Annotated in this window: 52 protein-coding genes (1 of these 52 running past the window's edge); 33 read left to right on the top strand and 19 right to left on the bottom strand. The window is 67.3% G+C overall.

Going from position 1 to position 55,519, the window contains the following annotated elements:
- The 3 genes from BLR75_RS07890 to BLR75_RS07880 form a co-directional block, all read left to right on the top strand.
- Positions 1-1,366: the 3' portion of a coniferyl aldehyde dehydrogenase gene (locus BLR75_RS07890; protein ID WP_084314394.1), read on the top strand. 47 nt of this gene lie to the left of the window's left edge; only the last 1,366 of its 1,413 coding nucleotides appear in the window; its start codon lies off the left edge, out of view; its stop codon occupies positions 1,364-1,366.
- Between the two features lie 66 nt (positions 1,367-1,432).
- Positions 1,433-2,521, top strand: coding sequence for a Zn-dependent alcohol dehydrogenase (locus tag BLR75_RS07885; protein ID WP_084314393.1), 1,089 nt, complete (start codon positions 1,433-1,435; stop codon positions 2,519-2,521).
- 95 nt (positions 2,522-2,616) lie between these two features.
- Complete coding sequence (locus BLR75_RS07880) at positions 2,617-4,194, top strand: arylsulfatase (RefSeq protein WP_090416029.1); 1,578 nt, start codon at positions 2,617-2,619, stop codon at positions 4,192-4,194.
- A gap of 47 nt (positions 4,195-4,241) precedes the next feature.
- On the opposite strand, the gene BLR75_RS07875 is transcribed toward BLR75_RS07880, so the two are convergent.
- A complete protein-coding gene (locus tag BLR75_RS07875) occupies positions 4,242-6,956 on the bottom strand; it encodes a winged helix-turn-helix domain-containing protein (RefSeq protein WP_084314391.1) in 2,715 nt (904 codons plus the stop codon).
- Between the two features lie 526 nt (positions 6,957-7,482).
- Here BLR75_RS07875 and BLR75_RS07870 point away from each other — a divergent pair.
- From BLR75_RS07870 to BLR75_RS07845, 6 genes are all read left to right on the top strand, one after another.
- Complete coding sequence (locus BLR75_RS07870; RefSeq protein ID WP_084314390.1) at positions 7,483-8,670, top strand: lipid-transfer protein; 1,188 nt, start codon at positions 7,483-7,485, stop codon at positions 8,668-8,670.
- Positions 8,671-8,712: 42 nt separating this feature from the next.
- On the top strand, positions 8,713-9,543 hold the full coding sequence (locus tag BLR75_RS07865; RefSeq protein WP_084314389.1) for an SDR family NAD(P)-dependent oxidoreductase: 831 nt from the start codon (positions 8,713-8,715) through the stop codon (positions 9,541-9,543).
- Positions 9,544-9,609: 66 nt separating this feature from the next.
- Positions 9,610-10,434, top strand: a complete 825-nt coding sequence (locus BLR75_RS07860; RefSeq protein ID WP_084314388.1) for an SDR family NAD(P)-dependent oxidoreductase — start codon at positions 9,610-9,612, stop codon at positions 10,432-10,434.
- A gap of 59 nt (positions 10,435-10,493) precedes the next feature.
- Positions 10,494-11,066 (top strand): DUF2889 domain-containing protein, encoded by a 573-nt coding sequence (locus BLR75_RS07855; protein ID WP_084314387.1) that lies wholly within the window; start codon positions 10,494-10,496, stop codon positions 11,064-11,066.
- A gap of 37 nt (positions 11,067-11,103) precedes the next feature.
- Positions 11,104-12,270, top strand: coding sequence for an acyl-CoA dehydrogenase family protein (locus BLR75_RS07850; protein ID WP_084314386.1), 1,167 nt, complete (start codon positions 11,104-11,106; stop codon positions 12,268-12,270).
- Positions 12,271-12,280: 10 nt separating this feature from the next.
- Positions 12,281-12,763, top strand: coding sequence for a hotdog family protein (locus BLR75_RS07845; protein WP_084314385.1), 483 nt, complete (start codon positions 12,281-12,283; stop codon positions 12,761-12,763).
- 244 nt (positions 12,764-13,007) lie between these two features.
- On the opposite strand, the gene BLR75_RS07840 is transcribed toward BLR75_RS07845, so the two are convergent.
- Positions 13,008-14,165 (bottom strand): CaiB/BaiF CoA transferase family protein, encoded by a 1,158-nt coding sequence (locus BLR75_RS07840; protein ID WP_084314384.1) that lies wholly within the window; start codon positions 14,163-14,165, stop codon positions 13,008-13,010.
- Between the two features lie 152 nt (positions 14,166-14,317).
- Here BLR75_RS07840 and BLR75_RS07835 point away from each other — a divergent pair, with 152 nt between their 5' ends.
- Positions 14,318-15,244, top strand: coding sequence for a LysR family transcriptional regulator (locus BLR75_RS07835; protein WP_084314383.1), 927 nt, complete (start codon positions 14,318-14,320; stop codon positions 15,242-15,244).
- Positions 15,245-15,326: 82 nt separating this feature from the next.
- On the top strand, positions 15,327-18,077 hold the full coding sequence (locus tag BLR75_RS07830) for a winged helix-turn-helix domain-containing protein (protein WP_084314382.1): 2,751 nt from the start codon (positions 15,327-15,329) through the stop codon (positions 18,075-18,077).
- Between the two features lie 25 nt (positions 18,078-18,102).
- Here BLR75_RS07830 and BLR75_RS07825 read toward each other — a convergent pair whose 3' ends face one another.
- Together BLR75_RS07825 and BLR75_RS07820 are read right to left on the bottom strand one after the other, a co-directional pair.
- Complete coding sequence (locus BLR75_RS07825) at positions 18,103-18,558, bottom strand: PaaI family thioesterase (protein WP_084314381.1); 456 nt, start codon at positions 18,556-18,558, stop codon at positions 18,103-18,105.
- Positions 18,559-18,677: 119 nt separating this feature from the next.
- The gene (locus BLR75_RS07820) at positions 18,678-19,826 is read right to left on the bottom strand and encodes an acyl-CoA dehydrogenase family protein (RefSeq protein ID WP_084314380.1); all 1,149 of its coding nucleotides are present in this window, start codon (positions 19,824-19,826) and stop codon (positions 18,678-18,680) included.
- Between the two features lie 348 nt (positions 19,827-20,174).
- Here BLR75_RS07820 and BLR75_RS07815 point away from each other — a divergent pair, with 348 nt between their 5' ends.
- The 10 genes from BLR75_RS07815 (at position 20,175) to BLR75_RS07770 (ending at position 32,603) form a co-directional block, all read left to right on the top strand.
- Positions 20,175-21,362, top strand: coding sequence for a lipid-transfer protein (locus tag BLR75_RS07815; RefSeq protein WP_084314379.1), 1,188 nt, complete (start codon positions 20,175-20,177; stop codon positions 21,360-21,362).
- A 55-nt stretch (positions 21,363-21,417) separates the two neighbouring features.
- The gene (locus BLR75_RS07810; protein WP_084314378.1) at positions 21,418-21,858 is read left to right on the top strand and encodes a MaoC family dehydratase N-terminal domain-containing protein; all 441 of its coding nucleotides are present in this window, start codon (positions 21,418-21,420) and stop codon (positions 21,856-21,858) included.
- A 10-nt stretch (positions 21,859-21,868) separates the two neighbouring features.
- Positions 21,869-22,288 carry a MaoC family dehydratase gene (locus BLR75_RS07805; RefSeq protein WP_084314377.1) on the top strand — a complete coding sequence of 140 codons (420 nt, stop codon included), beginning with the start codon at positions 21,869-21,871 and terminating at the stop codon, positions 22,286-22,288.
- A 94-nt stretch (positions 22,289-22,382) separates the two neighbouring features.
- Complete coding sequence (locus BLR75_RS07800) at positions 22,383-23,216, top strand: SDR family NAD(P)-dependent oxidoreductase (protein ID WP_084314376.1); 834 nt, start codon at positions 22,383-22,385, stop codon at positions 23,214-23,216.
- A 68-nt stretch (positions 23,217-23,284) separates the two neighbouring features.
- Positions 23,285-24,427 carry an acyl-CoA dehydrogenase family protein gene (locus BLR75_RS07795; protein WP_084314375.1) on the top strand — a complete coding sequence of 381 codons (1,143 nt, stop codon included), beginning with the start codon at positions 23,285-23,287 and terminating at the stop codon, positions 24,425-24,427.
- 173 nt (positions 24,428-24,600) lie between these two features.
- The gene (locus BLR75_RS07790) at positions 24,601-26,169 is read left to right on the top strand and encodes a long-chain-fatty-acid--CoA ligase (protein WP_084314374.1); all 1,569 of its coding nucleotides are present in this window, start codon (positions 24,601-24,603) and stop codon (positions 26,167-26,169) included.
- Positions 26,170-26,291: 122 nt separating this feature from the next.
- Entirely contained in the window at positions 26,292-28,058 is a 1,767-nt protein-coding gene (locus BLR75_RS07785) for a DUF1302 domain-containing protein (protein WP_084314373.1), read from the top strand.
- A 69-nt stretch (positions 28,059-28,127) separates the two neighbouring features.
- A complete protein-coding gene (locus BLR75_RS07780; protein ID WP_090416028.1) occupies positions 28,128-29,318 on the top strand; it encodes a lipid-transfer protein in 1,191 nt (396 codons plus the stop codon).
- 95 nt (positions 29,319-29,413) lie between these two features.
- Entirely contained in the window at positions 29,414-30,793 is a 1,380-nt protein-coding gene (locus tag BLR75_RS07775) for a DUF1329 domain-containing protein (protein ID WP_084311768.1), read from the top strand.
- 241 nt (positions 30,794-31,034) lie between these two features.
- On the top strand, positions 31,035-32,603 hold the full coding sequence (locus tag BLR75_RS07770; protein ID WP_084311769.1) for a long-chain-fatty-acid--CoA ligase: 1,569 nt from the start codon (positions 31,035-31,037) through the stop codon (positions 32,601-32,603).
- Positions 32,604-32,688: 85 nt separating this feature from the next.
- Here BLR75_RS07770 and BLR75_RS07765 read toward each other — a convergent pair whose 3' ends face one another.
- Entirely contained in the window at positions 32,689-33,489 is an 801-nt protein-coding gene (locus tag BLR75_RS07765; RefSeq protein WP_217633592.1) for a LysR substrate-binding domain-containing protein, read from the bottom strand.
- Between BLR75_RS07765 and BLR75_RS26850 the strand changes: the two genes are divergently transcribed.
- The gene (locus BLR75_RS26850; RefSeq protein WP_217633591.1) at positions 33,477-33,956 is read left to right on the top strand and encodes a helix-turn-helix domain-containing protein; all 480 of its coding nucleotides are present in this window, start codon (positions 33,477-33,479) and stop codon (positions 33,954-33,956) included. The two genes, BLR75_RS07765 and BLR75_RS26850, sit on opposite strands and share 13 nt — an antisense overlap.
- 21 nt (positions 33,957-33,977) lie before the next feature.
- Here BLR75_RS26850 and BLR75_RS07755 read toward each other — a convergent pair whose 3' ends face one another.
- Positions 33,978-34,580 (bottom strand): helix-turn-helix domain-containing protein, encoded by a 603-nt coding sequence (locus BLR75_RS07755; protein WP_090416026.1) that lies wholly within the window; start codon positions 34,578-34,580, stop codon positions 33,978-33,980.
- Positions 34,581-34,631: 51 nt separating this feature from the next.
- Between BLR75_RS07755 and rhtA the strand changes: the two genes are divergently transcribed.
- On the top strand, positions 34,632-35,516 hold the full coding sequence (gene rhtA, locus BLR75_RS07750) for a threonine/homoserine exporter RhtA (RefSeq protein ID WP_084311771.1): 885 nt from the start codon (positions 34,632-34,634) through the stop codon (positions 35,514-35,516).
- A gap of 169 nt (positions 35,517-35,685) precedes the next feature.
- Here the strand turns inward: rhtA and BLR75_RS07745 are convergent, their stop codons facing one another.
- On the bottom strand, positions 35,686-37,083 hold the full coding sequence (locus tag BLR75_RS07745; protein WP_084311772.1) for an MATE family efflux transporter: 1,398 nt from the start codon (positions 37,081-37,083) through the stop codon (positions 35,686-35,688).
- 136 nt (positions 37,084-37,219) lie between these two features.
- On the opposite strand from BLR75_RS07745, the gene pdxB reads away from it, so the two are divergent.
- Complete coding sequence (gene pdxB / locus BLR75_RS07740) at positions 37,220-38,368, top strand: 4-phosphoerythronate dehydrogenase PdxB (protein ID WP_084311773.1); 1,149 nt, start codon at positions 37,220-37,222, stop codon at positions 38,366-38,368.
- Positions 38,369-38,374: 6 nt separating this feature from the next.
- Here pdxB and BLR75_RS26690 read toward each other — a convergent pair whose 3' ends face one another.
- Complete coding sequence (locus BLR75_RS26690) at positions 38,375-38,551, bottom strand: PA1571 family protein (protein WP_169720250.1); 177 nt, start codon at positions 38,549-38,551, stop codon at positions 38,375-38,377.
- A gap of 199 nt (positions 38,552-38,750) precedes the next feature.
- On the opposite strand from BLR75_RS26690, the gene BLR75_RS07730 reads away from it, so the two are divergent.
- The 3 genes from BLR75_RS07730 to ubiM all read left to right on the top strand — a co-directional run bounded on the left by BLR75_RS07730 (position 38,751) and on the right by ubiM (position 42,343).
- A complete protein-coding gene (locus BLR75_RS07730) occupies positions 38,751-39,872 on the top strand; it encodes an ATP-NAD kinase family protein (RefSeq protein WP_084311774.1) in 1,122 nt (373 codons plus the stop codon).
- 105 nt (positions 39,873-39,977) lie between these two features.
- The gene (locus BLR75_RS07725) at positions 39,978-41,096 is read left to right on the top strand and encodes a saccharopine dehydrogenase family protein (protein ID WP_084311775.1); all 1,119 of its coding nucleotides are present in this window, start codon (positions 39,978-39,980) and stop codon (positions 41,094-41,096) included.
- Positions 41,097-41,170: 74 nt separating this feature from the next.
- Complete coding sequence (gene ubiM / locus BLR75_RS07720) at positions 41,171-42,343, top strand: 5-demethoxyubiquinol-8 5-hydroxylase UbiM (RefSeq protein WP_084311776.1); 1,173 nt, start codon at positions 41,171-41,173, stop codon at positions 42,341-42,343.
- 118 nt (positions 42,344-42,461) lie between these two features.
- On the opposite strand, the gene BLR75_RS07715 is transcribed toward ubiM, so the two are convergent.
- Positions 42,462-42,884 (bottom strand): VOC family protein, encoded by a 423-nt coding sequence (locus BLR75_RS07715; RefSeq protein ID WP_084311777.1) that lies wholly within the window; start codon positions 42,882-42,884, stop codon positions 42,462-42,464.
- 84 nt (positions 42,885-42,968) lie between these two features.
- Between BLR75_RS07715 and gorA the strand changes: the two genes are divergently transcribed.
- Entirely contained in the window at positions 42,969-44,324 is a 1,356-nt protein-coding gene (gorA, locus tag BLR75_RS07710; protein ID WP_084311778.1) for a glutathione-disulfide reductase, read from the top strand.
- Between the two features lie 19 nt (positions 44,325-44,343).
- Here gorA and BLR75_RS07705 read toward each other — a convergent pair whose 3' ends face one another.
- Entirely contained in the window at positions 44,344-45,339 is a 996-nt protein-coding gene (locus BLR75_RS07705) for a bile acid:sodium symporter family protein (RefSeq protein ID WP_084311779.1), read from the bottom strand.
- A 99-nt stretch (positions 45,340-45,438) separates the two neighbouring features.
- Positions 45,439-45,783 carry a hypothetical protein gene (locus tag BLR75_RS07700; RefSeq protein WP_084311780.1) on the bottom strand — a complete coding sequence of 115 codons (345 nt, stop codon included), beginning with the start codon at positions 45,781-45,783 and terminating at the stop codon, positions 45,439-45,441.
- A gap of 131 nt (positions 45,784-45,914) precedes the next feature.
- On the opposite strand from BLR75_RS07700, the gene BLR75_RS07695 reads away from it, so the two are divergent.
- A complete protein-coding gene (locus BLR75_RS07695) occupies positions 45,915-46,388 on the top strand; it encodes an Lrp/AsnC family transcriptional regulator (protein ID WP_084311781.1) in 474 nt (157 codons plus the stop codon).
- Between the two features lie 20 nt (positions 46,389-46,408).
- On the opposite strand, the gene BLR75_RS07690 is transcribed toward BLR75_RS07695, so the two are convergent.
- Positions 46,409-46,915, bottom strand: a complete 507-nt coding sequence (locus BLR75_RS07690) for a DUF1993 domain-containing protein (protein ID WP_084311782.1) — start codon at positions 46,913-46,915, stop codon at positions 46,409-46,411.
- 102 nt (positions 46,916-47,017) lie between these two features.
- A complete protein-coding gene (locus BLR75_RS07685) occupies positions 47,018-47,737 on the bottom strand; it encodes an endonuclease (RefSeq protein WP_084311783.1) in 720 nt (239 codons plus the stop codon).
- A gap of 150 nt (positions 47,738-47,887) precedes the next feature.
- On the opposite strand from BLR75_RS07685, the gene BLR75_RS07680 reads away from it, so the two are divergent.
- Complete coding sequence (locus BLR75_RS07680; RefSeq protein WP_084311784.1) at positions 47,888-48,244, top strand: hypothetical protein; 357 nt, start codon at positions 47,888-47,890, stop codon at positions 48,242-48,244.
- Positions 48,245-48,255: 11 nt separating this feature from the next.
- On the opposite strand, the gene BLR75_RS07675 is transcribed toward BLR75_RS07680, so the two are convergent.
- Entirely contained in the window at positions 48,256-48,573 is a 318-nt protein-coding gene (locus BLR75_RS07675) for a transcriptional regulator (protein WP_084311785.1), read from the bottom strand.
- 163 nt (positions 48,574-48,736) lie between these two features.
- Here BLR75_RS07675 and BLR75_RS07670 point away from each other — a divergent pair, with 163 nt between their 5' ends.
- The gene (locus tag BLR75_RS07670; RefSeq protein WP_084311786.1) at positions 48,737-49,126 is read left to right on the top strand and encodes a hypothetical protein; all 390 of its coding nucleotides are present in this window, start codon (positions 48,737-48,739) and stop codon (positions 49,124-49,126) included.
- A 133-nt stretch (positions 49,127-49,259) separates the two neighbouring features.
- On the opposite strand, the gene mmsB is transcribed toward BLR75_RS07670, so the two are convergent.
- Both mmsB and BLR75_RS07660 read right to left on the bottom strand, forming a co-directional pair.
- Complete coding sequence (mmsB, locus tag BLR75_RS07665; RefSeq protein WP_084311787.1) at positions 49,260-50,138, bottom strand: 3-hydroxyisobutyrate dehydrogenase; 879 nt, start codon at positions 50,136-50,138, stop codon at positions 49,260-49,262.
- Between the two features lie 143 nt (positions 50,139-50,281).
- On the bottom strand, positions 50,282-51,793 hold the full coding sequence (locus tag BLR75_RS07660; RefSeq protein ID WP_084311933.1) for a CoA-acylating methylmalonate-semialdehyde dehydrogenase: 1,512 nt from the start codon (positions 51,791-51,793) through the stop codon (positions 50,282-50,284).
- Between the two features lie 141 nt (positions 51,794-51,934).
- On the opposite strand from BLR75_RS07660, the gene BLR75_RS07655 reads away from it, so the two are divergent.
- Complete coding sequence (locus BLR75_RS07655; protein WP_084311788.1) at positions 51,935-52,825, top strand: LysR family transcriptional regulator; 891 nt, start codon at positions 51,935-51,937, stop codon at positions 52,823-52,825.
- A gap of 65 nt (positions 52,826-52,890) precedes the next feature.
- Here BLR75_RS07655 and BLR75_RS07650 read toward each other — a convergent pair whose 3' ends face one another.
- The 3 genes from BLR75_RS07650 to BLR75_RS07640 all read right to left on the bottom strand — a co-directional run bounded on the left by BLR75_RS07650 (position 52,891) and on the right by BLR75_RS07640 (position 54,830).
- Positions 52,891-53,589 carry a YebC/PmpR family DNA-binding transcriptional regulator gene (locus BLR75_RS07650; protein WP_084311789.1) on the bottom strand — a complete coding sequence of 233 codons (699 nt, stop codon included), beginning with the start codon at positions 53,587-53,589 and terminating at the stop codon, positions 52,891-52,893.
- A 103-nt stretch (positions 53,590-53,692) separates the two neighbouring features.
- Positions 53,693-54,319 carry a class I SAM-dependent DNA methyltransferase gene (locus tag BLR75_RS07645; RefSeq protein WP_084311790.1) on the bottom strand — a complete coding sequence of 209 codons (627 nt, stop codon included), beginning with the start codon at positions 54,317-54,319 and terminating at the stop codon, positions 53,693-53,695.
- Between the two features lie 115 nt (positions 54,320-54,434).
- Positions 54,435-54,830: a hypothetical protein gene (locus BLR75_RS07640; protein ID WP_084311791.1), complete on the bottom strand. Its 396-nt coding sequence runs from the start codon at positions 54,828-54,830 to the stop codon at positions 54,435-54,437.
- Positions 54,831-55,017: 187 nt separating this feature from the next.
- Between BLR75_RS07640 and BLR75_RS07635 the strand changes: the two genes are divergently transcribed.
- Positions 55,018-55,326, top strand: coding sequence for an I78 family peptidase inhibitor (locus BLR75_RS07635; RefSeq protein WP_084311792.1), 309 nt, complete (start codon positions 55,018-55,020; stop codon positions 55,324-55,326).
- Positions 55,327-55,519 lie beyond the last annotated feature (193 nt).

Raw genomic sequence — 55,519 nt, 5'->3', positions numbered from 1 at the left:
GGACAAGCAGCGCGCCGCCTATCTCGCCGGCGAGGCCTGGACCGCCGAACAGCGCATCGAACTGATCGATCGCGCCATCGGCATGCTGGTCGACCATCAGGACGCCATCGTCGAGGCGCTGACCGCCGATTTCGGTCACCGCAGCAGGGATCTCTCCCGCCTGTACGACGTGCTCAGCCCGATCGCCTCGCTGAAGTACGCCAAGGCCAATCTCGCCGGGTGGATGCAGCCCGATGCCCGCGCCAGCAATCGTGGCGAAGCCTGGGTGCAGTACCAGTCCAAGGGCGTGGTGGGCATCGTCACCGCCTGGAACTTCCCGGCGGTGATGATCTTCGGCGGCCTGGCCGACGCCCTGGCGGCGGGCAACCGGGTGATGATCAAGGTTTCCGAGTTCAACCCGAGAACCTCCGAGCTCTTCGCGCGCCTGTTCGCCGAGACCTATGCCGAAGACGAAGTGGCGGTGGTCAGCGGTGGCCCGGACATCGGCCAGGCCTTCTGCAGCCTGCCGTTCGACCACCTGCTGTTCACCGGCGCCACCAGCATCGGCAGGCACGTGCTGCGCGCCGCCGCGGAGAACCTGGTGCCGGTCACCCTGGAACTGGGCGGCAAGTCGCCGACCATCATCTCCCGCAGCGCCGACCTGAAGACGGCGGTGACCAGGATCATGACCGCCAAGCTGAGCAATGCCGGCCAGATCTGCCTCGCCCCGGACTACGTCTTCATTCCGGAGGAGCTGCAGGATGAGTTCGTCGCCGCCGCCAAGGCGGTGGTCGCGCAGATGTACCCGACCCTGAAGGACAACCCGGACTACACCTCGGTGATCAACGCCCGTCACTTCGAGCGTCTGCACGGCTATCTGAACGAGGCCCGCGAGGCCGGCGTCGAGCTGATCGAGCTGAATCCGGCCAGCGAGGACTTCAGCGACCAGCCGCACCACAAGATCGCCCCGACCCTGCTGCGCAACCCCGGCGACGAGCTGAAGGTGATGCAGGACGAGCTGTTCGGCCCGCTGCTGCCGTTCAAGCCGTACAAGAACTTCGCCGAGGTGATCGGCTACATCAACGCGCACCCGCGTCCGCTCGGCCTGTACTGGTTCGGCAGCGACGCCGCGGAGGAGGCGCTGGTGCTGCGCCGCACCTGTTCCGGCGGCGTGTGCATCAACGATGCGCTGAAGCATGGCGGCGTCGATACCCTGCCGTTCGGCGGCGTCGGTGCCAGCGGCATGGGTTGCTACCACGGTTTCGACGGTTTCAAGACCTTCAGCCACGCCAAGCCCATCCTGCGCGCCGCCGACGGCCCGGACCTGATGCGCCCGCCGTTCACCGAGCAGGTGCGGCAGATCGTCGGCTCGCTGATCCAGCGCTGATGCCTCACCCGTGCGGCGATTCTGCCCGCCGCACCTCCAATCCTGTTGCAACTGCGAGATAACAACATGAAAGCAGCCGTATTCCACCAGCCTGGTACTCCGCTGAGCATCGAAGATGTCGCCATCAGCAAGCCGGGGCCGCACGAGGTCCTGGTGCGCACCGTCGCGGTGGGCATGTGCCACTCCGACCTGCACTTCGTCGATGGCCTCTATCCGTGGCCGGCCGGCCCGGTGGTGCTGGGCCACGAGGCCGCCGGCGTGGTCGAGGCGGTCGGTTCCCTGGTGCGCACCGTGAAGCCGGGCGACCACGTGGTGACCTGCCTGTCCGCCTTCTGCGGCCACTGCGAGCATTGCGTCACCGGTCACCTGTCGCTGTGCGTTTCCCCGGAAACCAAGCGCGGTCCGGAAGAGGAGCCGCGCCTGACCTACGTGCAGAAGCCGATGCAGCAGTTCGTCAACCTGTCGGCCTATGCCGAGCAGATGCTGGTGCACGAGAACGCGCTGGTGGCGATCCGCAAGGACATGCCGCTGGATCGCGCGGCGTTGCTGGGCTGCGCCGTCACCACCGGCACCGGCGCGGTGTTCAACACCGCCAAGGTGCGCCCGGGTGACACGGTGGCAGTCCTCGGCTGCGGCGGCATCGGCCTGGCCGCGATCAACGGCGCGGCGCTGGCCGGCGCGTCGCGCGTCATCGCCATCGACATGCTCGATTCCAAGCTGGAACTGGCGAAGCAGTTCGGCGCCACCGATGTGGTCAATGCGAAGAATGGCGATGCCGTGCAGCAGGTCATCGAGCTGACCCGTGGCGGCGTGCAGCACTCCTTCGAGTGCATCGGTCTCAAGCAGACCGCCGAGCAGGCCTTCGCCATGCTGGCGCGCGGCGGCACCGCCACCGTGATCGGCATGATCAAGCCCGGCCTGAAGCTGGACATCGATCCGCTGCTGCTGCTCCACGAGCGCAGGATCCAGGGTTCGTTCATGGGCTCCAACCGCTTCCCGGTGGACCTGCCGAATCTGGTGAACTTCTACATGCAGGGACGCCTGAAGCTCGACGAGATGATTTCCCAGCACATCCGCCTGGAACAGATCAACGAAGGCTTCGACGAACTGCGCCGTGGCGAACTGGCGCGTTCGGTGATCGTCTTCGATCAGTGATCCGCACCTGAACCATCGCGTTCGTCGGCGCCACGCCGGCGAACGCTTCCGCGTCCTACCTCCTTCAACAACATACAAATACTGGAGTGCACGACATGACCCCCGTGGGGAAATGGTTGTCCGGCCTTGCGCTGGTGACTTCGATGCTGGGCGCCGCTTCTGGCGCCCTCGCTGCCGACAAGCCGAACATCCTGGTGATCTTTGGCGACGACGTCGGCTACTTCAACCTGAGTGCCTACAACCAGGGCATGATGGGCTACGAAACGCCGAACATCGACCGCATCGCCCGTGAGGGTGCGCTGTTCACCCACGCCTATGGCGAGCAGTCCTGCACCGCCGGCCGCGCGGCCTTCGCCCTCGGCGAACACCCGTTCCGCACCGGCCTGCTGACCGTCGGCCTGCCGGGCTCCGAGCACGGCATCCCGGACTGGGCGCCGACCATCGGCGACGTGATGAAGCAGCAGGGCTACACCACCGGCCAGTTCGGCAAGAACCACCTCGGCGACCGCGACAAGCACCTGCCGACCAAGCACGGTTTCGACGAGTTCTTCGGCAACCTCTACCACATGAATGCGGAAGAGGAGCCCGAGACCTACTACTACCCGAAGGACCCGGAATTCCGGAAGAAGTACGGCCCGCGCGGGGTGATCCACTCCTACGCCGACGGCCGCATCGAGGACACCGGCCCGCTGACCCGCAAGCGCATGGAAACCATCGATGATGAGCTGGTGCAGGCCACCGAGAACTTCATCGACAAGGCGCACAAGGCCGACAAGCCCTTCTTCGTCTGGTTCAACAGCACCCGCATGCACGTCTGGACCCATCTGAAGAAGGAGTCCGAAGGCCGCACCGGTATCGGCCTGTACCCGGACGGCATGGTCGAGCACGACGATCACGTCGGCAAGCTGCTGAAGAAGCTGGACGATCTGAAGATCGCCGACAACACCATCGTCATCTACACCACCGACAACGGCGCCGAGAAGTTCACCTGGCCGGATGGCGGCACCGCACCGTTCGCCGGCGAGAAGGGCACCTCCAACGAGGGCGGCCACCGCATCCCGCTGCTGGTGAAGTGGCCGGGCGTGCTCAAGCCGGGCAGCCACTACAACAACATGATCGCGCACAACGACTGGATGCCGACCCTGGCCGCCGCCGCCGGTGACAACACGCTCGTTGCCGACATGGCGAAAGGCGCCAAGCTCAATGGCAAGCAGTACAAGGTGCACCTGGACGGCTACAATTTCCTGCCGTTCTTCAAGGGCGAGGTGAAGGACAGCCCGCGCGAGGAGTACTACTACTTCAGCATGGGCGGCGACCTGGATGCGATCCGCTGGAAGGAATGGAAGGTGTCCTTCGCCCAGATGGATGGCGACTTCAGCACCAGCGCGCGCAAGGTCACCAACGTACCGGAGCTGACCAACCTGCTGGCCGACCCGTTCCAGACCGCCCGCAAGGAATCGCCGATGGCGCGCCGCTGGGCCGCCGACCAGGTCTGGCTGTTCGTGCCGATCCAGGCCAAGGTCAAGCAGTTCCTCTCGACCATCCCGCAGTACCCGTTCCAGGAAGGCGTGAGCTTCGGCGTGGGCAACATCAACTACCAGAGCCTGGCGGTGCGCAAGGCGATGATGCAGGTCCAGCAGATGTCCGCGAAGCAGGCGGGCAGGGCGGACTGACGCGGATCAGCCGGTGGCCCGCGCAACCGGGCGGGCCACCTTGCCTCTCACTCGATCCAGCCCCGGGCCCTGGCGGACGCCAGGGCCTCGGTGCGTCCGTTGACCTCCAGCTTGGCGTAGATCTTCTGCAGGTGCGATTTCACGGTGAACTCGGACAGGAAGATCTTCTCGGCGATGGCCTTGTTGCGGTAGCCATCGGCGAGCAGGCGCAGCACCTGGAATTCGCGCTCGGTCAACTGGTGCTGGGTGGTGGTCGCGGCCGAGGGTGATGCGGCGGGAGCGCCGCTGTTCACGCCGAGACGTCGCAACAGCTCGTCGACGAAGCCGGCCTCGATCCGCAGTTCCCTGCAGCGCGCCCGCTGCTGGGCCGTCCAGCGCTGCAGCAGGGCGGCCATGGGTTCGCCTTCCTCGACGATGCTCATCACGAATCCCTCATGGCTGGCCAGCTGCAGGGCCTGGGTGAGTTCTTCGAACGCCTCCTGCTCCTGCTCCTGCCCCTGGCCATCCAGCGCCAGGGCCAGCAACAGGCGCAGCTTGAGCGCCCGCCGCTGGTGCTGCCAGTGCAGGGCATGCTCGAGGGCCTGGCGCAGTGCCTTGGCCGCCGCGCGGAACTCGCCCTGGGCGATGCGCAGGCGCTGGCGGGCGATGCCGGGGGTGTCGCCGTCGGTGCCGAACTTGGTGAAGTTGGGGCGATCCCAGTCGGCGTCCAGCTCCGCGTTGCGCAGGGCCTGCGCGGCGTTGTCCAGTTGCCGGTCCAGTGTCGCGACCCGCAGCCGCTCGACCCAGGAGGCGCAACGAACGCGCTGGGAGCCGGACTGTTCGCCGAGCTGCTGCAGATCCACCAGATGGCGCAGCCAGCCCTGCCGGTCGCCGCGCAGGCAGGCGAGCCGGGCCGAAAGCACGTGGCTGGCGATCACCACATCCGGCGAGCTGACATGCTTGGCGAAGGGCAGGCTGCGCGCCAGCCGCTTTTCCGCCTCCTCCAGCTCGCCGCGCTCGTAGTGGACCAGGCCAAGCAGCACGTCGACGATCAGTGGCGCGCCATGGTGCCCGCCGAGGCGGTCGGGACGTGGCGTATCGCGCATGCCGGTCAGGCGGGTGAAGGCGCTATTCAGCCGTCCCTGGATCAGGTCGAGGACGGCCTGGATGGCGCCGAAGCCGTAGCCCATGAAACCGCCGCCGAGGCGTTTCTCGCGCTGCATCGCGCTGGGGATCAGCAGTTGCGCCTCCTCGTGGCGCCCGCTCGACATCAGCGCGGAGGCGACCGTGTGGGCGAGCGCCACGTAGAGATGGCAGTCCTTGTCCGGCATGCGTTCGAGCACTTCCAGGCCGAGACGGCAGCATTCGTCGACCTGGTCGGTCATGCCCAGGTACATGCACCTGATCGCCAGGGGAACGTAGGCATGCCCGGCGGACTGCCGCTCCAGGCGTTCGGCCACGCGCATGGCGTCCTGCTGGCGGCTGGACATGGCCAGCAGCCAGGCGTAGGTCAGGCCCAGGCTCGGATAGCCGTCCAGGGTCTGGCCGGGAATGCTGTCGAGCCAGCGCAGCAACAGCCGCGAGCGGGCGCTGTCGACCAGCGTGTCGAGGTGCTCGTCGATGCGCGCGGCGGCCTCGTCGAGCCGGCCGGCCTGGAACAGATGGTCGATCGCCGGGATCGGCTGCTGCGCTTGCAGGAACCACAGGGCCGCCACTTCGTGCAGCTGCTCGGACCGGCCCGGGTGCTGGCGCTTCAGCGCATCGCGCAGGAAGCTGGCGAATAGCGGGTGGTAGCGGAACCACTGCTGCTGGCTGCCGACCGGCGAGATGAACAGGTTCGCCCGCTCCAGTTGCCCGATCATCGCTTCGCTGTCGCTGCGGCCGGTGAGGGCGTCGCACAGCGAGGCGCAGAACTGGCCGGGGATGCTCGACTGCAGGAGGAAGTCGCGGCATTCGACGCTCTGGCGGGCGAGGATGTCCTCGGTGAGGTACTCGGCCAGTTCCAGGTTGGACCCGGAGAACGAGGCGATGAAGGCGGCATGGTCGTCGCGTCCGGACAGCGACAGGCTGGCCAGGTACAGGCCGGTGATCCAGCCTTCGGTGCAGCGGTACAGCGTGTGGATCTCGTTGTCGCGCAGGGGCAGCAGGCGCTTGTCATGGAGAAACGCCTGGGTTTCCTCGTAGGTGAAGCGCAGGTCGGCGGGCCTGATTTCCAGCAACTGGCCGCGGGCGCGGATGCGCCCCAGGCCGATGCCCGGCACCGAGCGCGAGGTCAGCGCCATCACGCAGCCGCTGGGCAGCGCGTCGAGCAGCTGCTGGACGAGGTCGAGCACATCCTGGTCGTGGATCACCTCGAACTCGTCGAACAGCAGTCCGAACGGCGTCTCGCAGGTCATGACCAGGTCCAGCAGGTCGTGGCTGTCCCGGGTGGGCTGGTCCGTCCCGAGCAGTTGGCGCAGGCCGTCGCCCAGCGCCGCGACGAAGCGCTGGAGATCGTTGTCGCCGGCGTCCAGGTTGATCCAGATGGTGGGCTTGCCCTGTTCCAGGCGGTGCTCGCGATACTGCTGGAGCAGCGTGGTCTTGCCGAAGCCGGCGGCGGCGCGGATGAGGATCAGCCTGGCCGTGGTGGCCCTGTCGATCTGTTCGATGAGCCGGACCCGGGCCAGATGGCCGGCGCCGGTGGCGGGCGCGGCGTACTTGATCGCCGGGGTCCGGCCGGCGCCCGTCTGCAGCCTTTGCGAGAGGGGAGCGCCAACTGTCGAGTGTGACTGGGGGGCAGGCATGAAGGTTACTCCTCGACTGGCGACGCCCCGGGCAGGGCCGGATGTCGCCTTCTTGTTTGGATCGATTCTGGCAGTGGCGGCAGCGGTCTGCCGTTCACCGGAAAGACCCCATGGTGTCGCGCGCTGGCGCAGACCGCCACTGGCGGCGGAGGAACGGAGCGCCGGGAGCGCGCCATGTGCGGCGTTCCGGGTTGCGCCCAGGGCCGCGATGCGGCGGGGAATCCGTGATGATCATCGCCGATTTTCCTGCTCGATGACGTGACTGGAGGCATTCCGGGCGCAGGCGCATCCGTAGTGTCCGACCGACGATACGACCCGCTATTACAGGTGTCGGCCCCCCGGGTCGGGGGGCGGATGGCCGACTCCATCGGTTATCTCCATCGCCACCCGACTTGGGTGGCTGAGCCGCGACGATCCGCCTTGTTACGGTGACTGCGACGGCAAGGTGGCCCCCTCCGGGCGAAAAACCGTGCCGCTCTTTTTCTGACAGGTCGCGGTGTCGCCGCGACGCAGCCTGGAGCGAACGATGAGCAACAAGGTACTGGTGGCCGGTGTCGGCATGATTCCCTTCAGCAAGCCGGGGGCGAGTCCGAGCTACATCGAGATGGGTTCGGACGCCGTGCGTCTGGCGCTGAAGGACGCCGGCCTGGACTACGACAAGGTGCAGATGGCCTTCGCCGGCTATGTCTACGGCGACACCACCTGCGGCCAGGCCGTGCTCTATCGCGTCGGCCGCACCGCGATCCCGGTGTTCAACGTCAACAACGCCTGCGCCAGCGGCTCCAGCGCCCTGTACCTGGCGCGCGCCGCGGTCGAGAGCGGCCAGGTCGAGTGCGCCCTGGCGGTCGGCTTCGAGCAGATGCAGCCGGGCGCGACCCGCTCCAACTTCCCGGATCGTCCGCTGCCGCGCGGCGACTACCTGCCGATCCAGGACGAGCTGTGCGCCGACGCCGGCGACATCCCGCGCAACCTGATCACCTTCGGCGGGGCGGGGCGCGAGCACATGCGCAAGTACGGCACCAGGATGGAAACCTTCGCCGCGATCCGCGCCAAGGCCAGCCGGCATGCCGCCAACAACCCGCTGGCGCTGTTCAGGAAGATCGTCAGCACCGAAGACGTGATGAATGACACCCTGATGTGGCCGGGCGTGATGACCCGCATGATGGCCTGCCCGCCGACCTGCGGCGCCGCCGCGGCGATCATCTGCAGCGAAGCCTTCGCCCGCCGCCACGGCCTGCGCACCGACGTGGCGATCCTCGCCCAGGCGATGACCACCGACCCGGTGGAATCCTTCGAGCCGAAGACCATGACCGGCTTCGTCGGCGCCTACATGGCCCAGCGCGCTTCCCGCGCCGTGTACGAGAAGGCCGCTGTCGGCCCGCAGGACGTGCGCGTGGTCGAGCTGCACGACTGCTTCGCCCACAACGAGCTGCTGACCTACGAATCCCTCGGCCTGTGCCCGGAAGGCGGTGCCGAGAAGTTCGTCCTCGACGGCGACAACACCTACGGCGGCCGCGTGGTCACCAACCCGTCCGGCGGCCTGCTGTGCAAGGGCCACCCGCTGGGCGCCACCGGCCTCGCGCAGTGCTACGAGCTGACCCACCAGCTGCGCGGCACTGCCGACAAGCGCCAGGTGGACGGCGTGAGCATCGCCCTGCAGCACAACCTCGGCCTGGGTGGCGCCTGCGTCGTCACCCTCTACGGCAAGAACTGATTTCGTCATCCCCGAACAACTGGAACTGCCCAGGAGAAAGACATGAGCAAGAAACTCGACGGTAAAGTCGCCATCGTCACCGGTTCCGGCCGCGGCATCGGCCGCGCCATCGCCCTGAAGTTCGCCAGCGAAGGCGCGAAGGTCGTCGTGAATGACCTCGACCAGGCTCCGGCCGACGAAGTGGTTGGGGAAATCCGCGCCCTCGGCGGCGAAGCCGTCGCCTGCGCCGGCAACGTGGTCGCTTCCGACTTCGGCGACCGTTGCGTGAAGACCGCGCTGGATGCCTTCGGCCGCCTCGACATCATCGTCAACAACGCCGGCTACACCTGGGACAACGTCATCCAGAAGATGTCGGAAGAGCAGTGGGACGCCATCGTCGACTGCCACCTGAAGGCGCCGTTCCTGCTGCTGAAGGCCGCCTACCCGTACATCCGCGAGGCCACCAAGGCCGAAGCCGAGCGCGGCGAAGTCGTCTACCGCAAGGTGGTCAACATCTCCTCCGTGGCCGGCACCGGTGGTGCCGCCGGCCAGGTCAACTACTCCGCCGCCAAGTCCGGGATCATGGGCCTGACCAAGTCCATGGCCAAGGAGTGGGGCCGCCTGAACGTCAACGTCAACTGCGTTGCCTTCGGCGCCATCGAGACCCGCCTGACCCAGGCCACCACCGAAGAGAAGACCGTGAGCGTCGAAGGCCGGGAGATCAAGGTCGGCGTGCACCCGGACCGCATCGCCGCGGCCCACCGCGACACTCCGCTGGGCCGCTTCGGCACCGCGGAAGAAGCTGCCGGCTCGGTATTCATGTTCTGCATTCCGGAAGCCAACTTCGTTTCCGGCCAGACCATCATCTGCGGCGGCGGCCGCGGCGGTTTCTGATCGATGTGCACCCTGGCGCATCGGCGTCGGGGTGATTTCAATCCGCGAGAGATACAGGAAAGAACAATGAAAAAGCTCGAAGGCAAAGTCGCCCTGGTAACCGGCTCCGGCCGCGGCATCGGCCGTGAGGTCGCCCTGCAACTGTCCGCCTATGGCGCGAAAGTCGTGGTCAACGACCTGGACGCCGCTCCCGCCGAGGAAGTGGTCGCGGAAATCCGCGCCGCCGGCGGCGAAGCCGTCGCCTGCGTGGGCAGCGTCACCGCTCCGGACTTCGCCGACCGCTTCGTCAAGACCGCGGTGGAAAGCTTCGGCGGCATCGACATCATCGTCAACAACGCCGGCTACACCTGGGACAACGTGATCCAGAAGATGTCCGACGAGCAGTGGTACGCCATCGTCGACTGCCACCTGACCGCGCCGTTCCGCATCCTGCGCGCCGCCCAGCCGTTCATCAGCGCCGCCGCCAAGAAAGAGGCCGCCGAAGGCCGGGAAGTGTTCCGCAAGATCGTCAACATCTCCTCCGGCGCCGCCAACGGCAACGTCGGCCAGACCAACTACTCCTCGGCCAAGGCCGGCATCATGGGCATGACCAAGACCCTGGCCAAGGAGTGGGGCCGCCTGAAGGTCAACGTCAACTGCATCGCCTTCGGCCACATCGAGACCCGCCTGACCGTGCCGTTCGCCGGCACCGAGAGCGCCACCGTCAACATCGAAGGCCGCGAGATCAAGGTCGGCATCAGCGAAGCGCTGGTCGAGCGCGCCAAGAGCGGCATCCCGCTGGGCCGTCCGGGCACCCCGGTCGAGGCCGCCGGTTCGGTGGTGCTGTTCTGCCTGCCGGAATCCGACTACTGCTCCGGCCAGGTCCTCTTCTGCGCCGGCGGTCCGCGCTGAGTGAGCCCCCTCCGGGTCGCCAGCCGGCGGCCCGGAGCCGTTGTCCAAGGAGTTTCCCCGTGAACCAGACCGAGTCGAATTCCGTTACCCGCCTGTTGCTGCACACCCGGCAGATCCGCTGCCAGGGTTATGCCCGCAGCGACGGTCTGTTCGACATCGAAGGCCGGCTGGAGGATCTCACCAACGAGCCGACCGACCTGCCGTTCCACCGCGTCCCCCACAGCGGACACATCCACGACATGCGCCTGCGCATGACCATCGACGCGGACATGCTGATCCAGGACATCGATGCGCTGACCGCGACGGGAGCCAGCCCGTTCTGTGGCGAGGCCGCGCCGGTGTATGCGCAGCTCAAGGGGCTGAAGATCGGTCCCGGCTTCCTGAAGAACGTCAAGGCGATCGTCGGCGGCGAGCGGGGCTGCACGCACATGACCGAGTTGCTGGAGCGCATGGCCAAGACCGCCATGCAGACCATGTTTTCCACCTACCGCGCCGAAGCCAGCCGTCGCGTGGCCAGCGGCGGGCAGCGAGCGCCGGCGGTGCGTCCCTGGGTGATCGGCACCTGCCATGCGTATCGCGAGGATGGCGACGCTGTCCGGATCATCTGGCCCCAGGGACTGCCCCCGCGCTGATCGCGCACCCTCCGAATCAACCTCTCGAGTGAATGAAATGAGCATCGAACTGTCCCCGGAACATCGCGAAATCCGCGACGCCATCCTGAAGATCTGCTCGCGCTTCGACGCCGACTACTGGCTGCACAAGGACAAGGTTGGCGGCTTCCCCGTCGAGTTCCACCAGGCCCTGGCGCAGGAAGGCTGGCTGGGCATCTGCATTCCTGAAGCCTACGGCGGCTCGGGCCTGGGCATCACCGAAGCGACGGTGATGATGCAGGCCATCGCCGAGTCCGGCGCCGGCATGAGCGGCGCCTCGGCGGTGCACATGAACATCTTCGGCCTCAATCCGGTGGTGGTGTTCGGCAGCGAGGAACAGAAGCACCGGATGCTGCCGCCGCTGATCGCCGGCAGGGACCGCACCTGCTTCATGGTCACCGAGCCGAATACCGGCCTCAACACCACCCAGCTCAAGACCCGTGCCGTGCGTGACGGCGACCACTACGTGCTGAGCGGCGTGAAGACCTTCATCTCCACCGCCAGCATCGCCGAGAAGATGCTGATCCTGGCGCGCACCACGCCGCTGGAAGAAGTGAAGAACAAGACCGAGGGACTGTCGCTGTTCTACACCGACTTCGACCGCAGCTGCATCGAGGTCCACGAGATCGACAAGATGGGCCGCAAGGCGATCGACACCAACCAGGTGTTCATCGACGGCCTGTGCGTGCCGGTGGCGGACCGCATCGGCGAGGAGGGCAAGGGCTTCAAGTACATCCTCCACGGGATGAACGCCGAGCGCATCCTGGTGGCCGGCGAGGCCGTCGGCCTGGGTCGCGCCGCGCTGGCCCGCGCCAGCCAGTACGCGCTGGAGCGCGAGGTGTTCAACCGTCCGATCGGCAAGAACCAGGCGATCCAGCACCCGCTGGCGAAGTGCTGGATGGAGCTGGAAGCGGCCAACCTGATGACCTTCCACGCCGCCGCCAGGTTCGACCGCAACGAGGAGTGCGGCGTCGAGGCGGGCGCGGCCAAGTACCTGGGCGCCGAGGCCGGCTTCAACGCCTGCGAGACCGCGGTGATGACCCACGGCGGCTACGGCTACGCCAAGGAGTACCACGTCGAGCGCTACATGCGCGAAGCGATGATCCCGCGTATCGCCCCGGTCAGCCGCGAGATGATCCTCTGCTTCATCGCCGAGAAGGTCCTCGGCATGCCGAAGTCCTACTGAGGAGGTGCGCATGGCGAACGACAACCTGCTGTCGCTGGACGTCGGCATCCACTGGGACGACCTGCCGCTGGGTACGCGCTTCCAGACGAAGAAGCGCACCGTGACCGAGACCGACCTGGTGAACTTCGTCAACCTGACCTGGCTGACCGAGGAACTGTTCGCCAACGCCGACCCGGCCGACCGCGCCAGCATGGGCATCCCGGGCCGGGTGGTGCCGGGCGGGCTGGTCTACACCTTCGCCGAAGGGCTGGTGGCGCCGTCGTTCCAGGCGTCCGGCATGGCCTTCCTGAACGCCGACCTGAACATGCAGGCGCCGACCTTCGTCGGCGACACCCTGCATGTGCAGTGCGAGGTGATCGAGAGCTGCGCCACCTCGAAGCCCGACCGCGGCCTGGTGCGCACGCGCAATGCGGTGGTCAACCAGCGCGGCGAGACGGTGCTGGTCTACACCCCGCTGCGCATGATGCGCCGGCGCGCCCAGCCCCAGGAGTGAAGGACAGGTGCAGGGCGGATGAGGCGGAACGCCTCATCCGCCCCGCCCACAACGGTCTCCGCTGAACTTGTAGGAGCAACTGCCTTGGTCTCTTCGCGCATTTTGTTCGCGAGCAAGCTCGCTCCTACAGGCCAACGCTGCACCCGTAGGAGCGAGCTTGCTCGCGAACCTGGTGTAGGAGCGGGCCATGCCCGCGACAGCCGTAGGGCGGGTGCAACCCGCCGATCGATTCGCGGCTAGGGGATCACCCTTGCGGGCCATCCCCGATCACGCCGCTATCGCGCCAGCGGGCAATCTCCGCATCCTCGAGCCACCCGGCCAGCGCCGCCTCGACACCCGCCAGAGTGGCCGCTTCCGGAGCCGTCGGCATCGCCTGCGGCGTACGGCTGAAACGCGGGGCCGGCGCCGGCTGCTTCACGCCATCGATCTCGATGAAGGTGCCGCGCGCCTTGAGATGCGGATGCTCCGGTGCCTCGCCGAAGGACAGCACCGGGGCGAAGCACACGTCGGTGCCTTCCAGCAGGGCGCACCATTCGGCGCGGTCGCGACGGCGGAATGCGGCGGCGAACAGCTCGCGCGCCTTCGGCCAGTTGCGCGGGTCGTTCTGCTCGCCGACCTCGGCCGGATCGATGTCCAGGTGCCTGAGCAACTGGGCGTGGAAGCGTCCCTCGATCGGACCGATGGAGATCAGCTGCTCGTCCCGGCAGGCGTAGACGTCGTAGAAGTAGGCGCCGGAATCCAGCACGTTGCTGCCGCGCTGCGGATTCCACTGACCGCTGGCGGCCAGGCCGTAGAAGAGGGTGGCCATCGAGGCGGCGCCATCGACGATGGCGGCGTCGACCACCTGGCCGAGCCCGGACTGGCGCGCCTCGAACATGGCCGCCAGCACGCCGATGGTCAGGTACAGCGCGCCGCCGCTCATGTCGCCGAGCAGCGCCAGCGGTGCCGCCGGCAGTTGTCCCTGGCGGCCGATGGCATTGAGCACGCCGGTCAGGGCGATGTAGTTGATGTCGTGCCCGGCGGCCTTGGCCAGCGGACCGGTCTGGCCCCAGCCGGTGATGCGGCCGTAGACCAGCCGCGGGTTGATTGCCAGGCACGGCTCCGGACCGAGGCCCAGGCGCTCGGTGACGCCGGGGCGGAAGCCCTCGATCAGGGCGTCGGCGTCCTTCACCAGTTCGAGCACCAGCTTCACCGCCTCCGGGTCCTTCAGGTCCAGGGCGATGGCCTTGCGGTTGCGCAGGGTCAGGTTGTACCTGAGCTCCTTCTTCACCCCCAGGTCCACCGCCTCGCGACGCTCGATGCGCAGCACGGTGGCGCCGAGGTCGGCAAGCATCATCGCAGCCATCGGGCCGGGGCCGATGCCTGCCAGTTCGATCACTTTCATTCCAGCCAATGGGCCCATGTTCGACTCATCCGATTCAATGGAAACAGCTTTTCCGGCACGCGCGGGAAGCCCCCGGCAGACCGGCCATGAGATAATCTGAAACCCGCCGCCGGCCCCGTCCAATACCGGATTCGGATCGGCCGATACCTATTCCTTCAGCAGCGCGCGCCATGGAACTTCGTCAGCTCAAGCAGTTGCTCACTCTCTCCGAAACCCTGAATTTCCGCCGTGCCGCGGAGCAGCTGCATATCGCCCAGCCGCCGCTGTCGACCTCGATCAAGAAGCTCGAGGACGAACTTGGCGTGCTGCTCTTCGAACGCCTGCCGTCGGGGCTGAAGATCACCCCGGCGGGCGAGGTGGTGCTGCATTACGCGAGGCGCACGCTGTTCTATGCCGACGAGATCCGCCGCGCCGCGCGGGAGGGCGATTCCGGCGAGCAGGGGCAGCTGCGGGTGGGGTTCGTCGGCTCGGCGGCCTACGGGCTGCTGCCACGCATCGTGCACAGCTACCGCAAGCGCTATCCGCTGGTCGACCTGCGGCTGGAGGAGTCCACCACCATCGAGCTGCTGCGCCGCCTCGACGAGCATTCCCTGGACATCGCGCTGGTGCGTTTCCCGGTGCTGGAGTCCTCCACGGCCAGCGTCACCCTGCTGCAGCGCGAGCGGATGATGCTCGCCGTTCCGCGTGAGTCGCCGCTGGCGGCGCGCAGCGCAGTCGCCCTCGAAGAGCTGGCTGGCGAGCCCTTCATCGTCTATTCGCGCAGCCACGCCCCGGCCATGCATGCGCTGGTCCTGTCCGCCTTCCAGTTGGCCGGCATCCAGCCGCGCATCGTGCAGGAAGCGGTGCAGGTGCAGACCATGCTGGGGCTGGTGGAGGGCGGCCTCGGCCTGGCGCTGGTGCCGGAATCGGTGGAGAAATACGCCGGCCAGGGCGTGCGCCTGGTTCCCCTGGCGGGCGTCTCCGATTCCCTGCTGGTGGGAACGGCGCTGGCGGTGCTGCCTGACGCGGTGACGGCGACGGCACGGCATTTCATCGAGCATGTGCATCTGGCCGTCGAGCCGCGCCAGGTTCCAGCAGCGCGCGGAAATACTTTATAGGTTTCGGTTGATACATAAGCGGTATCGGCTTGCCCTGATACAGGCCGTAAACTGGCTGCCAGCAGAGATCGAGAACCCGCGCATGTCCCAGCTTTCCAAGTCCGGACGGGGAGCCTACCCGGCCAGCGAGCACTTCGTTCAGTCCATCGCCGACACCAAGGTGGTGCCGCCACGCGGCGCCCGCCGCCTGGTTCCGCGCGAGCAGCTCATGGCGCGCCTGCTGGAGGCGCGCCGGCAGCGCTGCGTGGTGATCCAGGGGCCGGCGGGGGCCGGCAAGACCAGCACCCTGCTGGCCTGGCGCAGCGAGTTGCTGAAGCTCAATTTCGACGTGGCCTGGCTGTCGCTGGCCGCCGAGGACAACGAGCTGACGCGCTTCTCCAACTGCCTGCTGGTGAGTCTCGCCGAGGTGGATTCCGGCATGGTGCGCGACGCCAGCATCCTGCTCGGCCGCGACAGCGACGAGCTGGCCATCGAGAACTGGGTCGTCACCCTGGCGCAGGGTATCGCCCAGCGCCGTCCGGCCCGCGACATGGTGCTGATGATCGACGACCTGCAGCACCTGGAGGAGCCGCGCATCCTGCAGATATTGCAGTGGCTGCTGGAATACGCCCCGCCGCAGCTGCACCTGGTGCTCGGTTCGCGCCTGCCGGTGCCGCTGCCGATGTCCCTGGCGCGCCTGCGGTCCCAGGGCCAGCTCGGCGAGTTCGACCTGCGCGACCTGCGCTTCAGCCTGGAGGAGACCAATCGCTATCTCTGCGAGCAGCTCGGCAGCATCGACAGGCACGCCGCGGAACGGCTGCATGAATTGACGGATGGCTGGATCGCCGGCCTGCAGCTCTTCGCCCTCGACCTCAAGACCCGCCAGGGCGGGGCGTTCGTGCCGGTGGAGATACGCGACCCCGGTACCTTCGCCGGCTACTTCGAGCGCGAGGTGCTGGCGCGCCTGGAAGGCGAGGACCTGCGCCTGCTGACCGGCGCCTCCATCTGCAACCGCTTCTGCGCCTCGCTCTGCGCCAGCCTGCTCGGCACGCCGCGGAACGTGCCGCGCATCGTCAACCGCCTGGCCCGGCTGGATTCCGACAACCTCTTCATCACCCCCGTGAAGAGCCACGACCGCGAAACCTGGTATCGCCTGCATCCCCTGTTGCGCGAGGTGCTGCGCGCCCGGCTGGTGCAGCAGGGCCCGGAACCGCGCGACCTGCATGCCGTGGCCCGCGACTGGTTCGACGCCCACGGGCATGTCGACGAGGCGGTCCGCCACGCGGTGCTGGCCGGCGACCCCGAGGCGGCCGCCGGGATCATCGAGGCCTGCGCCGAGGAATTGCTGGCGCGCGGCAATATCGGCCAGCTGACCGGCCTGCTGCACCGGATGCCGGTCGAGGAGCTGGACCAGCGCCTGGGGCTGCGCATCCTGATGGCGCATCTGCAGCTGTATGCGCGCAACTTCGCCGGACTGGAACGGAACCTCGAACACCTGCAGGCCAACCGCGAGCGCCTGCGCCCTGAGCAGCGCCATGCGCTGACGCTCCTGCATGCGGCGCGTGCGCTGCATCTGGACGACAGCGAGGCGATGCGGGCGATCTTTCCCGCCTTGCAGGCCATCCCGGCGGACGTCGACGACCTGACCCACACCGGCCGCAGCGTCCACCTGGCCTGGATGCACATGCACTTCCGGCAGTTCGCCGAGGCTCGCGCGGTGCTGGAGGAGGGCGACCGGCCGGGCGGCTCGCCGCGGCGCAGCCTGATAGGCCGCTGTCTCGGCGGCATGAGCCTGGCCCTCGAAGGGCATCTCACCCAGGCCGAGCACGTCTTCCGCGAGGCGCTGGCCGAGGCAGAGGAGCAGGGCAGCGGCTACCTCATCGTCGCCGGCCTGGCCGCGGGGCTGCTGGCCACCGCGCTGTACGAGCAGGACCAGTGCGAGGCGGTCTGCCAGCTGCTCGAACCGCGCATCCGCCTGCTCGAACATACCTCGGCGCCCGACACGGTGCTCCAGGTCCTGGCCAACCTCTCCGAGGCGTTGTGGCGGCTCGGCCGCCATGCGCAGGCGGATGCCTGCGTGGAGCGCCTGCACGACTACGCCGCGCAGGATGGCATGCATCGCCTGGTGGCCTATGCGCTGTTCCTGCGCATGCGCCACCTGCTGCTCGACGGCGAACCCGAGCAGGCCGCCGCCGTACTGGCCACTATCGAGGCGCTGGATGCCGGCCGGCACGGTGCGGCGGTGGATATCGCCGAGCTGGTCGATCGCAGCTGGCTGACGATGGCGCTGCATCAGGGGAACTGGCAGGGCGCCAGCGAGCGCGCCGCAGCGGCGATCGCCCGGGCCGAGGCGGACGGGCGCTGGCGCGTGGTCGCCTGCCTGTGGCTACAGCGGGCGCTGGCCGAACGCGGCGCCGGCCGGCACGAGCGGGCAACCGCGCACCTGGGCGAGGCCCTGCGCCTGGGGCGCCGCCTTGGCCTGCTGCGCAGCCTGCTGGATATCGCCCCGCAGGTGCGCCAGATGCTCGCCGAACTGCGCGAGGGCGGCGAGCTGGAGCCGGTGCTGGGAATCTACGTGCAGCGGCTGCTGGCGGTGGACGAAGACGATGCCGGCAAGCCCGCCGCGGAGCTGGAGCCCGCCGAGCTGCTGGGAGGATTGCGCAGCCGGGAGCTCGAGGTGCTCGAACTGGTCGCCCAGGCGATGCCGAACAAGAAGATCGCCAAGGTGCTCAACCTGTCGCCGGAAACGGTGAAATGGCACCTGAAGAACATCTACCTGAAGCTCGGTGTCGGCGGTCGCGCCGAGGCCATCGCCAGGCTGCGCGACCTGAAGGCGGCCGTGCCGCACCGCTAGGGCGCGGGCGGCACGGCCCGGAGGTTCAGCCGGAAACCCTGCCGTGCAGGCTTGGCGCATTGCCGATGAAGATGGCCTTGCCGCGGGCGATCGGCTGGTCGCCATCCAGAAGGGCGAGGCTGGCGTGGGAGAGCGTGCGGCCGACCCTGTGCACCTCGACGTGGGCCTCGACCCAGGCGCCGGGGCGGGCAGGGGCGAGGTAATCCACCGTGAGGCTGACGGTGGCGGGCGGCATTTCGCTGCCGGCTGCGCGCATCAGGGCGCGGCCGAAGGCGGTATCGATCAGGGTGGCTAGGAAGCCGCCGTGGGCGATGTTCAGCGGGTTGAGATGTTCCTGGCGGATGCGGGCCGCCATCACGCCCGTCTCGGCGTTGAGGTAGACGCCGGTGCAGTGCTGGACGAAGCCCTTGCGCTGCATCGGCTCGAAACCGGGAAGCGGGGCGTCGTCGTGCTGCATGGCGAGTCGCTCGGTTGCACTCATGGCAAGAATCCTTCGTTGGGCTGCGTGGGCCCGGAAAAAAGCCCGGACGGCGATGGTTCGCCATCCGGGCTCCAGGATCACCGCACAGGCGCGGCGCTGCCGCGCCTGTGCCTGTGGAGTCAGAAGGTACGGGCGATCAGTTCCTTCATCACTTCGTTCGAGCCGCCGTAGATGCGCATCGGACGGGTGTTGATGTACAGGCGCGCGATCGGGTACTCGAGCATGTAGCCGTAGCCGCCGTGCAGCTGCAGGCACTCGTCAATGATCTGGCAGGCCTGGGTGCTGGCCCACCACTTGGCCTTGGCCGCGGTGGTCGGATCCAGGTCGTGGTTGACCATCTTCGCCATGCATTCGTTGATGAACGAGCGGGTCACGTCGACGGCGGTCTGCATCTCGGCCAGCTTGAAGCGGGTGTTCTGCATTTCCAGCAGCGGCTTGTTGAACACCTTGCGGTCGCCGGTATAGGCGATGGTTTCCTCCACCGCGCGCTCCATCGAGCCGAGGGCGTTCATGGCGATGAACATGCGCTCTTCCGGCAGCTGCTGCATGAGCTGGATGAAGCCCTTGCCTTCTTCCGCGCCGAGCAGGTTCGCCACCGGCACGCGCATGTCGTCGAAGAACAGCTCGGAGGTGTCCTGGCCCTTCTGGCCGATCTTTTCGAGGATGCGGCCGCGGCGGAAGCCCGGCAGGTCTTTCGTCTCCACCACGATGATGGAGATGCCCTTGGCGCCCAGGCTCGGGTCGGTCTTGCAGACCAGCAGCACCAGGTCGGCCAGGTAGCCGTTGGTGATGAAGGTCTTCGAACCGTTGATCACGTAGTGATCGCCGTCGCGGATGGCCTTGGTCTTGATGTTCTGCAGGTCGGTGCCGGCGCCCGGCTCGGTCATGGCGATGGCGCAGACCAGCTCGCCGGCGGCCATCTTCGGCAGCCACTTCATTTTCTGCTCTTCGCTGGCGTAGCGGAGGATGTAGTGGGCGCTGATGGCGCTGTGCACGTTGGTGCCGATGCTGGTGGCGATGGCGTGGGCCAGCTCGTAGCCGACGATGGCGTTGAAGGCATGGGTGCCGCCGCCACCGCCGTACTCCGTCGGAATCGCCGGGCAGAGGATGCCCATCTCGCCGGCCTTCAGCCAGGTTTCGCGATCGACGTGCTGTTGCCTGGCCCAGCGCTCTTCATGGGGAACCAGCTCTTCGGCGGCGAAGCGGCGGACAGTCTCCTGGAACATCGCCAGTTCTTCGGTCATCCAGGACGGTCTGTAGTTGTTCATCTGTGAGCCTCGATCTTGTTGTCGCGCTGTTGTATTCGGGCGTTGAGCCAACGCCGGGGCTGGAACCCATGCTAGGAACCCGATTGCTTCTGCTGCGACCGCTGAAGGGATGAAGTTGTGGCGCGGGCGATCGGCGTCCGAACGAACCAGCGGGAGGAGCAGGGCGCCGGGGAGGTGGGCGGTGGCGCGGCGCCTGCTCCCACCCGAGGTTCGTTCGAACGTCACGGGCTTGATCCGCAACTTCATCCCTTCGGCTGTCGGTCATGCCGCACGCCTCTCCCTAGGATTCGAATCAGCAACACCCGGTGCTCGCGGCACAGGGTAGAGAACCCCCAGAGGAGCAAGCGCATGAGTGTCAACGCAATCGTCGCCGGTGTCGGCATGATCAAGTTCAGCAAGCCGGGCGCGAGCCCGAGCTACACCGACATGGGAGCCGAGGCCGTGCGCCTGGCCCTGAAGGATGCGGGCCTGGACTACGACAAGGTGCAGATGGCCTTCGCCGGCTATGTGTACGGTGACTCCACCTGCGGCCAGACTGCGCTCTACGAGGTGGGTCGCACCGGTATTCCGGTCGTCAACGTCAACAACAACTGCTCCACTGGCTCCACCGCCCTCTACCTGGCGCGTGCCGCGGTGGAAAGCGGCCAGGTGGAATGCGCCCTGGCCCTGGGCTTCGAGCAGATGCAGGCCGGCGCGCTGAAGTCGCACTGGGATGATCGTCCGCGCACCCGCGCCAGCGTCGTGCACGTGATGGAAGACCTGACCGCCGACGTGTCCGACCTGCCGCAGGCCCTGCGCACCTTCGGTGGCGCCGGCCGCGAGCACATGCAGAAGTACGGCACGCGGATGGAAACCTTCGCCGCGATCCGCGCCAAGGCCAGCCGCCACGCAGCCAACAACCCGCTGGCGCTGTTCAGGAACATCGTCAGCACCGAAGACGTGATGAACGACAGGCTCATGTGGCCGGGCGTGATGACCCGCCTGATGGCCTGCCCGCCGACCTGCGGCGCCGCCGCGGCGATCATCTGCACCCCGGCCTTCGCTCGCAGGCATGGCCTGCGCAGCGACGTGGTGATCCTCGCCCAGGCGATGACCACCGACCCGGTGGAGTCCTTCGACCCGCCGTCGCTGATCGCCTACGCCGGCTTCCACATGGCCCAGGCCGCTGCCGCGCAGGTCTACGAGAAATCCGGCTTCGGCCCGCAGGACGTGCGCGTGGTCGAGCTGCACGACTGCTTCGCCCAGAACGAACTGCTGACCTACGAAGCCCTGGGCCTGTGCCCGGTCGGTGGCGGCGAGCAGTTCGTCCTCGACGGCGACAACACCTACGGCGGGCAGGTGGTCACCAACCCGTCCGGTGGCCTGCTCTCCAAGGGCCACCCGCTGGGCGCCACCGGCCTGGCGCAGTGCTACGAGCTGACCCACCAGCTGCGCGGCACCGCCGACAAGCGCCAGGTGGAGGGCGTGAACATCGCCCTGCAGCACAACCTCGGCCTCGGTGGCGCCTGCGTCGTCACCCTCTACGGCCGCAACTGAGACACCCCGGCGCGCTCGTGACGGGCGCGCCAGACAACAACAGGAGTCATGAAAAATGGCAGACAAGAGTCTGATCGGACATGTGACGGCGCAAGGCTCCGTCGAAGTGGAAAAAGGCAAGCTGCGCTTCTTCGCCAAGGCCATCGGCGAGACCGATCCGGTCTACACCGACCTGGCGGTAGCCAAGGACGCCGGCCACAAGAGCCTGCCGGTTCCGCCGACCATGCTGATGCCGCTGATGAGCGAGATCCGTGGCGACATCGGCGGCCTGATGAAGCTGCTGGGCTGGGATCTCGGCCGCATCCTGCACGCCGAGCAGTCCTTCACCTACCACAGGATGGCCTACGCCGGTGACGTGCTGACCTTCGAGACCCGCATCTCCGATGTGTACGAGAAGAAGGGCGGCGCCCTGCAGTTCGTGGTCCAGGAAAGCCGTGTGACCAACCAGGACGGCGAGCACATCGCCGACGTACGCAACTCGCTGGTACACCGCTAAGGAGAACGCCATGACCGCCCCGAAATTCAACGACGTCAACGTTGGCGAGCAGATTCCCGAGCTGAAGCTGCCGGCCATCAACCGCACCACCCTGGCCCTGTACTGCGGCGCCTCGGGCGACCACAACCCGATCCACATCGACATCGACTTCGCCCGCAAGGCGCGCTGCCCGGACGTGTTCGCCCACGGCATGCTCTCCGCCGCCTACCTCGGCCGCCTGCTGACCAACTGGGTTCCGCAGTCGCAGCTGCGCAGCTACTCCGTGCGCTTCACCGGCATCATCCAGCTCGGCCACGTGCCGACCTGCACCGGCATCATCACCGAGAAGTTCGAAGCGGACGGCGAGAAGCGCGTTCGTGTCGCCATCCGCTGCGGCAACCAGTACGGCGAGGAGAAGCTCGTCGGCGAAGCCGTGGTCGCCCTGGCCTGAGTCTGAGTCGTAGGGCGGGTGAAGCCCGCCACTTGTCCATTCGGTTCTGGCGGGTTGCACCCGCCCTACAAGAAAAAATCACAGGAACAGAACAATGAAGAAGCTCGAAGGCAAAGTTGCCCTGGTCACCGGTTCCGGCCGTGGCATCGGCCGTGAGGTCGCCCTGCAACTGGCCGCCTATGGCGCCAAGGTGGTCGTGAACGACCTCGACGCCGCTCCGGCCGAGGAAGTCGTAGGCACCATCCGTGCCGCCGGTGGCGAAGCCGTCGCCTGCGTGGGCAGCGTGACCGCTCCCGATTTCGCCGACCGTTTCGTCGCCACTGCGGTGAAGAACTTCGGTGGCATCGACATCATCATCAACAACGCCGGCTACACCTGGGACAACGTCATCCAGAAGATGACCGACGAGCAGTGGTACGCGATCATCGACTGCCACCTGACCGCGCCGTTCCGCATCCTCCGCGCCGCCCAGCCGGTCATCAGCGCCGCTGCCAAGAAAGAGGCCGCTGAAGGCAGGGAAGTGTTCCGCAAGATCGTCAACATCTCCTCCGGCGCCGCCGGCGGCAACGCGGGCCAGACCAACTACTCCTCGGCCAAGGCCGGCATCCTCGGCATGACCAAGACCCTGGCGAAGGAGTGGGGCCGCCTGAAGGTCAACGTCAACGCCGTCGCCTTCGGTTTCATCGAGACCCGCCTGACCCAGGCGCTGGCTGGCGAAGACAGCAAGACCGTCAACATCGAGGGCCGCGAGATCAAGGTCGGCATCCAGCAGGCCATGGTCGACGGCGCCAGCCGCGCCATCCCGCTGGGCCGTCCGGGCAAGCCGGAGGAGGCTGCCGGCGCGGTGGTGATGATGTGCCTGCCGGAGTCCGACTACCTGTCCGGCCAGACCCTGTACTGCGGCGGCGGCCCGGGCAGCAACTTCTAAACGCTGCGCGCAGGGCGGGTTGCACCCGCCCTGCGACAGGGAACTCCCAAGAATCCGAGGTAACCGCAATGCTGGACAACTACCGCTCCCCCTGGATGGACGAGGATCTCGAACAGTTCAAGGACATGGTCGAGCGCTTCGCCAGGGAATACATCGAGCCGAACGAACTGAAGTGGCGCGAGCAGCACTACGCCGATCGCGAAGTCTGGCTCAAGGCCGGCGAGCTGGGCCTGATCCTGCCCGACTTCCCCGAGGAGTACGGCGGCGCCGGCGGCCATATCGGCCACTACGTCTGCGCCAGCCAGGTGTTCGCCGGCAACGGTGGCGGACTGGGCACCGGCCTCAGCCACATCGTCGCCAAGTACATCCTCGATGACGGCACCGAGGAGCAGAAGAAGTTCTGGCTGCCGAAGGTCGGTTCCGGCGAGTGCATCTGCGCCATCGCCATGACCGAGCCGGGCGCCGGTTCCGACCTGCAGTCGGTACGCACCCGCGCGGTGAAGAAGGGCGACAGGTACGTCATCAACGGCGCCAAGACCTTCATCTCCAACGGCCAGACCTGCGACATGGTGCTGGTGGTGGCCAAGACCGATGCCGGCGAAGGCGCCAAGGGCGTTTCGCTGTTCATGGTCGACACCCGGACCCCGGGCTTCCGCCGCGGCAAGCTGCTGTCGAAGGTCGGCATGCACGCCCAGGACACCTCGGAAATGTTCTTCGACGACGTCGAAGTCCCCGAGAACTGCCTGCTCGGCGGCGCGGAAGGCAAGGGCTTCTACACCCTGATGCGCCAGCTGGCGTTCGAGCGCGCGCAGATCGGCGTCGGCGCGGTGGCGGTGATGGAGCGCGCGCTGCGCCTGTCCATCGAGTACACCAAAGACCGCAAGGTCTTCGGCAAGCCGGTGATCGACTTCCAGAACAGCCGCTTCGTGCTGGCCGACGTGAAGGCCACGGTGCAGGCGTCGAAGACCTTCGTCGACCTGATCATCTCGCGCTGGATCGACGGCACCCTCGACACCACCCTGGCGTCGATGGGCAAGTTCTGGCTGACCGAGCGCCAGGGCGAAGTGCTCGACAAGTGCCTGCAGCTGTTCGGCGGCTACGGCTACATGAACGAGTACCCGATCGGCCGCATGTGGGCCGATGCCCGCGTGGCGCGCATCTATGGCGGATCCAACGAGATCCAGCGCGAGGTCGTCGCCCGCTCCCTGTAATGCCTGCGCGGCCATCCATGACCGGGTGGCCGCGCAATGCCATGGAGGGTTACCCATTTCCGACTGCCTGATGGCGCCCGAGCACGCGCGCCGACAGGGAGTCAGCAACCGAGCGTCGACGAGGCGCTATCGCGATACAACGCCTGACAAAGCAACAAGAATTGGAGTTTCGCATGTACATCACCCAGGGTTTGCACCGCCACCTTCAGCAGCGACCGCATGCCACGGCCATCCGTTACCTGGACCGCGGCATCACCTACGCCGAGTTCGGCGATCGCGTCGCCCGCCTGGCCGGCGCACTGAAGAAGCTGGGGATCGCCAGCGGTGACCGCGTGGCCATGCTTTCGGCCAACTCGCTGCGCTACATCGAGTACTACCTGGCGGTGCCCTGGGCCGATGCGGTGGTCAACCCGGTGAACTACCGCTGGAGCCTGGCGGAGATCGTCTACTCGCTGGACGACTCCGGAACCACGCTGCTGCTGGTCGATGACAACTACAAGCACCTGGGCGAACAGATCCTCGCCGAGGCGAAGACCGTGCGGACCCTGATCTACGCCGGCGACGGGGAAGCGCCGGAAGGCATGCTTTCCTACGAAGCGCTGATCGCAGAGAACGAGCCGGTCGAAGACGCCCGCCGTGGCGGCGATTCGCTGCTCGGCATCTTCTACACCGGCGGCACCACCGGCTTCCCCAAGGGCGTGATGCTCAGCCACAACGGCGTGTGCTTCAACTCCCTGGCATCGCAGGTGATGGGGCGTTGCGTTGCCGGAACGATCTTCCTGCACTCCATGCCGATGTTCCATCTGGCCGGCTTCGCCGCCATGGTGTCGCTGTTCAGCAGCGGCGGCACCCACGTGGTCCTGCCGGCCTATACGCCCAGGGCGCTGCTGGAAGCGGTGCACAAGGAGAAGATCAACGAGATCCTTCTCGCGCCGACCATGATCCAGATGCTGCTGGACTACCGCGATGCGAATCCCGAAGCGAAGGAATACGACCTTGGCTCCATTCTGCGCATCGGCTATGGCGCGTCGCCGATCACTCCGGCGCTGCTGGACCGCGCCCGCGAGATGTTCCCCTCGGCCGGCTTCGCCCAGGGCTATGGCATGACCGAGCTGTCGCCCGGCGCCACCCAGCTGACCGCCGAGTACCACACCGCCGAGCACCAGAAGACCGGCAAGATGTATTCCGCCGGCAAGCCCTACAGCCATGTGGAAGTGCGCATCGTCGACGAGAACGACAACGAGGTGCCGCGGCGCACCGTCGGCGAGATCGTGGTGCGCGGCCCGAGCGTGATGCTCGGCTACTGGAACAAGCCGGAAGCCACCGCCGAGGCGCTGCGTGGCGGCTGGATGCATACCGGCGATGGCGGCTACATGGACGAGGACGGCTTCCTCTACGTCTGCGACCGCATCAAGGACATGATCGTTTCCGGTGGCGAGAACATCTATTCCGCCGAGGTCGAGACCGCCCTCGCCAGCCACCCGGCCGTGGCGCAGAGCGCGGTGATCGGCATCCCCAGCGACAAGTGGGGCGAGACCGTGCATGCGGTGATCGTCCTCAAGCCCGGCACGAGCGCCACCCAGGAAGAAATCGTCGCCCACTGCCGCGAACGCATCGCCGGCTACAAGTGCCCGCGCAGCCTGGAGTTCCGCGACAGCCTGCCGCTGTCCAGCGTCGGCAAGGTGCTCAAGACCGACCTGCGCAAGCCGTTCTGGGAAGGGCGCAAGCGCGGCATTGCCTGAGCCGCGTTGGCCGCTCCGGGCATGGAGCGGCCCGCCGGTTCCTGAATTTCCCATCGGGCGTCCGCCAGCGCGGCGCCTTGCGGGGTTGAAGTCGAAGTAACGCAATTGCAGTGGAGATTCGCATGACAAGAACAACAATGCGCGCCGCTTTCCAGCCGCAGCTGTTGGCCGCCGCCGTGGCCATGGGCGTCGCCGCCCAGGCCGGCGCGATCGAATTCAATATCGGCGAGATCGAGGGTCGCTTCGATTCGTCCCTGTCGGTCGGCGCCAGCTGGGCCGTGCGCGGCGCCGATCCGGACTTCATCTACCCGAACAACGTGCTGGGCAAGCGCGGGGAGTCGGGTACCGGCACCCTCGATGACGGGCGCCTGAACTTCAAGAAGGGCGAGACCTTCTCGAAGATCTTCAAGGGCATCCACGACCTGGAGCTGAAGTACGGCGACGGCGGCGCCTTCATCCGCGGCAAGTACTGGTACGACTTCGAGCTGAAGGACGAGCACCGGCTGTTCTACGACATCGACGACAGCGGCCGCGACCGCGCGGCGAAATCGTCCGGGGCGATCTTCCTCGACAGCTTCGTCTACTACAACTACAGCCTCGGCGAGCTGCCCGGCAACGTGCGCCTGGGCAAGCAGGTGGTGAGCTGGGGCGAGAGCACCTTCATCGGCAACTCGATCAACTCGATCAACCCGGTGGACGTCGCCGCGCTGCGCCGTCCGGGCTCCGAGGTGAAGGAAGGCCTGATTCCGGTCAACCTGTTCTATCTCTCCCAGGGGCTGAGCGAGAACCTCACCGCCGAGGCCTTCTACCAGCTGGAGTGGGAGAAGACCATCGTCGACAACTGCGGAACCTTCTTCGGCGTCGATGGCGTGGCCCAGGGCTGCAACGACCGCCTGATCGCGGCCGGCCCCGACTTCGCGCCGGACGATCCGCGCGCCGGCGTGCAGAGCGCCTACATCCATCGCATCAAGGATGACGACGCCCGCGACAGCGGCCAGTTCGGCGTGGCCCTGCGCTGGTTCGTGCCGGAGCTGAACGATACCGAGTTCGGCGCCTATTACATGAACTACCACAGCCGCAACCCGTTCATTAACACCCTGGCCAGCACTGGTCGGAACGGACCGGGTCCCGCAGCCTTCAATACGGTCAACAACACCCGCTACTTCATCGACTACCCCGAGGACATCCGCCTCTACGGCCTGAGCTTCCAGACCAACGTCGGCGGTGCCTCGCTGGGCGGCGAGATCAGCTACCGGCCGAACCAGCCGCTGCAGCTGTCCTCGCCGGACTTCCTCGGCGCCGCGCTGGGTCGCACCACGCCGCTGATCACCACCGGTTTCGAGACCTTCGAGCCGGGCCAGGAAATGACCGCCTACAAGCGCATGCCGGTACTGCAGGCGCAGATGACCGCGACCCAGTTCTTCGATCAGGTCTGGGGCGCCGACCGCCTGACCCTGGTGGGCGAGGTGGGCTACAACCGCATCAATGGCCTGGGCGACACCGACGGCAGCGACCTGCGCTTCGGCCGCAGCCCGGTCTTCGGCGCGGGTCCGGGCAACGGTTGCGCACCGAGCCCGACCACCAACGCCCAGTGCAGTCCGCATGGCTTCTACACCACCGATTCCTGGGGCTATCGCGCTCGCGCCAAGCTGGACTACAGCAACGTCTTCGCCGGCATCAACCTGTCGCCGACCCTGGCCTGGTCCCATGACGTGGATGGCTATGGCCCGAACTTCGACGAAGGCAGCAAGGCGGTCAGCATCGGCGTCGATGCGGATTACCTGACTACCTACACCGCCAGCCTGAGTTACACCGATTTCTTCGGCGGCGACTTCAGCACCAACGGCGATCGCGACTTCGTCGCCCTCAGCTTTGGCGTGAACTTCTGACCGACTGGCTGCCGCGCCGCAATCGACGGGGCAGCCACTCGGACAATGACAATCCACTGGAGAAAAAACATGTCCCAGAAACCCTACGTTGCCGGCGTCGGCATGATCAAGTTCGTCAAGCCGGGCACCAGCGGCACCTACATCGAGATGGGCGCCGAGGCCATCCGCCTGGCCCTGAAGGATGCCGGCCTGGACTACAACCTCGTGCAGCAGGCCTATGCCGGCTACGTCTACGGCGACTCCACCTGCGGCCAGGCGGCCCTGTATGAAGTCGGCATGTCCGGCATCCCGGTGGTCAACGTCAACAACAACTGCGCCACCGGCTCCAGCGCGCTGTGGCTGGCCCGTCAGGCCGTGGAAAGCGGTGCCGTGGACTGCGCCCTGGCCGTCGGCTTCGAGCAGATGCAGCCCGGCGCCCTGAAAGGCCACTGGGATGACCGCCCGCGTGCCACCACTCACATGACCCAGGGCATCATCGACGAGCTGTGCGCCGACGTCGCCGGCATTCCGGGCGCGCTGCAGATGTTCGGTGGCGCCGGCCGCGAGCACATGCAGAAGTACGGCACCCAGATGTCCACCTTCGCCGCGATCCGCGCCAAGGCCAGCCGCCACGCCGCCAACAACCCGCTGGCGATGTTCCGCAAGGTCGTCACCACCGAGGACGTGATGAACGACCAGGTGATCTGGCCGGGCGTGATGACCCGCCTGATGGCCTGCCCGCCGACCTGTGGCGCGGCTGCCGCGATCATCTGCTCGGAGGCTTTCGCCAGGAAGCACGGCCTGCGCACCGACGTGGTGATCCTGGCCCAGGCCATGACTACCGATTCCCCGGCTGCCTTCGAGTCCCGCTCGATGATCGAAGTGGTCGGCTTCGACATGGCGCTGCGTGCCGGCAAGGCGGTCTACGAGAAGGCCGGCGTCGATCCGCGCGACATCCGCGTCGCCGAGATGCACGACTGCTTCGCCCACAACGAACTGCTGACCTATGAATCCCTGGGCCTGTGCCCGGTGGGCGGCGCCGAGAAGTTCGTCCTCGACGGCGACAACACCTACGGCGGCCAGGTCGTCACCAACCCGTCCGGCGGCCTGCTCTCCAAGGGCCATCCGCTGGGCGCCACCGGCCTGGCGCAGTGCTACGAGCTGACCCGTCAGATCCGCGGCAGCGCCGAAGCCACCCAGGTGGAAGGCGTGAACCTCGCCCTGCAGCACAACCTCGGCCTGGGCGGCGCCTGCGTCGTCACCCTGTACGGTCGTGGCTGATCGATTGGCGTGAATCCGGCGCGGGCCACTCCCGAGTGGTTCGTGCCTGGCCAGGGATGGCCTTGCTTGAACCCAATGATGTGTAGGTGAAACAGATGAGCAATAGAACAATCACAATGCTGAAAACCGGCGCCCTGGCGCTCTCCCTGTTGGCTTCCAGTGTCATGGCTGCCGTCTCTCCCGATGAGGCTGCCAAGCTGGGCACCACCCTGACTCCGGTGGGTGCGGAAAAGGCCGGTAACGCCGATGGCAGCATTCCCGCCTGGGCGGGTGGCCTGCAGCCGGGCGCGGCCCCGGTGGACGCCAAGGGCTTCCTCGGTGATCCCTATGCCAGCGACAAGCCGCTGTTCACCATCACCGCAGCCAACGTCGACCAGTACAAGGACAAGCTGAGCCCTGGCCAACTGGCGATGTTCAAGCGCTATCCGGACAGCTACAGGATTCCGGTCTACCCCAGCCGCCGCAGCGCCGCTCTGCCGCAAGCCGTCTACGACCGCGCCAAGGTCAGTGCGCTGAACACCGTGACGGTGAACGACGGCGACGGCCTGGCCAACTTCGAGAAGTCGCGCAACTACGCCTTCCCGATTCCGAAGACCGGCAACGAGGTACTGTGGAACCACCTGACCCGCTACAAGGGCACCAACTTCTCGCGGATCGTCGCCCAGGCCGTGCCGCAGACCAACGGCAACTTCACCATCGTCCAGTTCGAGGAAACCGCCGCCTTCCCGGACCAGTTGGCCGATGTCGATCCGATCGCGAACGCGAACATCCTGCTCTACATCAAGCAGGTGACCGTCGCCCCGGCGCGCCTGGCCGGCGGCGTGCTGATGGTTCACGAGACCCTCGACCAGATCAAGGAACCGCGCATGGCCTGGGCCTACAACGCCGGCCAGCGCCGCGTGCGCCGCGCCCCGCAGGTGGCCTACGACGGCCCGGCCAACGCCGCCGACGGCATGCGCGTATCGGATGACAACGACATGTTCTCCGGCGCCCCGGACCGCTACACCTGGAAACTGGTCGGCAAGCGCGAGATGTACATTCCGTACAACAGCTACAAGCTGTGGTCGTCGAACCTGAAGTACGACGACATCATCGAGCCCGGCCACATCAACCAGGACCTGACCCGCTACGAGCTGCATCGCGTGTGGGAAGTGGAAGGCACCCTCAAGCCCGGCCAGCGCCATATCTACAGCAAGCGCACCCTGTTCCTCGACGAGGACACCTGGGGCATCGCCGAAACCGCCCAGTACGACGGCCGTGGCCAGCTGTGGCGCGTGGGCGAAGGCTTCCAGGTGCAGAACTACGAGAAACGCCTGCCGTACTACGCCGCCCAGACACTCTACGATGTGATCGCCGGCCGCTACTTCGTCGGTGGCCTGACCAACGAGGCCAAGCATGGTGTGCAGTGGGACCAGAAGTTCACCATGAAGAACGACTTCACCCCGACCGCACTGCGCAACGCCGGCATCCGCTGATCCGCGTTCCTTCCCGACTCTCCGCAACCGCCCGCGTGCCAGAAGCCGCGGGCGGTTGCGGGTCGAGGTCTTGTACAGATACCACAGGAATCGAATGGCCGGTGACAGCGCCATGGGTGCCTGCTGCCTGCCATTCCACGTCGGGAGGGGGCTGAAGCGGATCGTTCCTTGCGTGGTCCGCCTCGGTGAAGTGCCCCGTCCCTTCGAGTTGCAACAAGAACAACAGAGGACAGGATTTTCGATGTACATCACCCAAGGCCTGCACCGCCACCTGCAGCGGCGCCCGAATGCCACCGCCATACGCATCAACGGCCGCAGCGTGACCTACGCCGAGTTCGGCGAGCGCGTCGCCCGCCTGGCCGGAGCGCTGAAGAAGCTGGGCGTGGCCAGCGGCGACCGCGTGGCCATGCTTTCCCTCAATTCCCAGCGCTATATCGAGTACTACCAGGCCGTGCCCTGGGCCGATGCGGTGCTCAACCCGGTGAACATCCGCTGGAGCGCCGCGGAGATCATCTATTCCCTGGACGATTCGGATACCACCGTCCTGATCGTCGATGACGCCTTCAAGGAGCTCGGCGCGCGCATTGCCGCCGATGCGAAGACCATCCGCACGGTGATCCATGCCGGCGACGGCGAAACTCCCGAAGGCATGCTCGGCTACGAGGCGCTGATCGAAGGCAGCGAGCCCGTGGAAGACGCCCGCCGTGGCGGCGATTCGCTGCTCGGCATCTTCTACACCGGCGGCACCACCGGCTTCCCCAAGGGCGTGATGCTCAGCCACAGCAACCTCGCGTTCTCATCCCTGGGAGTGGTGAACTCGGCGAGCTGCCAGGCCCACACCCGCTATCTGCACGTGATGCCGATGTTCCACCTGGCCGACTTCTCGGCCATGACCGCACTGTTCATGACCGGGGGGACGCACGTGGTGCAGTCGTCCTTCGTGCCGAAGCAGGTACTGCAGACCATCGCCAGCGAACGCATCAGCGAGCTCCTCATGGCGCCGACCATGATCCAGATGCTGCTGGATGCGCGCGACGCCGACCCGGAATTGCAGAAGCTCGACCTCGGTTCGCTGGAGCGCATCGGCTATGGCGCCTCGCCGATCACCCCGGCGCTGCTCGACCGCGCCCGCCGCGTGTTCACCTCCGCCGGCTTCGCCCAGGGCTACGGCATGACCGAACTGGCGCCGCTGGCCAGCACGCTGCTGCCGGAGCATCACAGCGCCGAATGCCAGGCCAGCGGCAGGATGTACTCGGCCGGCCTGCCGGCGGTCTGCGTGGAAGTGCGCATCGTCGATCCCGAGGACAACGAGGTGCCGCGCGGCACCGTCGGCGAGATCGTGGTGCGCGGACCGAACATGATGATGGGCTACTGGAACAAGCCGGAAGCCACCGCCGAGGCGCTGCGGGGCGGCTGGATGCACACCGGCGACGGCGGCTACATGGACGAGGACGGTTTCGTCTACGTCTGCGACCGGATCAAGGACATGATCGTCAGCGGCGGCGAGAACATCTATTCCGCCGAGGTCGAGACCGCCCTCGCCAGCCACCCGGCCGTGGCGCAGGCCGCGGTGATCGGCATTCCCTGCGACAAGTGGGGAGAGACCGTGCATGCGGTGATCGTGCTCAAGCCGGAGGCCAGCGTCGGCAGCGAAGAGATCGTCGCCCACTGCCGCGAACGCATCGCCGGCTACAAGTGCCCGCGCAGCCTGGAGTTCCGCGACAGCCTGCCGCTATCCAGCGTCGGCAAGGTACTCAAGACCGACCTGCGCAAGCCGTTCTGGGAAGGCCGCAAGCGCGGCGTCGCCTGAGCCTGAGGGGAGTTCCAGCCAGCGCCGTGGAGGTGGTCTGGCTGGAGGTTTGCGCGAATCGCGCTATCTCAGATGCAGGTCATCATCAGGGCACCGTCCGCGCCCAGGGCGCGCTGCTCAGGTGCTGGGCCAGGTAGTCCAGCAAGGCCGTCACGCGGGCCGGCCGCAAGGGGCCCGGCGGGGCATCGATCAGTTCCCCGCTCTGCAACGCATCCCAGACGATGAACTCCGGCTGCAGCGCCAGGCCCTGACCGGCGAACACGGCCGGGCTGATGATGTCCGCGTTGTTGCTGCTGATCCGTCCCCGCACCGGGACTGCGCATTCGCCCTCGCCCGGATGGCGGAACTTCCATAGCTCCGGTGTCGGCAGGTTCGTGTAGATCAGGCACGGGTGCTTTTCCAGGTCCCGCGGATGCCGGGGGTGGCCGTGCCGTTCGAGGTAGTCCGGCGTGACCACCAGCGGGCGCCGCACGGCGCAGAGCCGGCGCGAGCGCAGGGACGAGTCGGGGAGTTCGGCGATGCGCAGGGCGACGTCGAATCCGCCTGCCACCATGTCGACCACTTGGTCGTCGAGCGACAGGTGAAGGTCTATCTCGGGGTACAGGCGCAGGAAGTCCGGAATGAGCGGGGCGAGGTATTTCACCCCGAACGACATCGGCGCCGTCATGCGCACCCGGCCCCTGGGCGTGGTGGCATGGGAGGAGGCTTCCGCCTCCGCGGCGGCACGGCCCTCGGCGAGGATGCGCTGGGCGCGCTCCCACGCCGCCTCGCCGGTGGGAGTGAGGGCCAGCCGCCGCGAAGTCCGCTGGAGCAGGTGAGTGCCGAGGCGCCGTTCCAGCCTGGTGATGCGCCTTCGACACCGTCGGCTGCGAAATGCCCAGCACATCGGCGGCGCCGGCGCTTGCCAGCCCGGAAGGACTGGACCGGCGCTTTATCGACCAGTTGACGCTCGCCCTGTCCACCCATCTCGATGAGCGATATGGCGCGCCGGCCACCGCGTCCGGAGGCGGCGGTCTTTCCGCCTGGCAGCTGCGGCGGGTCAGGGAGCTGATCGCCACCAGTCTGGCCGATGGCCTGTCGGTCGACCGCCTCGCCAGGGAATGCGCCCTGTCGCGCAGCCATTTCACCCGGGCCTTCAAGCGCAGCATGGGCATGTCTCCCCATGACTGGCTGCTGAGGATGCGCATCGAGAGAGCCAGGGAACTGATGCTGAACTCGACGCTTTATCTGTCGGAGATCAGCCTGGAATGCGGCTTCTCGGACCAGTCGCACTTTTCCCGGGTGTTTCTCCGGCTGACGGGGATGTCCCCGGCCAACTGGCGACGTCTCCAGCGCCCCGGCAAACAGGCCTGAGCGACTGCGGGCAGGCCCGCCTCAGTTCACCACGTTGCGCACGAAGCGCACCAGGCAATCGCCGTCGTTGTGGTAGGAGAACGGCTGGTTGCTCTGGAACACGTGGAAGCCGCCGCTCCCCACCTCCAGCGTCTCCCCGGCCAGCTCGATGGTCAGCCGGCCCTCGATGACGTAGACCATGTCGAACCAGCCCTCGGCATCCGGCTCGGCGGTGTAGCGGTCGCCGGGGGCGAGGGACCAGTGCCAGAGTTCGGCCTGCTTGTGCGCCGGGGTGCTGGCGAGGAGGGTGCCGCGGCTGTCGGCTTGCGCACCGGCCCAGGCGACTTCGTCGATGCGGTCAAGGTAGCCGGTGGCCGGTGGTCGGATCAGGTCGGCGAAGGCGACGCCGAGGCCGGCGGCGATGCGGTCGAGGGTGTTCAGGCTGACGTTGACGTCGCCGCTCTCGATGCCGACCAGCATGCGCCGGCTGACATTGGAAGCCTTCGCCAGCGCGTCCTGGCTGAGGCCGGCGGCGCGGCGCAGGTTTCGCACATTATCCGAGACGTGGACGAGGACGCTGGGGCGTTCGTTATCGCTGGGCAATATATTGCTCACTCTGTGAATTTTGCGCATTATGTTGCACATCAGAGTAAGCCAATTTTCGCTGCCCGTTTCAACCTGCCCCGGTCTGCCGTCATGCCTCGCTCCCACGTTGCTTCCATTCTTTTCCCGGTCGGCCTGCTGCTGGTCGCCATGGCCTCGATCCAGAGCGGTGCCTCGCTGGCGAAGAGCATCTTCCCGGCCATCGGCGCGCAGGGCACCACGGCCATGCGCCTGCTGTTCGCCGCGGTGATCCTGCTGGCGCTGCTGCGCCCGTGGCGCAAGCGCATCGAGCCGAAGGCGTGGCGTTCGCTGATCGTCTACGGCGTGGCGCTGGGCGGCATGAACCTGATGTTCTACATGGCCCTGCGCACCATTCCGCTGGGCGTCGGCGTGGCGCTGGAATTCACCGGGCCGCTGGCGGTGGCGCTGTTCTCCTCGCGGCGGCCGATCGATTTCCTCTGGATCGCCCTGGCGGTGTTCGGTCTCTGGCTGCTGCTGCCGCTGGGCTCGATGGGCGCCAGTATCGATCCGCTCGGTGCCGCCCTGGCGCTCGGCGCGGGAGCCTGCTGGGCGCTGTACATCCTCTTCGGCCAGCGCGCCGGCGCCGACCATGGTGCCCAGGGCGCGGCGCTCGGCGTGACCATCGCTGCGTTGTGCGTGGTGCCGATCGGCTTCGCCCATGCCGGCACCGCGATGTTCGCGCCGGAACTGCTGCCGGCGCTGCTGGGCGTCGCGATACTCTCCAGCGCCTTCCCCTACACCCTGGAAATGGTCGCCCTGACGCGCCTGCCGGCGCGCACCTTCGGCACCCTGATGAGCATCGAACCGGCATTCGCCGCGATTTCCGGGCTGGTGTTCCTCGGCGAGCAGCTGAGCGCGATGCAGTGGGTGGCGATCGGCGCGATCATCTTCGCCTCGGCGGGCACCACCCTGAGCAGCCAGCCGAGCCAGCCGGTAGCGGTGCCGGCGCCGGATTGAAAGGCCGGGCAGGAGCCAGAACCGTAGGGCGGGTGCAACCCGCCGAAGCGGTTTCAGTACGTAGGGTGGATCACGCTCCATCGATCCACCATTCCCGCGTGCCGGAGCCAGGATGGTGGATGGAAAAGCGCCATCCACCCTACGTTTCGCTGACCCCCTGCGTTCCGCCCTACACGTTGAGTTCGTGGATACGGATACGTCGGCGCGCGCTGCGCTGCAGGCGGATGCCGAGCATGATCGCCGCGCAGGTCAGGCCGACGATCAGGCCCTGCCACAGCCCGCGCGGACCGGTCGGTTCGTGCAGCCAGTGGGCCAGGCCGAGGCTGTAGCCCACCGGCAGGCCGATGCCCCAGTAGGCGAACAGCGTCATCAGCATGGTCGCGCGGGTGTCCTGGTAGCCGCGCAGGGCGCCGGCGGCGGTGACCTGCAGGCCATCGGAGAACTGGAACAGCGCGGAGAACACCATCAGCGAGGCGGCCAGCGCGATCACCTGCGGGTCGGCGGTGTAGAGGCTGGCGATCTGCTCGCGGAACAGCAGGATGCCGCTGGCCGACAGGCAGGCGTAGCCCAGCGCCGTGCACATCCCGACTCCGGCGACGAAGCGCGCATTGCGCGGCGCACCGGCGCCGAGGTTCTGGCCGACGCGCACGGTGATCGCCATAGCCAGGGAGTAGGGAATCATGAACACCATGGCGCTGACGTTCAGGGCGATCTGGTGGCCGGCGACGATCTTCTCGCCCAGCTCGCCGATCAGCAGGGCGATCACCGAGAAGATGCTCGACTCGGCGAAGATGGCGATGCCGATCGGCAGGCCGACCGCCACCAGCCGGCGGATCACCGCCGTATCGGGGCGCTCCCAGCGGGCGAACAGGCGGCTCGGGCGATACACCGGCGCCCGGTTCACCCAGAACAGCATGCCCAGCAGCATCGACCACATCACCGTGCCGGTGGCCCAGCCGCAGCCGGGCCCGCCCAGGGCCGGGAAGCCGAAGTGGCCGTAGATCAGCGTGTAGTTCAGCGGGATGTTCAGCAGCAGGCCGCAGATGCCCAGCACCATGCTCGGACGGGTGCGGCCGAGGCCGTCGCTGAAGCAGCGCAGCACGTGGTACAGCGCCACCGCCGGCAGGCCGAAGGCGATGCCGCGCAGATAGAAGAGGGTGGGCTCGACCAGCGCTGCCTCGACCTTCATCGCCCGCAGCACCGGCTCCGACAGGAACCACAGCGCCGCCGCCGCCAGCGGACCGACCAGCAGCGCCAGCCACAGCGCCTGGCGCACCAGCGGGCCGGTGCCGGGCTGGTCGCCGGCGCCGTAGCGCTCCGCCACCTTGGCGGTGGTGGCGAGCAGGGTGCCGGTCATCAGCAGGAACACCGGAATCCAGATCGAGTTGCCCAGCGCCACCGCAGCCAGGTCGCGCGGGCCGACGCGGCCGGCCATGACCGCATCGACGAAGCCCATGGCGGTGGTGGCCAACTGGGCGATCATGATCGGCGTGGCGAGGGTGAGCAGTTCCTTCAGCTCGATGGCGACGCGCCGTCTGCGGGAGACGGGCTGGGTGATGGCAGTCACGATGATCCTTCTGCGTACTGGAAAAAGCCCGCCAGTCTAAAGCCTGTCGGAGTGGTCAGGAAGGGCCGGGCATCCCGGCCGCGACCACCGATCGCGGCGCTGGTAAAGTGGGCGTCTCGGAAAACGGAGTCAGCCAATGCGTATTCTTGCCGATGAGAACATTCCCCTGGTCGAAGCCTTTTTCGGCGGTCACGGCGAAATCCGCCGCGTGCCGGGCCGTGGCATCGACCGCGCCGCCATCGGTGACGCCGAAGTGCTGCTGGTGCGCTCGGTGACCCGCGTCGACCGCGCCCTGCTGGAAGGCAGCCAGGTGCGCTTCGTCGGCACCTGCACCATCGGCACCGACCACCTGGACCTGGAGTATTTCGCCGGGGCCGGCATCGCCTGGGCCAGCGCGCCGGGCTGCAATGCGCGCGGCGTGGTGGACTGGGTGCTGGGCAGCCTGCTGGTGCTGGCCGAGCTGCAGGGCGTCGATCTCGCCTCGCGCAGCTACGGCGTGGTCGGCGCCGGCCAGGTCGGCGGGCGGCTGGTGGACGTGCTGCGCGGGCTGGGCTGGAAGGTGCTGGTCTGCGACCCGCCGCGGCAGGCCGCCGAGGATGGCGATTTCGTCGAACTGGACGAGCTGCTGCGCAAGTGTGACGTGGTCAGCCTGCATACCCCGCTGACCCGCCTCGGCGCGCATCCCACCCGCCATCTGCTCGACGCCGCGCGGCTGCGCTCGCTGCGGCCGGGCGCCTGGCTGCTCAACGCCAGCCGTGGCGCGGTGGTGGACAACCTGGCGCTGCGCGAACACCTGCAGGCCGGCGCCGACCTGGAAGTGGCGCTGGACGTGTGGGAGGGCGAGCCGCAGGTGGATGTCGCCCTGGCGCATCTGTGCCAGATCGCCACGCCGCACATCGCCGGCTACAGCCTGGACGGCAAGATTCGCGGCACTGCGCAGATCCACGAGGCCTTCTGCGCCTGGAAGGGCGTGGCGCCGGCGGTGCGCCTGGACGACCTGCTGCCGCCGCAGTGGCTGGCGGGGCTGAGCCTGTCGGAAGACTGCGACCCGGACTGGGCGCTGGCGCTGCTGTGCCGCGCGGTGTACGACCCGCGCGGCGACGATGCCGCGTTCCGCCGCAGCCTGGCCGGCGATGACGCGACACGGGCGAAAGCCTTCGACGCGCTGCGCAAGCACTACCCGCCGCGCCGCGAGATCACCGGGCTGTGGGTCGACCTGCAGGGCGAGGCGCCGGCGCTGCAGCGGATCGTCGATGCGCTGGGGGCGAACCGGGTGGGGGAGTGAACGCCCTCAGTCCGAGTCTTCGCAGCTTTCATCCAGCTCCTTGCACGCGCGCCGGATCATGTCCTCGGTGATGGGGATTTCATGCCCCTCGGCATCGATGATGGAGCCGCCGACCGATTGCTGGGGGTTGCCGGGAGTCGGTGCGGGGCTGGGCTCGGTCTTGCGGGTTTCCGGGGTGCTCATGGCCAGGTTCCTCATCGGCTGTTGCTTGCAGTCTAGACAGATCGCATGAAGCCTCGGTGACGCGCCAGGGCGTATTCCAAAGCAAAAAACCGGAGCCCCGCGCATGGCGTGCCATGCGCGAAGTCCCCGGTTGGTGCTTGTCGTTATAGTGTCCGCCCCGGCGCTGGGCCGGTCCGGACGAGGTGATGCTGAAATGAGTATGGACGGGTTTCGCTTGGGGCTGATCATCAATCCGCTGGCCGGTATTGGCGGCCCGACCGCGCTCAAGGGCAGCGACGGAGTCGCCGAACTGGCTCTGGCGCGCGGCGCCGAGCCGCACGCGGCGGATCGCACGCGGACCGCCCTGGAGCGCCTGCTGCCCCTGCGCGAGCGCCTGGCCTTCCTGACCTTCCCCGGCCCGATGGGCGCCGACCTGCTGCGCGACATGGGCTTCCGCCACGAAGTCCTCGGCCAGATCGAGGGCCCGCAGAGCACCGCCGAGGACACCCGCCATGCGGTGCAGGCGCTGCAGGACGCCGGCGTGGCGCTGATCCTCTTCGCCGGCGGCGACGGCACCGCGCGGGACGTGGCCGGCGTGGCGCGGGAAGGCCAGCCGGTGCTGGGGATTCCCGCGGGGGTGAAGATCCACTCCGGCGTCTACGCCATCAGCCCGCGCGCCGCTGGCGAACTGGCGCGGCGCCTGGTGGAGGGCGGCCTGGTGCGCCTGACCCACGGCGAAGTCCGCGACCTCGACGAGGCCGCGCTGCGCGAGGGGCGTTTGGCGGCGCGCTGGTACGCCGAGCTGACGGTGCCCGAGGAAGGCCACTTCATGCAGCACGTGAAGCAGGCCGGAGTCGAGACCGAGGAACTGGTGCTGGCCGATCTCGCCGACTGGCTGGCGGACAGCTGGGAGGAGGGCGTGCGCTACGTCTTCGGCCCCGGCTCGACGCTGCACGGCCTGGCTCAGGTGCTCGGGCTGGAGACCACGCTGCTCGGCGTGGACGTGATCGAGAACGGCCAGGTGATCGCCCGCGACGTCACCGAGCGGCAGCTGTTGGAACTGGTCGACGGCCATCCGGCGTTCCTGCTGGTCACCGCCATCGGCGGCCAGGGCCACATCATCGGCCGCGGCAACCAGCAGATCAGCCCGCGCGTGCTGCGCGCCATCGGCCTGGAGAGGCTGCGGGTGGTCGCCACCAAGCGCAAGCTCGGCACGCTGGAAGGCCGGCCGTTGCTGGTGGACAGCGGCGATCCGCGGCTGGACGCGGAATTCCCCGCCGCCGTGCGCGTCTGGGCCGGCTACAAGGAAGAACTGATCTACCCGGTGGGGCGCGATCTCTGAACCGTCCGGCGCTTCGCCTGGCATGACGGGAATCACCTTCTAGACTTCCTTCCCTCGTGCAAACAGCAAGTCCGCCCGGCCCGGGGCGGCACGAGGGGAGAGGCGATGCCCGCATCATCCAGTCCGGCATTCCGGGTGCTGGTGCTCGGCGGCTACGGCAATTTCGGCAGCCTGATCGTGCGTCGCCTCGGCGCCTGCGAGGGCATCCAGGTGCTGGTCGCCGGCCGCGACCGCAAGCGCGCGGAGGACCTGGCGCGGGAAACCGGCGGCGAGGCGGTGTGCCTGGACATGAACCAGCCGACCCTGGCCGGCCGCCTCGCCGAGCTGCGGGTGAACCTGGTGATCTGCGCCGCCGGCCCGGTCCGGCACCGGGACTACCGGGTGGCGCGGGCGGCGGTGGAAGCCCGCGCGCATTATCTCGACCTCGCCGACTCACGTGCCTTCGTCTGCAACATCGGCCAGCTGGACCGCCTGGCGCGTAGCGCCGGGGTGCTGGTATGCGCCGGCGCCGCCTCGCTGCCGGCGCTGAGCGCGGCGGTGGTGGATCACCTGCTGCCGCGCTTCTCCCGCCTGGACAGCATCAGCCACGGCATCAGCTGGTCGGCGAGGATTCCCGGGCTCGCCACCCTGGTCGAGGCGCTCGACTGCTGCGGCAAGCCGCTGCGCCAGTGGCGCCAGGGCCGGTGGCAGGAGGTCTACGGCTGGCAGGGACTGCGCCGCCACCGCTTCGCCGCGCCGCTGGGCAGGCGCTGGCTGGCCTGGTGCGATGCGCCCGATCTGGAGCTGTTCCCGCAGCGCTACGCCGGCGTGCGCGACGTGCAGTTCGCCAGCGGGCAGGGCAGCGGCCTGGCCCAGGTGGGTGCCTGGGCGCTCGCCTGGCTGGTGCGCAGCGGCCTGCTGCGCAGCGTCGCGCCGTACTGCGCCAGCCTGCAGCGCATGGCGCGGGTGCTGCAGCCACTGGGCAGCGGGCGCAGCGGAATGTTCGTCTGCCTGCACGGCGAGGGTGACGACGGCCGGCCGCTGGCGCTGTGCTGGGAGCTGCTCGCCAGCGCCGGGCATGGCTCCAGCATTCCCGCCAGCGTCGCCGTCGCCCTGGCGCGCCAGCTGGCCAGCGGCAGGCTCGCCCGGCGCGGCGCGATGCCCTGCGTCGGCCTGCTCGGCCTGGACGACTACCTGGCCGAACTGGACGGCCTGCAGGTGCGTCAGCTGACCCGGGAAATCTGATCCATCGCAAGAACGGCCGCCGCCGCGCCACCTAGACTGGCGGACCGCTCACCCCCTGCGAAAGGAGTCACCCCATGAATGTGGACGTTGCCATCGTCGGCGCCGGTCCGGCCGGACTCTGCCTGGCCCGCGCGCTGTCCGGGCATGGTCTGTCGATCCTGCTGATCGACCGCCAGCCGCTCGCCGCTCTGGCGGACCCTGCCGAAGACGGCCGCGAGATCGCGCTGACCCATGCCTCGCAGGCGCAGCTGCGCACGCTGGGCCTGTGGTCGCGCATCGCCGCCGAGGATGTTTCGCCGCTGCGCGATGCCCAGGTGCTCAACGGACAGTCGCTGTTCGCCCTGCGCATCGAGGCGGGCATGGCCGGCGCCGGCCAGCTCGGCTACCTGGTGTCGAACCAGGCGATCCGCCGGGCCGCCTACGCGGTGGTGGAAAACTGTCCCGACGTGACCCTGCTGGGCGAAACCGCGATCGCCGCGCTGCACGCCCAGCCCGACGGCATGCGCGTGACCCTCGCCGATGGCGGCGAAGTGCATGCCCGCCTGCTGGTGGCCGCCGACAGCCGCTTCTCGGAAACCCGCCGCCTGCTCGGCATCGGCGCGCGCATGCAGGACTTCGGCAAGACCATGCTGGTCTGCCGCATGGCGCACGAACGGCCGCACCGGCAGGTGGCGTGGGAATGGTTCGGCTATGGCCAGACCCTGGCGCTGCTGCCGCTCAACGGCGATCGCTCTTCGGTGGTGCTGACCCTGCCGCAGCGCGAGATGGCGCCGCTGCTGGAGATGGACGAGGAAGCCTTCGCCCGGGACATCGAACGGCGCTTCGAGCATCGCCTGGGCGGCATGTGCCTGGTCGGCGAGCCACATACCTACCCGCTGGTCGGCGTCTACGCCGAACGCATGGCCGGTCCGCGCTGCGCCCTGATCGGCGACGCCGCGGTGGGCATGCACCCGGTCACCGCCCACGGCTTCAACTTCGGCCTGCAGAGCCAGCGCCGGCTGGCGGAAGAGCTGCTGGCCACGCACCGCCGCGGCGGCGACATCGGCTCGGCCTGGCCGCTGCAACGCTATGCGCTGGCGCACCGCCTGGCGACCTGGCCGCTGTACCAGGCGACCAGCGCCATCGTCGGCCTGTACAACCAGCCGAGCCCGCCGGCACGCCTGCTGCGCAACGCCGGGCTGCGCCTGGCCCAGGCCATGCCGCCGCTGCGCCGGGCCATCGCGCGGCATCTGACCCAGGGCGCGTGAGGCATTCCCCGGCCGTAGGAGCGGGCCATGCCCGCGACATATTTCATGGTTCCCACGCAGGAGCGTGGGAACGATAGGCGCCCGCGTTATTTCCCACGTATGGCGTGCTCCTGCAATGTCACGGAATCGGCATATCCTCCGACCCCGGCCCCAACGGCTGGCCGTAGCTGAACTCGACGTAATTACCGCAAGGGTCACGAACGCCACAGTAATAGCCGACTGGATAGGGCTCCTGGCGCGGCGCCCAGATCAGGCAGCCATCCTCCGCGGCCATGGCTGCCACGGCGTCGACGGCCGCGTGGCTGTCGACGGCGAAACCGAAGTGGCTGTAGTCGTCCGCCGCCAGGTGGCGGGCCTCGCCGCCGGGCATGATGACGAAGATGAAGCTGTGCTCCTTGCCCGGTTCGGCCATCCAGACGATGCGCGAGCCCTTGCCTTCGCGCTGGTGGATCACCCGCATGCCGCAGAAGCGCTGGTAGAACGCGATGCAGGCATCCAGGTCCGGGACGTGCAGGGCCAGGTGGGTGAGGGTGGGTCGCATGGCGGCTTCTCCACGGGGTTTCCTCGCAGGATAGGCCAGTGCGGATAGGGTATGCTGCCGGCAATTTGCACACGGAGAGCGATGATGTCTTTCGATTTCGATCTGTTCGTGATTGGCGCCGGCTCCGGCGGCGTGCGCGCTGCGCGTTTCGCCGCCGGTTTCGGCGCGCGCGTGGCGGTCGCGGAAAGCCGCTACCTGGGCGGCACCTGCGTGAACGTGGGCTGCGTACCGAAGAAGCTGCTGGTCTACGGCGCGCATTTCCACGAAGACTTCGAACAGTCCGCCGGTTTCGGCTGGAGCGTCGGCGAGACGAGCTTCGACTGGCCCACGCTGATCGCCAACAAGAATCGCGAGATCCATCGCCTCAACGGCATCTACCGCAACCTGCTGGTGAACAGCGGCGTGACCCTGCTGGAAGGCCATGCGCGCATCTGCGACGCGCATACGGTGGAGGTCGACGGCCAGCGCTTCCGCGCGGCCAATATCCTCGTCGCCACCGGCGGCTGGCCGCAGATTCCCGACATTCCCGGCAAGGAACACGCGATCACCTCCAACGAGGCGTTCTTCCTCGAACAGCTGCCGCGCCGGGTGCTGGTGGTGGGCGGCGGCTACATCGCCGTGGAATTCGCCTCGATCTTCCACGGCCTCGGTGCGCAGACCACCCTGCTGTATCGCCGCGACCTGTTCCTGCGCGGCTTCGACCGCAGCGTGCGCGAGCACTTGCGCGACGAACTGGGCGGGAAGGGCGTGGACCTGCAGTTCAACAGCGACATCGCCCGCATCGAGCGCGAGACGGACGGCAGCCTGGTGGCGACGCTCAAGGATGGCCGGGTGTTCGAGACCGATTGCGTGTTCTATGCCACCGGCCGCCGGCCGATGCTGGACAACCTGGGGCTGGAAAACGTCGCGGTGGAACTGGACGACAAGGGCTTCATCAAGGTCGACGACGCCTACCGCACCAGCGAGCCATCGATCCGCGCCATCGGCGACGTGATCGGCCGGGTGCCCCTGACCCCGGTGGCGCTGGCCGAAGGCATGGCGGTGGCGCGGCATCTGTTCCGCCCGGCCGAGTACCGTCCGCTGGACTACAAGCTGATCCCCACCGCCGTGTTCAGCCTGCCGAACATCGGCACCGTCGGCCTGACCGAGGATGAGGCGCGCAGCGCCGGGCACAAGCTGAAGGTCTTCGCCAGCCGCTTCCGCGCGATGAAGCTGACCCTGACCGAATGCCAGGAAAAGACCCTGATGAAACTGGTGGTCGATGCCGACACCGACCAGGTGCTCGGCTGTCACATGGTCGGCCCGGAGGCGGGGGAAATCCTCCAGGGCATCGCCGTGGCGCTGAAGGCGGGGGCGACCAAGCGCGTCTTCGACGAAACCATCGGCATCCACCCGACCGCCGCCGAGGAATTCGTCACCCTGCGCACGCCCGTCGAGTGACGGGCGCCATGCCGGCCGCTCAGCCTTCGCCGAGGGCGGCGGCTGGTTCCTCCTGGCGCTGCGCATAGCGCTGGGCGAGCGCGGCGCAGACCATCAGCTGGATCTGGTGGAACAGCATCAGCGGCAACAGGATCACGCCGACGGTGCCGCCGGCGAACAGCACCTGCGCCATCGGTACGCCGGTGGCCAGGCTCTTCTTCGAACCGCAGAAGACGATGGTGATTCGGTCTTCCCGGGAGAAGCCCAGGCGCCGCCCCAGCAGGCTGGTGGCGAGCAGCGCCAGGGCCAGCAGCACGCAGCAGGCGATCACCAGCCCGGCCAGCGCCGGCAGCGAAATCTGCCGCCACAGCCCCTGGACCACCGCGGCGCTGAAGGCGGTGTAGACCACCAGCAGGATAGAGCCCTGGTCGACGTAGCGCAGCACCGGCTTGTGCCTTTCCACCCAGCCGCCGATCCAGCCGCGCAGCATCTGTCCGGCGATGAAGGGCGCCAGCAGTTGCAGGGCGATCTTGCCGATGGCGTCGAGCGGCGACATGCCGGTATCGCCATGCACGCCCATCAGCAATTGCACCAGCAGCGGCGTGAGGAACACCCCGATCAGGCTCGAAGCCGAAGCGCTGCATACCGCCGCCGGGATGTTGCCGCGCGCCAGCGAAGTGAAGGCGATGGAGGACTGCACCGTGGCCGGCAGGGCGCAGAGGTAGAGCATGCCGAGGTACAGCTCCGGCGTGACCAGCGGCGACAGCAGCGGCTTGAGCAGCACGCCTAGGATCGGGAAGAGCACGAAGGTGCAGCAGAACACCAGCAGGTGCAGGCGCCAGTGGGTGGCGCCGGCGATGACCGCCTGCCGCGACAGCTTGGCGCCGTGCAGGAAGAACAGCAGGGCGATGCCGGCGTTGGTGATCCAGCTGAAGACGACCGCCACCTGCCCGGTGCAGGGCAGCAGGCTGGCGGCGGCCACGGTGGCGATCAGGGCCAGGGTGAAGTTGTCGGGGAGCAGGCGTGGGCGGGCCATGGGGATTCTCGCAGGCAAGTCAGTGGCTCGACTCTAGCCGCCCGTGCCGCCTTCCGGCTAACGCTAGAGAGCCAGCCTGTATCGCTGAACGGACAGTCTTCAGTGCAGACGGAAATCCAGCTCGACCTCGCTCACCGTGACCATGGCGCGCATGCGGGCGGCGAGCACTTCGGCGCGATGCCGCGGCAGCGCCGGCAGGCGCAGGTGCACGTGCATCCAGCCGTCTTCCTCGCGTGCCTGCATTTCCGTCGGGAGGTAGCCCTGGATGGCGAAGAGATTGAGCAGCCGGCAGAGGATATCGGCCTCGGCTTCCGCGCGGATGGCGAACAGGGCGCTATGGCCGGCGTCCTCGGGGCGCGGGGTCCAGCCGTCGGGGCGGAGGCCGAAGAGTTCGACCGGCTGGCTGTCGGCAGGAGTGAAGGGAGTACGCAGGGCCTGGTTCATGGGCGGTCCGGAGTGGCGGTGAACGGAGGCCCATTGTGGCGGTGGCGCCGAGGTTTTTCTGTTCTCGATTTTCCCTGTAAGAGACATTCGGCGCATAATCAATGCATGGATTCTATGCCAAGAGAATAAATATGCCTGTCACACTGGATGCCCATGACCAGCGGATTCTCGCCCTGCTGCAGGAAGAGGCGACGCTTTCCACCGCCGAGATCGCCGAACGCATCGGCCTGTCGCAATCGCCGTGCTGGCGGCGCATCCAGCGGCTGAAGGAGGAAGGCGTGATCCGCAAGCAGGTCACCCTGCTGGATCGCAGGAAGGTCGGGCTGAACGCGCAGATATTCGCCCAGGTCAAGCTGAACACCCACGGCCGCAACCACCTCACCGATTTCGCCGCGGCGATCCGCGAGTTCCCGGAAGTGCTGGAATGCCACGTGCTGATGGGGCCGGTGGACTTCATGCTGCGCATCGTCACCGAGGACATCGAGGCCTACGAACGCTTCTTCTTCGAGCGGCTGTCGCAGGTGCCGGGCATCCAGGAGATCAACTCCATCGTCGCCCTGTCGGAGATCAAGTCCACCACCAGCCTGCCGCTGCCGGGGCGCTGAGCCCCGGCACGGACCGGCTCTCAGACGCCGCCGAGATAATCCATCTTGCCTATCTCCACGCCGTTGTGGCGGAGGATGTCGTAGGCCGTGGTGACGTGGAAATAGAAGTTCGGCGTGGCGAAGCCGAGCAGGAAGTCGCGGCCGCTGAAGGTCACCTCGCGATTGCGCAGCTTCAGCTGGATGGTGCGCGTTTCGCTGCCGTCGAGCTGTTCCGCCTTGATCCCCTCGAGAAACCTGATGGTCCTGGCGATGCGCGCCTGCAATTCGTCGAAGGTAGTCTCGTCGTCCGGGTAGACGGGGATGTCGATGCCGGCCAGGCGCGCGGCGCAGCCCTTGGCGCTGTCGCTGGCGATCTGCACCTGGCGCGCCAGCGGCAGCATGTCCGGGGCGAGGCGGGCGTTGACCAGGACGGCGGGATCGATGGATTTCGCCTTGGCATGGGCGGCGGCCTTGGCGAGGATCGCCGACAGGTTGCCAAGCATGCGGATGAACACGGGGACCGAAGTTTCGTAGACCGACAGGGACATGCTGATACTCCAGGCAGTGACACGGGGAAAGGGCCATGAACTGGCCGTGCCGCTGGAGTCTAGTGCGAAGGCGGCGCGCCGTCGCTGGCGCGAATGCCGGGCTCAGTTGCGCCCGGCCACCTTCTGCGCCGGGCAGCGGCTGAGGTCGATCGCGCCGACATAGGGATTCCCCCAGCCCATCACGCAGCCCACCATCAGGTTGCGCTGGCGTTCCCAGTCCTGCACCGGGTACTGGCGGTTCCAGGCGTTGAACAGCTGGCGGTCCTGCTTCGACAGCCGCAGCTTGTAGCGGTCGCTCATGTAGAAGTAGGTGCGCGCGATCATCCCGCGGATCTGCGGGCGCGGCATGGCCTTCTGCGCGTCGAAGTCGATCACCATCGGGCAGGCGCCATATTGTTTCGGTTGCGGCGGCAGCCAGGCGAAGCCGTAGTTGCTGCGGTCGCCGTTCACTTCGCCGATGCTCGGCACCAGGTTGTGCAGGTCGGCCTCGGCCTTCTGGTAGGTGCGGTCGCGGCGCGAGCAGTTCTCCCGGCCGCCGTTCTGCCAGCACTGGCGCTGATGGCCGATCACCCAGGCCGGGACTATGTGTTCCCATTCGATGCGCCTGGCCCGGGCCGGCTGCTTGCGCGGAACGTAGCCGCAGCTGGCGAGGTCGACCTTGTTGCCGCTGTAGCGACAGCCACAGTAGAACTCCACCGATTGCCGGGCATACAGCTTGCGCCCGATCTTCTTGGCTTCCTCGAAGGTGCGTGGCGGTGCCGCGGAGGCGGCCAACGGCAGCAGGGCGAGCACCAGCAGCAGGGAGATGCAGCGACTAGTCATGAGAATTCGCTCTAGAAAGTTGCTGCATCTTAATGATTATGAAGGAGTTGCCAATCGTGGCATTCGGATGGCAGACGGTCGCCTTCTGCATCGCCGCTGTCTGGAGCTGGTAAGCTGCGGGTATTTCCCGTGATGAGGAGAAAGGGTTCGATGAGGTGGTTCAGCCATGCCCTGATGCTGGGCGCGAGCCTGTTGGCAGCGCAGGCTTCGGCGCAGAAGTTCGGTACCCACGAGGTGGCTCCCCAGCCATACCCGCAACAGCCGCAGGTCATCCAGCGCATCTACGTCAGCCCGGGTGCCAGCGGCCGGATCGACAGCTCGGCCAACTGGCAGCGCTATGACGGCCAGGGTGGCTACCGGGTTCCGCGCAGCTATGGGAATAGCGGATCGACCACCATCATCCGCTCCGGCAGTGGCGGGATTCGCCAGAGCACCGAGTACCCCAACGGCGTGGTGTATCCCTCGCAGCCGTACGACTCCACCATCCGCCGCCAGAACTATCCCTGACAGCACGGGCTTCAGGCGTTGGCCGAAAGCTGGCGGGCTTCCTCGACGTAATCCCTGAGCCAGCGCAGCACTTCCACAGCGTCCCAGCGCGACGGATCGAACATCGCATAGGCCATGCCCTGGTAGCCGACCACGTCCAGCGGCCGGTGATAGCCCGCGCGTTGCAGCAGGGCCTCGATCTCGGCGAAGCAGACGTTGAAATGCGTGCGGGTGAAGGGCGTCTTGCCTTCCATCACCAGTCCTTCCATCTGCAACTCCGCAACGGCTTCGCGGACCTCGTCCGTGCCCATCCGCTCGATGGCCTGTTTCATCTGTCTTATATCCACCATTTGCCTCCTCCCATCTGGATGGCTTTCAGCGCCTTCGTGCGAATAATCTCAAAATACTGTATGCATGAACAGTATTTGCGGCTACCATCGATTTACCAGCCGACGAAGTACCCGGTCGGAAATCTCCGTACGAAATCCTCCAAGAAAAAAGGAGTGCATGGCGATGCTACGAATCCTGATGCTGTGTGCGGTCCTGGTTTCGCTGGTCGGTTGCGCCGAGCCGCCGATGGACCAGCCCCGGGCCAATGGCGCCTACCTGATCATCGAAGGCCGCGACGCCTGGGCGGTGCTGGTGGCCGACGGCAAGCGCGTGGAGGAACGCGGCACGGTGCTCGATGCGATCCGCCTGCCGCGGAAGGACGCGCCGATCGCCGCCAGCTACGTGATCGACACGCCCAATTGCGGCCGTCTCCAGTGGCTGGTCGAAGGCGAGGGACATGCGGCGGGGACCACCATCTTCCTCTCCGCGCGGGACGGGCAGGCCGATCTTTCCGCCTGCCGCATCAGCGGCGACCTGAGCCGGGTCTGGACCGCGCTGGACTACTCCGGCTGAAGGATTTCGATGGAGCGCAGCGCATTTCACGAATTCTTCACGGCGATGTGATATCAATGGGGGCAGCTAAAGGACTAGCACCCCAAATAAAAAACCCGCTTTTTACAGCGGGTTTTTTATTTTTCGCCGAAATTCAGCTCTGTTCCTGATAGAACCGGACGATGGCGGAGAAGTCCAGCTGGCCGTTGCCCTGGGCGCTGAACGCCTGGTAGAGCTGCTGGGCGAGGGCGCCGAGCAGTACCGGCTGACGCACCTGGCGCGCGGCTTCGGCGGCGAGGCCGAGGTCCTTGAGCATCAGGTCGGTGCCGAAGCCGCCGCTGTAGCCGCGCTGGGACGGCGCGCCGGTCAGCGGGTTGTTCACCTCGGAACTCCAGCAGCGTCCGCTGGAGGTGTTGATGATGCCGGCCAGCACTTCGGCGTCCATTCCCAGCTTCACGCCCAGCGACATCGCCTCGGCCACGCCGATCATGGAGATGCCGAGCAGCATGTTGTTCGCCACCTTGGCCACCTGGCCGTTGCCGGCCGCACCGCAGTGCACGATGTTCTTGCCCATCGCAGCGAGAGCTGGCTTGGCACGCTCGAAATCGGCCTGCTCGCCGCCGACCATGAAGGTCAGGGTGCCCGCCGCGGCGCCGGCGGTACCGCCGGAGACTGGTGCGTCGAGCATCGGATTGCCGTGGGCGCGGGCGGCGGCGGCCACTTCGCGGGCGCTGTGCGGGTCGATGGTGGAGGAGTCGATCAGCAGCACGCCGGGCTGCACGTTGGCCAGCAGGCCGTCGTCGCCGAGGTAGACCTGCTTCACGTGCTGCGCGGCCGGCAGCATGGTGAGGATGACTTCCACGTCGGCGCGGGCCACCTCGGCGGGCGAAGCGACGCTCTTGGCGCCCTGGCCGACCAGATTCTGCACGGCGGAAGCGGAGAGATCGAAGACGGTGACGTCGTAGCCGGCCTTGAGCAGGTTGGCGGCCATGGGGCCGCCCATGTTGCCGAGACCGATGAAGCCGATGCGCATGGGAATGTCCTTGTTGTTCTGGACCTGGCGAGCAGCTGCTCATGTAGGAGCGAGCTTGCTCGCGAAGCACTGGTGCGGATTCGTTCGCCAGCAAGCTGGCTCCTACGAAGAGCGAGCCGGGCGGGTACGACCCGCCCGCCGCATCACTTCAGGTTGATGGTGGTATTCACCGCACCGCCGACCTCGTTCTCGTCGAACCAGCGCTCGGTGACGGTCTTGGTCTGGGTGTAGAACTGGATCACCTGCTTGCCGTACGGGCCGAGGTCGCCGAGCTTGGAGCCGCGCGAGCCGGTGAAGGAGAACAGCGGAACCGGTACCGGGATCGGCACGTTGATGCCGACCTGGCCGACGTCGATCTCTTCCTTGAAGTGGCGGGCCGCCGCGCCGGAGCGGGTGAACAGCGCGGTGCCGTTGCCGTTCGGGTTGGCGTTGATCATCTCGATGGCCTGGTCGAGGGTGTCGGCGTGCATCACGCAGAGCACCGGGCCGAAGATTTCCTCGCGATAGACGCTCATCTCGGTAGTGACGCCGGAGAAGACGGTCGGCGCGACGAAGTTGCCGTTGCCGTAGCCGTCGACCTGCGGGTTGCGGCCGTCCAGTTCCAGCTTCGCGCCTTCCTGCACGCCGCGCTCGATCAGGCCGCTGACGCGGTCCAGGGCGGAGCAGGAAACCAGCGGGCCGACATCGGTGCCCGGCTCGACGCCGGCGCTGACCTTCAGGGTCCTGGCCTTCTCGACCAGTTCCGGCAGCCACTGCTGGGCTTCGCCGACCAGCACCACCACCGACAGCGCCATGCAGCGCTGGCCGGCCGCGCCGAAGGCAGCGCCGGCGAGGTTGTTCAGGGTCTGTTCCTTGTTCGCGTCGGGCAGCACCACCGCGTGGTTCTTCGCGCCCATCATGCACTGCACGCGCTTGCCGTTCAGCGAGGCGCGGTTGTATACGTGGGTGCCGACGCGGGTCGAACCGACGAAGGAAACCGCCTTGATGTCCGGGTGATCGCAGATCGCGTTGACCGCATCCGGGCCGCCATGGATCACGTTCAGCACGCCCGGCGGCACGCCGGCCTCATGGGCCAGCTCGGCGAGGCGCATGGTGACCATCGGGTCCTGCTCGGAGGGCTTGAGGACGAAGGTGTTGCCGGTGGCGATGGCCATCGGGAACATCCACAGCGGGATCATCGCCGGGAAGTTGAACGGCGTGATGCCGGCGCAGACGCCGATCGGCTGCAGCATGGTGAAGGTATCGACGCCGCCGGCGACGTTGTTGGCCAGTTCGCCGAGCTGCAGGTTGCCGATGGCCGAGGCGTGCTCCACCACTTCCAGGCCGCGGAAGATGTCGCCCTCGGCGTCCGGCAGGGTCTTGCCCTGTTCGGCGGTGAGCAGAGCGGCCAGCTCCTTCATGTTCTCGCGGATCAGTTGCTGGTACTTGAGGAAGATCCGGGCGCGGGCGCCGATCGGGGTCTTCTTCCAGGTCTTGAAGGCCTTCTTGGCGCTGGCGACGGCGGCGTCGATCTCCGCCTGGGTGGCGAAGGGCACGCGGGCCAGGACTTCCTGGGTGGCGGGGTTGATCACCTCGCGCCATTCGTTGGTGGTCGATTCGACGAGTTTGCCGTCGATCAGCAGCTTGACGGTGGCAACTGCGGCAGGGGCTTGCATGGTCATGTGGACTCCAACGCTTCGTTGTTCGTGGCCCGAGGGCCTTCTGGAAGACTCGGATTGAGAGTAGCAGTGCATTTTTGATGAATTCAATGCGGCGACGTGCAAGCATGGTCTGCGTTTTTGCACAGGGCGAAGCATATGGACTGGGATAATCTGCGTTTTTTCCTCGAGCTGTCGCGCGCCGGAAAGCTCACCGTGGCCGCGCGGCGCCTGGGCGTCGACCACACCACGGTGGCGCGCCGGCTGCAGGCGCTGGAGAAGGGCATCGGTGCGCAACTGCTGGTGCGCGAGACCGCCGGCTATCGCCTGACCGAGGCCGGCCACGCGCTGCTGCCCCAGGCCGAGGCGATGGAAAGCGCCTGCAAGCAGATCGAGAAACGCCTGGGCGGGATGGAGGACAACCTGTCCGGCAAGGTGCGCATCGGCGCCACCGAGGGCTACGGCTCGACGCTGCTGACCTCGCAACTGGTGGAGCTGAACCGCCTCCACCCGCACCTGGGCGTCGACCTGCTCGCCGTGCCGCGCGCGCTGCAGCTGTCGCGCCACGAGGCGGACATCGTCATCACCCTGGAGCGCCCGGAGCGCGGGCCGTACCTGATCACCCGCCTGACCGATTACGTGCTGCGGGTATACGCCTCGCGGGAATACCTGGCCTCCCATCCACCGATCACCGGCCGCGAGGACCTGCGCGGCCATCCCTTCATCGGCTACGTCGACGACATGCTCTACAGCAAGGAGCTGCAATACCTCGACGAGATCGGCCGGCCGCTGACCATCGCCCTGCGCAGCACCAGCATCCTCGCCCAGCAGCGCGCGGTGGCGGAGGGCGCCGGGGTGGCGATCCTGCCGAGCTTCGCGGCGGCGGGCGATCCGCGGCTACAGGAAGTGCTCAGCGGCGAGATCGAGTTCGTGCGGACGTTCTGGATGCTGATGCCGGTGGAGCTGAAGGACATCGCGCGGATGCGCACCACCTGGGATTTCCTGCGGGAGAAGGCGGAGGCCAGCCAGGACCTGCTGATGGGACGCTGAGCCGGGCCGGTCGCGCCCCGCGGGTGCGGGACGCGGGTGCGGGACGCGGCCGGATCTGAAGCAAATCAGGCGAGACCGACGTAGAGGTTCTGCACGTCGTCATTACCGTCCAGGGCATCGAGGAAGGCTTCGACTTCCTCCAGTTCCGCACCGCCCAGGCTGACCGGGTTCTTCGGCCGGTAGCCGAGATTGGCCGAGCGCACCGTGAAGCCGAACTCCGGCAGCGCGCGGCAGACGGCGTCCACGTCGGTCGATTCGGTGATGAACAGGGTGCCGTCTTCGTCAGCCGGCTCGAAGTCCTGGGCGCCGGCCTCGATGGCGGCGAGTTCGGGATCGCTGTCGGCGTTGTCCGGAGTCGCCTCGATCATGCCCACATAGTCGAAGTCCCAGGCTACCGAGCCGGAAGTGCCGAGCTGGCCCTTGCGGAACAGCACGCGAATCTCGGCGACGGTGCGATTCACGTTGTCGGTGAGGCATTCGACGATCACCGGCACGCGGTGCGGCGCGAAACCTTCGTAGACGACCCGTTCGAAGCTGGCGCCGCCATCGAGCAGACCGGCGCCTTTCTTGATCGCGCGTTCCAGGGTGTCGCGCGGCATCGAAGCCTTTTTCGCCTGCTCCACTACCAGGCGCAGGCGTGGGTTCATGTCGGGATCGGCGCCGTTGCGCGCGGCGATCATGATTTCCTTCGACAGCTTGCCGAAGACACGGCCCTTGGCGTTGGCTGCAGCTTCTTTATGTTTGGCTTTCCACTGGGCGCCCATGCTGAATCTCTTGGCTGGATGAACAGGTGGACAAGTCTACGGCCTTGCATGATCGCTGGCGATCGCTGCGCCCCATCGAAATCGCTCGGCCGGTTCTGCCCGATCAGATGCGCCGCCACACGCTGGCCAGCCACGGCTGCTGCTCGCGGGGCAGGCCGGCGGGGCGGTAGTAGTGTTCCAGTTCGACGAAGCCGGCGCCTGCCAGCAGGCGGCGCCAGTTCTCCAGGTCGTGGAAGGCGCCGTAGCGGCCGTGGTTCCAGCCTTCGCTGTTGTCGCCGCGCGGATTGGAACTGAACAGCACGCCGCCGGGTTTCAGCGCGGCGTGCAGTTCGCCGAGCACGCGCGACAGTTCCTGGCGCGGCACGTGGAACAGCGAGGCATTGGCGAAGATGCCGTCGAAGTGCATTCCGGGCAGGGCCAGTTCGAGGAAATCCTGCTGCCACACCTCGCAGCCCGATGCCGCGCGGGCCATGGCGACGAAGTCCGCGCAGCCGTCCAGGCCCACCGGCTCATGGCCGAGCGCCTTAAAAGCCAGCAGGTCGCGCCCCGGTCCGCAGCCGAAATCGAGGATGCGCAGTGGCGGAGTGCCGTGGATATGGCGCAGCAGCGCCTCGATGTTCTGGCTGACGTCGTGGTCGCGGGTGCCCTCGCGGAAGGCTTCGGCGTTGCGCTGGTAGTGCTCCAGCGTGGTGGCGCTGATGTCGTGCAGGTCGGCGGGAGTCAGTTTCATGGGAGTGGCGGGCGCAGGGAAATTGCCAGCCATTCTAGCGGCTGTCGCGAGCCTCTTTCAGGACAGGCGAAATCCCTCGCCGTGGCCGACGCGACGGCGAGGGAGCGCGCAGGGATTACCAGCGGTGGCCTTTGTAATGACCGCGGCCGTTGTAGTGGCTCTTGCCGCGGTAGTAATTCCGTCCGCCATAGTACTTGCCGCCGCCATGGTAGTAGCGCGGCGACTTGTAGTAGACCGGCGCGTAGTAGCGCGGGCCGGGGACCACCACCACCGGCGGGCGGTAGTAGACCGGGTAGGGCTGGTAGTAGACCGGCGGGGGCGGCGCGTAATACACCGGCGGGGCGGGCTGGTAATAGACCGGGGCGCCACTCCCGGCGACTATGGCTCCTCCGACCAGGGCACCCACGACTGCGCCGATGGCGGCGGCGTCGCTATTGCTGTTTGCCGAGACCGGCCCGGCAACGGCCAGGGAACCGCACAGCACGATCAGTGCGGGGAAACGGCTAAGCATGGTGCACCTCCTCGACGGGTACAGGCGCGATGCCGATACCCATCAGACAACTGCGACGAAAAAATCTTAGCGCCGCCGGTGTAAAGGGAGTGTAAATGGCGCCGTACGGTACAGGATCGACGCAAATGCAGCGCGGACGCGGCTTTGCCTGCTATCGTTGCCCCTCTGGAAAACACAGGAGGTAGACATGTCATCGCAACGAATTCCCCTGGTCGCGCTTTTCGCCGTCGCGCTGCTGGCAGGATGCAGTTCCACGGAAGAGCGCAGCGCAAGCCCAGATGCCGCCGCTTCCGGGCGCTGCAATGCGGAGCCGCTGCAGTCGCTGGTCGGCCGGACGGTATCCGCATCGCTGCTCCAGGAAGCCAAGCGCACATCCGGCGCCCAGGTCGCCCGGGTCCTGCGCCCCAACGATGTGATGACCATGGATTACAACTCGCAGCGGCTGAACATCGATGTCGATGCGCAGCAGGTGATCCGCCAGATCCACTGCGGCTGATCGCAGCGGAGCGGGGCGGGGCCGGTCGTTCCGGCTTCGCCTTGAAATCTAAAGCTTTAAATTATCGTCGTAACCTATTGATTAAAAGGCGATTAATTTTTTCTAGAAATTACTTCAACTTTGCCGCCGTGCCGGCACTCCAACTGACACCGGCGGGCTTGCCTGTTCTTCGGATGATCGGTGCCGAGTGGTA

Origin of the sequence: Pseudomonas jinjuensis, assembly GCF_900103845.1 — a bacterium.
Lineage (GTDB): Bacteria > Pseudomonadota > Gammaproteobacteria > Pseudomonadales > Pseudomonadaceae > Pseudomonas > Pseudomonas jinjuensis.
Note: the sequence above shows the minus strand (reverse complement) of the source record. Positions and strands in the feature narration are given on the sequence as shown.

Coding starts and splice junctions, on each gene's coding strand:
- BLR75_RS07765 (WP_217633592.1), bottom strand. CDS start 33,489: ATGTGCTGGGCATTTCGCAGCCGACGGTGTCGAAGGCGCATCACCAGG.
- BLR75_RS07650 (WP_084311789.1), bottom strand. CDS start 53,589: ATGGGCGCCCAGTGGAAAGCCAAACATAAAGAAGCTGCAGCCAACGCC.
- BLR75_RS07870 (WP_084314390.1), top strand. CDS start 7,483: ATGAGCAACAAGGTACTGGTGGCCGGTGTCGGCATGATTCCCTTCAGC.
- mmsB (WP_084311787.1), bottom strand. CDS start 50,138: ATGCGCATCGGCTTCATCGGTCTCGGCAACATGGGCGGCCCCATGGCC.
- BLR75_RS07825 (WP_084314381.1), bottom strand. CDS start 18,558: ATGAGTGCAACCGAGCGACTCGCCATGCAGCACGACGACGCCCCGCTT.
- BLR75_RS07820 (WP_084314380.1), bottom strand. CDS start 19,826: ATGAACAACTACAGACCGTCCTGGATGACCGAAGAACTGGCGATGTTC.
- BLR75_RS07770 (WP_084311769.1), top strand. CDS start 31,035: ATGTACATCACCCAAGGCCTGCACCGCCACCTGCAGCGGCGCCCGAAT.
- gorA (WP_084311778.1), top strand. CDS start 42,969: ATGTCTTTCGATTTCGATCTGTTCGTGATTGGCGCCGGCTCCGGCGGC.
- BLR75_RS07830 (WP_084314382.1), top strand. CDS start 15,327: ATGTCCCAGCTTTCCAAGTCCGGACGGGGAGCCTACCCGGCCAGCGAG.
- BLR75_RS07695 (WP_084311781.1), top strand. CDS start 45,915: ATGCCTGTCACACTGGATGCCCATGACCAGCGGATTCTCGCCCTGCTG.
- BLR75_RS07805 (WP_084314377.1), top strand. CDS start 21,869: ATGACCGCCCCGAAATTCAACGACGTCAACGTTGGCGAGCAGATTCCC.
- BLR75_RS07865 (WP_084314389.1), top strand. CDS start 8,713: ATGAGCAAGAAACTCGACGGTAAAGTCGCCATCGTCACCGGTTCCGGC.
- rhtA (WP_084311771.1), top strand. CDS start 34,632: ATGCCTCGCTCCCACGTTGCTTCCATTCTTTTCCCGGTCGGCCTGCTG.
- BLR75_RS07850 (WP_084314386.1), top strand. CDS start 11,104: ATGAGCATCGAACTGTCCCCGGAACATCGCGAAATCCGCGACGCCATC.
- BLR75_RS26690 (WP_169720250.1), bottom strand. CDS start 38,551: ATGAGCACCCCGGAAACCCGCAAGACCGAGCCCAGCCCCGCACCGACT.
- BLR75_RS07785 (WP_084314373.1), top strand. CDS start 26,292: ATGACAAGAACAACAATGCGCGCCGCTTTCCAGCCGCAGCTGTTGGCC.
- BLR75_RS07840 (WP_084314384.1), bottom strand. CDS start 14,165: ATGGGCCCATTGGCTGGAATGAAAGTGATCGAACTGGCAGGCATCGGC.
- ubiM (WP_084311776.1), top strand. CDS start 41,171: ATGAATGTGGACGTTGCCATCGTCGGCGCCGGTCCGGCCGGACTCTGC.
- BLR75_RS07880 (WP_090416029.1), top strand. CDS start 2,617: ATGACCCCCGTGGGGAAATGGTTGTCCGGCCTTGCGCTGGTGACTTCG.
- BLR75_RS07835 (WP_084314383.1), top strand. CDS start 14,318: ATGGAACTTCGTCAGCTCAAGCAGTTGCTCACTCTCTCCGAAACCCTG.
- BLR75_RS07645 (WP_084311790.1), bottom strand. CDS start 54,319: ATGAAACTGACTCCCGCCGACCTGCACGACATCAGCGCCACCACGCTG.
- BLR75_RS07715 (WP_084311777.1), bottom strand. CDS start 42,884: ATGCGACCCACCCTCACCCACCTGGCCCTGCACGTCCCGGACCTGGAT.
- BLR75_RS07795 (WP_084314375.1), top strand. CDS start 23,285: ATGCTGGACAACTACCGCTCCCCCTGGATGGACGAGGATCTCGAACAG.
- BLR75_RS07775 (WP_084311768.1), top strand. CDS start 29,414: ATGAGCAATAGAACAATCACAATGCTGAAAACCGGCGCCCTGGCGCTC.
- BLR75_RS07690 (WP_084311782.1), bottom strand. CDS start 46,915: ATGTCCCTGTCGGTCTACGAAACTTCGGTCCCCGTGTTCATCCGCATG.
- BLR75_RS26850 (WP_217633591.1), top strand. CDS start 33,477: ATGCCCAGCACATCGGCGGCGCCGGCGCTTGCCAGCCCGGAAGGACTG.
- BLR75_RS07635 (WP_084311792.1), top strand. CDS start 55,018: ATGTCATCGCAACGAATTCCCCTGGTCGCGCTTTTCGCCGTCGCGCTG.
- BLR75_RS07845 (WP_084314385.1), top strand. CDS start 12,281: ATGGCGAACGACAACCTGCTGTCGCTGGACGTCGGCATCCACTGGGAC.
- BLR75_RS07860 (WP_084314388.1), top strand. CDS start 9,610: ATGAAAAAGCTCGAAGGCAAAGTCGCCCTGGTAACCGGCTCCGGCCGC.
- BLR75_RS07790 (WP_084314374.1), top strand. CDS start 24,601: ATGTACATCACCCAGGGTTTGCACCGCCACCTTCAGCAGCGACCGCAT.
- pdxB (WP_084311773.1), top strand. CDS start 37,220: ATGCGTATTCTTGCCGATGAGAACATTCCCCTGGTCGAAGCCTTTTTC.
- BLR75_RS07810 (WP_084314378.1), top strand. CDS start 21,418: ATGGCAGACAAGAGTCTGATCGGACATGTGACGGCGCAAGGCTCCGTC.
- BLR75_RS07680 (WP_084311784.1), top strand. CDS start 47,888: ATGAGGTGGTTCAGCCATGCCCTGATGCTGGGCGCGAGCCTGTTGGCA.
- BLR75_RS07700 (WP_084311780.1), bottom strand. CDS start 45,783: ATGAACCAGGCCCTGCGTACTCCCTTCACTCCTGCCGACAGCCAGCCG.
- BLR75_RS07685 (WP_084311783.1), bottom strand. CDS start 47,737: ATGACTAGTCGCTGCATCTCCCTGCTGCTGGTGCTCGCCCTGCTGCCG.
- BLR75_RS07655 (WP_084311788.1), top strand. CDS start 51,935: ATGGACTGGGATAATCTGCGTTTTTTCCTCGAGCTGTCGCGCGCCGGA.
- BLR75_RS07755 (WP_090416026.1), bottom strand. CDS start 34,580: ATGTGCAACATAATGCGCAAAATTCACAGAGTGAGCAATATATTGCCC.
- BLR75_RS07725 (WP_084311775.1), top strand. CDS start 39,978: ATGCCCGCATCATCCAGTCCGGCATTCCGGGTGCTGGTGCTCGGCGGC.
- BLR75_RS07675 (WP_084311785.1), bottom strand. CDS start 48,573: ATGGTGGATATAAGACAGATGAAACAGGCCATCGAGCGGATGGGCACG.
- BLR75_RS07730 (WP_084311774.1), top strand. CDS start 38,751: ATGGACGGGTTTCGCTTGGGGCTGATCATCAATCCGCTGGCCGGTATT.
- BLR75_RS07705 (WP_084311779.1), bottom strand. CDS start 45,339: ATGGCCCGCCCACGCCTGCTCCCCGACAACTTCACCCTGGCCCTGATC.
- BLR75_RS07885 (WP_084314393.1), top strand. CDS start 1,433: ATGAAAGCAGCCGTATTCCACCAGCCTGGTACTCCGCTGAGCATCGAA.
- BLR75_RS07800 (WP_084314376.1), top strand. CDS start 22,383: ATGAAGAAGCTCGAAGGCAAAGTTGCCCTGGTCACCGGTTCCGGCCGT.
- BLR75_RS07815 (WP_084314379.1), top strand. CDS start 20,175: ATGAGTGTCAACGCAATCGTCGCCGGTGTCGGCATGATCAAGTTCAGC.
- BLR75_RS07780 (WP_090416028.1), top strand. CDS start 28,128: ATGTCCCAGAAACCCTACGTTGCCGGCGTCGGCATGATCAAGTTCGTC.
- BLR75_RS07660 (WP_084311933.1), bottom strand. CDS start 51,793: ATGCAAGCCCCTGCCGCAGTTGCCACCGTCAAGCTGCTGATCGACGGC.
- BLR75_RS07670 (WP_084311786.1), top strand. CDS start 48,737: ATGCTACGAATCCTGATGCTGTGTGCGGTCCTGGTTTCGCTGGTCGGT.
- BLR75_RS07640 (WP_084311791.1), bottom strand. CDS start 54,830: ATGCTTAGCCGTTTCCCCGCACTGATCGTGCTGTGCGGTTCCCTGGCC.
- BLR75_RS07875 (WP_084314391.1), bottom strand. CDS start 6,956: ATGCCTGCCCCCCAGTCACACTCGACAGTTGGCGCTCCCCTCTCGCAA.